The sequence below is a fragment of the Petralouisia sp. genome (assembly GCF_056822245.1).
On record NZ_JBQIOP010000014.1, the window covers coordinates 1 to 57,671 of the forward strand.

General features: G+C 44.1%; 52 protein-coding genes (1 of these 52 running past the window's edge). 16 read left to right on the forward strand and 36 right to left on the reverse strand.

Annotation, left to right across the window (positions count from 1 at the left end; genetic code table 11):
* Positions 1-104: 104 nt before the first annotated feature.
* Genes ACTO17_RS07205 through ACTO17_RS07250 form a run of 10 tightly spaced genes read right to left on the reverse strand, consistent with a single transcriptional unit; the run spans position 105 to position 10,643 of the window.
* On the reverse strand, positions 105-572 hold the full coding sequence (locus ACTO17_RS07205) for a DUF6194 family protein (protein WP_482557434.1): 468 nt from the start codon (positions 570-572) through the stop codon (positions 105-107).
* Between the two features lie 5 nt (positions 573-577).
* Positions 578-1,960 (reverse strand): pyridoxal phosphate-dependent decarboxylase family protein, encoded by a 1,383-nt coding sequence (locus ACTO17_RS07210; protein ID WP_482557435.1) that lies wholly within the window; start codon positions 1,958-1,960, stop codon positions 578-580.
* Positions 1,953-3,230 carry a cytochrome P450 gene (locus ACTO17_RS07215; RefSeq protein ID WP_482557436.1) on the reverse strand — a complete coding sequence of 426 codons (1,278 nt, stop codon included), beginning with the start codon at positions 3,228-3,230 and terminating at the stop codon, positions 1,953-1,955. The genes ACTO17_RS07210 and ACTO17_RS07215 overlap by 8 nt, the downstream gene beginning before the upstream one ends.
* A gap of 13 nt (positions 3,231-3,243) precedes the next feature.
* Entirely contained in the window at positions 3,244-4,497 is a 1,254-nt protein-coding gene (locus ACTO17_RS07220; protein ID WP_482557437.1) for an ATP-grasp domain-containing protein, read from the reverse strand.
* A gap of 1 nt (position 4,498) precedes the next feature.
* Complete coding sequence (locus ACTO17_RS07225) at positions 4,499-5,809, reverse strand: coproporphyrinogen-III oxidase family protein (protein WP_482557438.1); 1,311 nt, start codon at positions 5,807-5,809, stop codon at positions 4,499-4,501.
* A gap of 2 nt (positions 5,810-5,811) precedes the next feature.
* Entirely contained in the window at positions 5,812-6,801 is a 990-nt protein-coding gene (locus ACTO17_RS07230) for a methyltransferase (protein ID WP_482557439.1), read from the reverse strand.
* A 14-nt stretch (positions 6,802-6,815) separates the two neighbouring features.
* Positions 6,816-8,327, reverse strand: coding sequence for an NAD(P)-binding domain-containing protein (locus ACTO17_RS07235; protein WP_482557440.1), 1,512 nt, complete (start codon positions 8,325-8,327; stop codon positions 6,816-6,818).
* Complete coding sequence (locus tag ACTO17_RS07240) at positions 8,320-9,237, reverse strand: amidohydrolase family protein (RefSeq protein WP_482557441.1); 918 nt, start codon at positions 9,235-9,237, stop codon at positions 8,320-8,322. The genes ACTO17_RS07235 and ACTO17_RS07240 overlap by 8 nt, the downstream gene beginning before the upstream one ends.
* The gene (locus ACTO17_RS07245; protein WP_482557442.1) at positions 9,182-9,760 is read right to left on the reverse strand and encodes a DNA-3-methyladenine glycosylase I; all 579 of its coding nucleotides are present in this window, start codon (positions 9,758-9,760) and stop codon (positions 9,182-9,184) included. The genes ACTO17_RS07240 and ACTO17_RS07245 overlap by 56 nt, the downstream gene beginning before the upstream one ends.
* The gene (locus ACTO17_RS07250; protein WP_482557443.1) at positions 9,744-10,643 is read right to left on the reverse strand and encodes an RNA polymerase sigma factor; all 900 of its coding nucleotides are present in this window, start codon (positions 10,641-10,643) and stop codon (positions 9,744-9,746) included. Before ACTO17_RS07250 ends, ACTO17_RS07245 begins: the two co-directional genes overlap by 17 nt.
* A gap of 344 nt (positions 10,644-10,987) precedes the next feature.
* On the opposite strand from ACTO17_RS07250, the gene ACTO17_RS07255 reads away from it, so the two are divergent.
* The gene (locus ACTO17_RS07255) at positions 10,988-11,671 is read left to right on the forward strand and encodes a site-specific integrase (protein WP_482557444.1); all 684 of its coding nucleotides are present in this window, start codon (positions 10,988-10,990) and stop codon (positions 11,669-11,671) included.
* A 260-nt stretch (positions 11,672-11,931) separates the two neighbouring features.
* Positions 11,932-12,309, forward strand: coding sequence for a sensor histidine kinase (locus ACTO17_RS07260; protein ID WP_482557498.1), 378 nt, complete (start codon positions 11,932-11,934; stop codon positions 12,307-12,309).
* A 380-nt stretch (positions 12,310-12,689) separates the two neighbouring features.
* On the opposite strand, the gene ACTO17_RS07265 is transcribed toward ACTO17_RS07260, so the two are convergent.
* The 4 genes from ACTO17_RS07265 to ACTO17_RS07280 all read right to left on the reverse strand — a co-directional run bounded on the left by ACTO17_RS07265 (position 12,690) and on the right by ACTO17_RS07280 (position 18,386).
* Positions 12,690-14,783, reverse strand: a complete 2,094-nt coding sequence (locus tag ACTO17_RS07265) for a transglycosylase domain-containing protein (protein WP_482557445.1) — start codon at positions 14,781-14,783, stop codon at positions 12,690-12,692.
* Positions 14,784-14,843: 60 nt separating this feature from the next.
* Positions 14,844-16,496 (reverse strand): ATP-binding protein, encoded by a 1,653-nt coding sequence (locus ACTO17_RS07270; protein ID WP_482557446.1) that lies wholly within the window; start codon positions 16,494-16,496, stop codon positions 14,844-14,846.
* Positions 16,493-17,539: a metallophosphoesterase family protein gene (locus tag ACTO17_RS07275; RefSeq protein WP_172536749.1), complete on the reverse strand. Its 1,047-nt coding sequence runs from the start codon at positions 17,537-17,539 to the stop codon at positions 16,493-16,495. Before ACTO17_RS07275 ends, ACTO17_RS07270 begins: the two co-directional genes overlap by 4 nt.
* 130 nt (positions 17,540-17,669) lie before the next feature.
* Positions 17,670-18,386: a tRNA threonylcarbamoyladenosine dehydratase gene (locus ACTO17_RS07280; RefSeq protein ID WP_482557447.1), complete on the reverse strand. Its 717-nt coding sequence runs from the start codon at positions 18,384-18,386 to the stop codon at positions 17,670-17,672.
* A gap of 214 nt (positions 18,387-18,600) precedes the next feature.
* Between ACTO17_RS07280 and ACTO17_RS07285 the strand changes: the two genes are divergently transcribed.
* Positions 18,601-19,596 (forward strand): polysaccharide deacetylase family protein, encoded by a 996-nt coding sequence (locus tag ACTO17_RS07285; protein ID WP_482557448.1) that lies wholly within the window; start codon positions 18,601-18,603, stop codon positions 19,594-19,596.
* 133 nt (positions 19,597-19,729) lie between these two features.
* Here the strand turns inward: ACTO17_RS07285 and spoVT are convergent, their stop codons facing one another.
* From spoVT to ACTO17_RS07310, 5 genes are all read right to left on the reverse strand, one after another.
* Positions 19,730-20,278, reverse strand: coding sequence for a stage V sporulation protein T (spoVT, locus tag ACTO17_RS07290; protein ID WP_482557449.1), 549 nt, complete (start codon positions 20,276-20,278; stop codon positions 19,730-19,732).
* Between the two features lie 117 nt (positions 20,279-20,395).
* Positions 20,396-21,862 carry a polyphosphate:AMP phosphotransferase gene (pap, locus tag ACTO17_RS07295; protein WP_482557450.1) on the reverse strand — a complete coding sequence of 489 codons (1,467 nt, stop codon included), beginning with the start codon at positions 21,860-21,862 and terminating at the stop codon, positions 20,396-20,398.
* 32 nt (positions 21,863-21,894) lie between these two features.
* The gene (locus tag ACTO17_RS07300) at positions 21,895-22,170 is read right to left on the reverse strand and encodes an acylphosphatase (RefSeq protein ID WP_482557451.1); all 276 of its coding nucleotides are present in this window, start codon (positions 22,168-22,170) and stop codon (positions 21,895-21,897) included.
* Between the two features lie 98 nt (positions 22,171-22,268).
* Positions 22,269-22,622 (reverse strand): arsenate reductase family protein, encoded by a 354-nt coding sequence (locus ACTO17_RS07305; RefSeq protein WP_482557452.1) that lies wholly within the window; start codon positions 22,620-22,622, stop codon positions 22,269-22,271.
* 75 nt (positions 22,623-22,697) lie between these two features.
* Positions 22,698-22,955, reverse strand: coding sequence for a DUF4321 domain-containing protein (locus ACTO17_RS07310; RefSeq protein ID WP_482557453.1), 258 nt, complete (start codon positions 22,953-22,955; stop codon positions 22,698-22,700).
* Positions 22,956-23,134: 179 nt separating this feature from the next.
* Here ACTO17_RS07310 and ACTO17_RS07315 point away from each other — a divergent pair, with 179 nt between their 5' ends.
* Complete coding sequence (locus tag ACTO17_RS07315; RefSeq protein WP_482557454.1) at positions 23,135-23,332, forward strand: 4Fe-4S binding protein; 198 nt, start codon at positions 23,135-23,137, stop codon at positions 23,330-23,332.
* Positions 23,329-23,913: a 4Fe-4S binding protein gene (locus tag ACTO17_RS07320; protein WP_482557455.1), complete on the forward strand. Its 585-nt coding sequence runs from the start codon at positions 23,329-23,331 to the stop codon at positions 23,911-23,913. The genes ACTO17_RS07315 and ACTO17_RS07320 overlap by 4 nt, the downstream gene beginning before the upstream one ends.
* A gap of 31 nt (positions 23,914-23,944) precedes the next feature.
* On the opposite strand, the gene ACTO17_RS07325 is transcribed toward ACTO17_RS07320, so the two are convergent.
* The 6 genes from ACTO17_RS07325 to ACTO17_RS07350 all read right to left on the reverse strand — a co-directional run bounded on the left by ACTO17_RS07325 (position 23,945) and on the right by ACTO17_RS07350 (position 31,300).
* Entirely contained in the window at positions 23,945-24,367 is a 423-nt protein-coding gene (locus ACTO17_RS07325; RefSeq protein ID WP_482557456.1) for a Crp/Fnr family transcriptional regulator, read from the reverse strand.
* 148 nt (positions 24,368-24,515) lie between these two features.
* Positions 24,516-25,619: a hypothetical protein gene (locus tag ACTO17_RS07330; protein WP_482557457.1), complete on the reverse strand. Its 1,104-nt coding sequence runs from the start codon at positions 25,617-25,619 to the stop codon at positions 24,516-24,518.
* An 11-nt stretch (positions 25,620-25,630) separates the two neighbouring features.
* The gene (locus ACTO17_RS07335; protein WP_482557458.1) at positions 25,631-27,127 is read right to left on the reverse strand and encodes an efflux RND transporter periplasmic adaptor subunit; all 1,497 of its coding nucleotides are present in this window, start codon (positions 27,125-27,127) and stop codon (positions 25,631-25,633) included.
* A gap of 22 nt (positions 27,128-27,149) precedes the next feature.
* Entirely contained in the window at positions 27,150-28,043 is an 894-nt protein-coding gene (locus ACTO17_RS07340) for a carbohydrate ABC transporter permease (RefSeq protein WP_482557459.1), read from the reverse strand.
* Entirely contained in the window at positions 28,024-28,896 is an 873-nt protein-coding gene (locus ACTO17_RS07345; protein ID WP_172536233.1) for a carbohydrate ABC transporter permease, read from the reverse strand. The genes ACTO17_RS07340 and ACTO17_RS07345 overlap by 20 nt, the downstream gene beginning before the upstream one ends.
* A 16-nt stretch (positions 28,897-28,912) precedes the next feature.
* On the reverse strand, positions 28,913-31,300 hold the full coding sequence (locus ACTO17_RS07350; protein WP_482557460.1) for an ABC transporter substrate-binding protein: 2,388 nt from the start codon (positions 31,298-31,300) through the stop codon (positions 28,913-28,915).
* Between the two features lie 190 nt (positions 31,301-31,490).
* Between ACTO17_RS07350 and ACTO17_RS07355 the strand changes: the two genes are divergently transcribed.
* Together ACTO17_RS07355 and ACTO17_RS07360 are read left to right on the forward strand one after the other, a co-directional pair.
* A complete protein-coding gene (locus tag ACTO17_RS07355; RefSeq protein WP_482557461.1) occupies positions 31,491-32,168 on the forward strand; it encodes a response regulator transcription factor in 678 nt (225 codons plus the stop codon).
* An 18-nt stretch (positions 32,169-32,186) separates the two neighbouring features.
* Positions 32,187-33,473, forward strand: a complete 1,287-nt coding sequence (locus ACTO17_RS07360) for a sensor histidine kinase (RefSeq protein ID WP_482557462.1) — start codon at positions 32,187-32,189, stop codon at positions 33,471-33,473.
* A gap of 35 nt (positions 33,474-33,508) precedes the next feature.
* On the opposite strand, the gene ACTO17_RS07365 is transcribed toward ACTO17_RS07360, so the two are convergent.
* The 5 genes from ACTO17_RS07365 to ACTO17_RS07385 form a co-directional block, all read right to left on the reverse strand.
* Positions 33,509-33,769 carry a Txe/YoeB family addiction module toxin gene (locus ACTO17_RS07365; protein ID WP_172536229.1) on the reverse strand — a complete coding sequence of 87 codons (261 nt, stop codon included), beginning with the start codon at positions 33,767-33,769 and terminating at the stop codon, positions 33,509-33,511.
* The gene (locus ACTO17_RS07370; RefSeq protein WP_172536228.1) at positions 33,766-34,026 is read right to left on the reverse strand and encodes a type II toxin-antitoxin system RelB/DinJ family antitoxin; all 261 of its coding nucleotides are present in this window, start codon (positions 34,024-34,026) and stop codon (positions 33,766-33,768) included. The genes ACTO17_RS07365 and ACTO17_RS07370 overlap by 4 nt, the downstream gene beginning before the upstream one ends.
* A 308-nt stretch (positions 34,027-34,334) precedes the next feature.
* On the reverse strand, positions 34,335-37,328 hold the full coding sequence (locus tag ACTO17_RS07375) for a DEAD/DEAH box helicase (protein WP_482557463.1): 2,994 nt from the start codon (positions 37,326-37,328) through the stop codon (positions 34,335-34,337).
* 280 nt (positions 37,329-37,608) lie between these two features.
* Positions 37,609-38,751: a glucose-1-phosphate adenylyltransferase subunit GlgD gene (gene glgD / locus ACTO17_RS07380; RefSeq protein WP_172537208.1), complete on the reverse strand. Its 1,143-nt coding sequence runs from the start codon at positions 38,749-38,751 to the stop codon at positions 37,609-37,611.
* Positions 38,751-39,956: a glucose-1-phosphate adenylyltransferase gene (locus ACTO17_RS07385; RefSeq protein ID WP_172537207.1), complete on the reverse strand. Its 1,206-nt coding sequence runs from the start codon at positions 39,954-39,956 to the stop codon at positions 38,751-38,753. Before ACTO17_RS07385 ends, glgD begins: the two co-directional genes overlap by 1 nt.
* A gap of 401 nt (positions 39,957-40,357) precedes the next feature.
* On the opposite strand from ACTO17_RS07385, the gene ACTO17_RS07390 reads away from it, so the two are divergent.
* The 5 genes from ACTO17_RS07390 to ACTO17_RS07410 all read left to right on the forward strand — a co-directional run bounded on the left by ACTO17_RS07390 (position 40,358) and on the right by ACTO17_RS07410 (position 47,571).
* Positions 40,358-41,266 carry an AraC family transcriptional regulator gene (locus ACTO17_RS07390; protein ID WP_482557464.1) on the forward strand — a complete coding sequence of 303 codons (909 nt, stop codon included), beginning with the start codon at positions 40,358-40,360 and terminating at the stop codon, positions 41,264-41,266.
* Positions 41,267-41,440: 174 nt separating this feature from the next.
* Positions 41,441-42,856, forward strand: coding sequence for a melibiose:sodium transporter MelB (gene melB, locus ACTO17_RS07395; protein ID WP_482557465.1), 1,416 nt, complete (start codon positions 41,441-41,443; stop codon positions 42,854-42,856).
* Between the two features lie 26 nt (positions 42,857-42,882).
* On the forward strand, positions 42,883-45,108 hold the full coding sequence (locus ACTO17_RS07400; RefSeq protein ID WP_482557466.1) for an alpha-galactosidase: 2,226 nt from the start codon (positions 42,883-42,885) through the stop codon (positions 45,106-45,108).
* Positions 45,105-45,749, forward strand: coding sequence for a YczE/YyaS/YitT family protein (locus ACTO17_RS07405; RefSeq protein ID WP_482557467.1), 645 nt, complete (start codon positions 45,105-45,107; stop codon positions 45,747-45,749). The genes ACTO17_RS07400 and ACTO17_RS07405 overlap by 4 nt, the downstream gene beginning before the upstream one ends.
* Before the next feature lie 802 nt (positions 45,750-46,551).
* The gene (locus ACTO17_RS07410) at positions 46,552-47,571 is read left to right on the forward strand and encodes a zinc dependent phospholipase C family protein (protein WP_482557468.1); all 1,020 of its coding nucleotides are present in this window, start codon (positions 46,552-46,554) and stop codon (positions 47,569-47,571) included.
* A 447-nt stretch (positions 47,572-48,018) separates the two neighbouring features.
* Here ACTO17_RS07410 and ACTO17_RS07415 read toward each other — a convergent pair whose 3' ends face one another.
* The 6 genes from ACTO17_RS07415 to ACTO17_RS07440 form a co-directional block, all read right to left on the reverse strand.
* Positions 48,019-48,954: a D-2-hydroxyacid dehydrogenase gene (locus ACTO17_RS07415; protein WP_482557469.1), complete on the reverse strand. Its 936-nt coding sequence runs from the start codon at positions 48,952-48,954 to the stop codon at positions 48,019-48,021.
* Positions 48,951-49,640 (reverse strand): histidine phosphatase family protein, encoded by a 690-nt coding sequence (locus ACTO17_RS07420; RefSeq protein WP_482557470.1) that lies wholly within the window; start codon positions 49,638-49,640, stop codon positions 48,951-48,953. The genes ACTO17_RS07415 and ACTO17_RS07420 overlap by 4 nt, the downstream gene beginning before the upstream one ends.
* Positions 49,637-50,509, reverse strand: a complete 873-nt coding sequence (locus ACTO17_RS07425; RefSeq protein ID WP_482557471.1) for a damage-control phosphatase ARMT1 family protein — start codon at positions 50,507-50,509, stop codon at positions 49,637-49,639. Before ACTO17_RS07425 ends, ACTO17_RS07420 begins: the two co-directional genes overlap by 4 nt.
* A 211-nt stretch (positions 50,510-50,720) precedes the next feature.
* Positions 50,721-53,546, reverse strand: a complete 2,826-nt coding sequence (locus tag ACTO17_RS07430) for an AAA family ATPase (RefSeq protein ID WP_482557472.1) — start codon at positions 53,544-53,546, stop codon at positions 50,721-50,723.
* Positions 53,543-54,718 carry an exonuclease SbcCD subunit D gene (locus tag ACTO17_RS07435; RefSeq protein ID WP_482557473.1) on the reverse strand — a complete coding sequence of 392 codons (1,176 nt, stop codon included), beginning with the start codon at positions 54,716-54,718 and terminating at the stop codon, positions 53,543-53,545. Before ACTO17_RS07435 ends, ACTO17_RS07430 begins: the two co-directional genes overlap by 4 nt.
* A 108-nt stretch (positions 54,719-54,826) precedes the next feature.
* Positions 54,827-55,675 carry a patatin-like phospholipase family protein gene (locus ACTO17_RS07440; protein WP_172539652.1) on the reverse strand — a complete coding sequence of 283 codons (849 nt, stop codon included), beginning with the start codon at positions 55,673-55,675 and terminating at the stop codon, positions 54,827-54,829.
* Positions 55,676-55,987: 312 nt separating this feature from the next.
* Here ACTO17_RS07440 and ACTO17_RS07445 point away from each other — a divergent pair, with 312 nt between their 5' ends.
* The 4 genes in view from ACTO17_RS07445 to ACTO17_RS07460 are tightly spaced (at most 17 nt apart) and all read left to right on the forward strand, a layout consistent with a single transcriptional unit that may run on beyond the window.
* Positions 55,988-56,839 (forward strand): trigger factor, encoded by an 852-nt coding sequence (locus tag ACTO17_RS07445; protein WP_482557474.1) that lies wholly within the window; start codon positions 55,988-55,990, stop codon positions 56,837-56,839.
* A gap of 17 nt (positions 56,840-56,856) precedes the next feature.
* Positions 56,857-57,111 carry a thioredoxin family protein gene (locus ACTO17_RS07450; protein WP_482557499.1) on the forward strand — a complete coding sequence of 85 codons (255 nt, stop codon included), beginning with the start codon at positions 56,857-56,859 and terminating at the stop codon, positions 57,109-57,111.
* A gap of 14 nt (positions 57,112-57,125) precedes the next feature.
* A complete protein-coding gene (locus tag ACTO17_RS07455; protein ID WP_482557475.1) occupies positions 57,126-57,605 on the forward strand; it encodes a hypothetical protein in 480 nt (159 codons plus the stop codon).
* A gap of 4 nt (positions 57,606-57,609) precedes the next feature.
* Positions 57,610-57,671 carry the 5' portion of an ABC transporter ATP-binding protein gene (locus tag ACTO17_RS07460; protein ID WP_482557476.1) on the forward strand. The gene runs 1,681 nt beyond the window's last position, so 62 of the gene's 1,743 nt are visible here — the first part of the coding sequence; its start codon is at positions 57,610-57,612; its stop codon lies off the right edge, out of view.

Genomic DNA, 57,671 nt, shown 5'->3' on the forward strand with positions numbered 1-57,671 from the left:
CAATCTATCAAAAATCGCATGTGAATTATAGTGAATTACTCCAACTCGCAAAGGGCTGGGGTAATTTTGTATCTGACCGCATTAATATTTGGCGCTTACCTCAGTTATTTCATCTTTTTAATTCTTTTTTGATATTTTACTTTTGCCATTTCATATGATTCCTCTATATATTTCATAAACTCATCAAAAATCTTTTCTGTTGGATTCAAAACGCAAATCCAGCCCATCCATGCATATACTGGATGAGGAATGATTGCATTCTCAACTGTAAAATCATATGACATATCTACTATGCCACCAGCCTCTGGTCTTGCTGGTATGTATCCATATATTTTTTTAAATCTTTCTTTACTGATTCCAGTATTTATTCTATATATACCTTCCCTATTTAACTTCGATCCCTTATCATTATCTCCATCCTTTTGCTTAACAGTCATTACATATACCCCTCTTTTCAATTTTCCCTCAGGATTGTAAAATATCCCTCGTTCTCCCCAAGCATCTACTATAACTGTTCCAGGAAATCTTTCATAGCAAATCTCAATTATATCTTTTATCTCCATAATTTTCATGTTTCTCACTTCCTTTCAATAAATTTCTTAATGTATTCTGTGAGAGTAATAATATCACTTATTTTTGTATCATAATTGCTAATTGCAATTCTAATATACGTTTCATTGTTTAATTGAGCCAATGTCATATATGCAATATTTTTACTAATTGCATTTGATATTAACTCTTCACTTCTATAAGCCAAATTATTTGGTAATGAAAATGCTATTATCGGCAAATCACTTCCTCTAATTACAATGCACCCTATTTTTTGCAACTCTTCCTGCAAAATATCTGCAATGGAGCAAAGTTTTGTTAATTGTCTTCTATATCCCTCCTTTCCCATATGACAAAATGCCATGTATATACCTAGTGTTCTCCAAGATCTAGTACATGTAAAACTCATTTGAAAATTATCAACTTCCTCTGCATTTTTCCAATAATCAGCCTCTGTGCTGTACAATTCATAAAGTAACTCTGCATTTTTTACCAATAAACAACTAACCCCATAAGAAACAAACAACCATTTACTTGGATCTATGGCAACACTATCTCCAAGATCTAAAGCTCCATTCTTTTCAACAAATTTCCCTTCACCACCAAATACCCCGCCTGATGCAGCATCAATGTGAAACCACATGTTATACTTTTTAGATATACTGTTTATTTGCCATATTTTATCAATAGCACCAACAGAAGTTGAGCCATATGTACCTACCACCACTGCTGGATAATATCCCTGCTCACAATCGTTTTCTACCATGCTATACAATGATTCAATATCCATGCATTGCTCATCATTCATTGGTACAATACAAATATTCTGTTCTGTTGCCCCCAAAATATTTAATGCTCTAAATATTGAAAGGTGAGCATTCTCACACACATAATACCTTAGATTTACTAAACTCTGACCTCTCTTTTGTGCTTGCTCTCTTCCTAAATGCAATCCTGTTAAATTTGACATCGAACCTCCACTAGTTATTATTCCTGGCGGAACATTCTTCTTTTTATACCTAATACCTGCAAACTGGGCTATCCAGTTTACTACTATATCTTCAACCTTTGCTGCCAATGGTCCTGCTCGTCTAGCCCCAGGACACTGATTACCCAATAGTGCTAACCAATCTCCTATAATGGATATTGGCAACGGTCTAGGAGTAATATAACCAAAGTACTTAGGAGATAAGACATTGCATTCATAAGTCATCAGTAATCCCAATATCTCTTTTTCGATTTCTGCAACACTTAATGGGGTTTCTGGTAGTTCGCTCCTTAAAATGTTATTTAAAAGATTATCATTTTCAAAAAGAGGTCTACTTTCTGCTTTCTCATAGACTCGTTCCAATAATTCAGGAATGCGTTTTATTAATCCTGATTCAAATACATCTTGTTCAAAATTATTCATTGTCATCATCCTTTTTCAATTGTAGCATAAGTAATTTAGGTCTCAAAACCAGAGCATTGTCCTCTTCAATTGAACACCCTTCTGCAATTTTAAACTGATATTTGCTTAGGACCGCTTTCAACAATGCATTTCTCTCCAAGACAGACATTTTTTCTCCCATACATTTCATCATACCTCCTCCATAAGGAAAGTATTTATATGACTTATCTTCTATATACTTTTTAATTTCCACTCTTTCTGGTCTAAAAGCAAGTGCTTTTTGCCAGTATCTTTCATCTCTATGAACCACATATGGACATATCAACACTTCCGAGTCTTTAGGAAGATAGTATTCTCCTACCTGTATCTCCGTTTTCATAGCCCTATCTATAAAGACCAATGGAGGATGCAAACGTACTGTCTCATCATAACATTGCTTTATCGTTCCTTCATCAGTATCTACTTTAAAATCCTCCTGCAACACCTGATTTCTGATTTTTTTCTGCCATTCGGGGTTTTCCGCTAAATCTACAAATAACCATGATAGTGCACCTGATATTGTTTCAAATCCAGCCATAAATAAGCCTTTTATATTTTTTACAATAATGTCTTCATTGACTGAATTTTCCAGCATATGACTCAGTATTCCATTCTTATACTCAATTCCTCCATCATTCCACTCACGTATAAGTTTGTAAAAAATATCTTCGATTCTCTGACATGCCTCTCCCATTCTTTCTATATCCGATTCATTTACATTTTCTCCCATTGTTTTTGTAAAACATTCCAAAGCAGTATTCCAGTTTGTATAAATTTCTTTCATTTTTTCTTTGCTTATAGCATAACCAAAAATCATTTCTGAAAGCACGCTTATACAATAAAACGTTATCATCTGACGTCCATCTACAATCTTCCCGTCTACATAATTGTTATTCCATTCCTCTATTGCCATCTCAGCCAATTCTTCTACTCTTTTCCCTGTTACTAAAGGCTTATAAAAAAATGGTGCCAGCATCATTCTCTTTTCTCTCCATTCATCTCCTTCACTTAAAATTAAGCTTCCCCCTGCAATCGGATCAAATAGATTAGAAAAGCTGGTTCTTCCAACATTCTTTTCCTCAATAATTTGCTTAATATATTCTGGTTCAAACGGAAAAACATATAAAGTACTTCCCATTTCTACCTCTACAATATCCTTGAACTCTTCATGAATCTTTAAAACAAACCCCATTGGATCTTTTTCAAAGCACTTTAATTCTTCTTCTGTACATACTTTTCTGGGTATTTTCATACATTCATCCCCCCTATTTTTTCTCAATATCTATTTTAATCATTTCCTGCAGTTTATAATGTTGCTCCTTATTTGCCATTATGGATTCTCCACTTATATAATAGTAGCAGAGATGTGGTTGAGCAGAAAAAGGTGGAGAAACCACTAAATCGCCTATATTCACTAACTGTTTAAAGTGTCTCAGTCCTTCAATTTGCTCTAGACCTTCAAGACCTTCTATCCGATTGATTTTTCCAGATTCCTCAAATACAATTCCTCCATATATTATTGAAACATTGTTTTTCTTTTCTACTTTTCCACATATACCTTTTAAGAAAATATCCGCCATTTGTGTTATAACATTTACTCCAGTAATCTCTTCAATTGCTTGTATTGTATATGCCCCACCTGGTCGCAACCCCATATCTAACAAACACGGTACAGTATCTTTCATTCGAAATTCTACATGTACTACCCCAACTCTAATATCTAATGCCTCACATGCTTTTATCGCATTTTGGATAATGTGTGTCTCTACCTCTTCTGCTAAATCAGATGGATAATATGACATTGTTTCTGGAAAAAATGGACCTTTTGTATCAGCCTTTTGAAAAATTCCAAGCGTATACTTTTCCTTTCCGCATATCATAACATCTACATTCACTTCTGCTCCACTGCAATATTCTTGAGCAATAACCTTGACATCATCTTTTCCATAACAAAATCTATTTCGATCTATAGATTGAGTTATATCTTCACACTCTATATATCCAAACAACTTTTTTACATTTTTATTATATTCCTCTTCCGTTTTTATTAGCATTACTGCTTGGCTATTCATAGAGTCTACAATCTTTAATATAAAATTTTCTCCTATTATATTGGAAATATAAGAGTATGGTGTAAACGTATAAACCGGAACAGAATTTGGAACGGGCACACCATACAATTGCATTACTTGTTTAAGATAATATTTATTCCTACTTGCCAATGCGGTAGGAATTGAATAAAAATTCAAATTTGCTTTTGTGGAAACCATTGCAGACAGAAGAATTCCCCCTTCATATAAAGGTAAAAACATTTTAATATCATAAGTCTTTACGACTTCAAAAATAATATTTACACATTCATCTGTTTCTGACAATTCCACCTCATGAATATACACATTCCTCTCGTTATCTGTCTTAATCCCGCATCCATTAGGTACAAACAAATGTATTTCATATTCATTTAACGCTTGTAAAATTTCTTTTCCTGGATACGCATGAATAATTCCAATAGCCTTCATTTTAAAATCTCCCTGTGCGTAGATTATCAATAGTTGATATCTCTTCATCCAATCCTACTGCCGTTTTATTTTGTCTATATGACATTAAATCAATAATCATTTCATCAACAAAAACTTTACCTCGATTTGTTATATCATAGTTTTCAGCTTTTTCAATTAACCAACCACGCTTTTCCCAAACTAAAATATTATTTTTAATTGTATCTTCACTATCCTCAATAATATTTTTCCTAATCTCAAAATATTTAGGTGAAAAAACTCTTTTTCTTTCTGTCTCGTTTACTCTACTACTTATCTTATCAATTGGAAGAATCCCAAGAGAAACCTGCTTTATGTATTCATCCGTTGTTGCAATATTCATATAGCTTTTTCCACCCAAATACCCTCTGGCAGATGCCCCTATTCCTACCATATAAGCGGGTATATCAGATGTGACATTGCCCCATAATAAGCGTTCATACTGAGATAAACCCACTTTCGAGTAGACTTGATCACAAACATTTTTAAAACCAACTTTCTCAAGTTCTCTTATAATTGTTTTGATAAACTGTGGCTTTAATTTATTAGCTTTCTGTATCCAAATTCCCTTATACTGTTTAGGTAAAGCATATGGGTGTAAGCGATAGTAGTCTATACTATCTACTGGAATCTGATTCAATTTCTGAATGTCTACTAAAAGATGCTCTGCATCCTGATTAGGCAATCCATACATCATATCCGCATTTAATTCATTAAATTTCCATTTTGCTACCTTTTTTATCATTGAAATAGCCTCTTCTGTGTCATACTTCATATTAAACAATTTTCTCAATTTATTATCAAAAGTTTGAAGTCCAAAGCTAATTCTTTTCACACCTATCTGCCTATAAACATTTAACCTCTCATTACTTGCTAAGGTTCTTAGTTCTCCTTCCACTGATATTTCTGCATCATCTGCAAATCCAAATATCTCTTTTAATTTATTATGCAAATAATAAAAATCACTTCCACTTATTATAGAGGGAGAACCTCCTCCATAATATACCGCTCTAAAATTAACTCTTCTCACATATGGTGCAATCATTTCTGCCTCTTTAACTAATGCATCAATATAGTTCGCTATATTTTGTGATAATGAAATAACTTTGGTATTGAACGGACAAAACAGGCAATGACTAATACAATATGGGATATGTATATATAATATTGATTCATTCTCTGCACTTATTTCCAACGACTGTAAATAGATAGGGGATTCTTTATTTTTGATTTTCTCTTTATCCAATAACGGGTAAAAGTATATAGTTACAGGTAAATCATCCTTTACACTCATTATCATTCCTTCTTTCCGATTATAGCATGTTTCTCACCAGCTGATTTGATTAAGTGCACATTTGAAAAACCGCATTCTTCCAATAGTGCTTTGTATTCATCATATGTTCTATGTTTACCTCCAGTTTCAACCATCATGCAAATATCCATCATTGCTGTACTGAATGGCTCTAATTTGTTTTCATTAAAAAGTTTTTCTAAAATGATAATATTAGCACCCTTAGGCGATACATCATAAATCTTTCTAATCAACTCTCTACAGACGTCATCAGTCCAATCAGACAAGATATATCCCAAAGCATAAGCATCAACCACTGGCAATTCATCTTTGAAAAAATTTCCTTCTACAAATGCCAACTTAGTAGTCAATTGATACATTTCTATTTTTTCATTCACATAAAATTCAATATCATGTAGATCGAATACCACTGCCTCTTCTACTTTTTCTTCTAATATACTAACAATTGAAAACACCCCTGTTCCGCCACCAATATCAGCAAGTTTCTTATACTTTGGAAATTCCTTGTTTTGAATTATTGTACGAGCCTCCGAATATCCCAATCCCCACATTGCATCTAAGAATTTTCTAATGCTTTCTCTATCTCTATATAAGGTGCTAAAAATCTGGTTTCTTGATGTCATTCCACAGATAATTCCTTCTAAGTCTTTAAGTTGATCTCTCGTTTGAGTATCCATATGATTTATAAATGCTCCAACATATTGTTCAGAAATAGAATCATAAAATTTCTTGTCCTGCTCATCTACACTATACTGCCCCTCCTCATTATATTTCAATAATCCTCCTGAAACACTTGCATTTAAAAAACGATAAAGTCTTTCGGTTTCAAAACTGTGAAATTTTTTTTGAATTTCTTTCCATTGATATCCTGTTTCTGCACGTGATAGGTATTCAAAAATTCCTGTATGTAATCCTACTTCAAGCAACCTAAACATTACTTCCCCATATAATGCTTGATTAATTTTATCATTCACATAGTCACCCCCTCCTATATTATTAAACTATCCCGCAATTTTTTTATAATCTTCATATTGACATCTGATTTATCAAACTGATTAAACAAATTTTCCTCTAAGACTATTTCCTTATATTCATCTGTTGTTTTGATTCTAATGACCGGATGAAGATGAAGACTCTTTTCTGGTATTCCAGGTTCTCTTTCTATCTCAAGCGGTTTGTCCATATATTGTTTAATGTCTCCATACTCCAATGTAATTAGCAGGTGAATGTTCTGTATATCTTCCATGTCCTTAAAAGCTATTAATGACAGATAACCGCATTCATATATTTTTTTGTTTACAACTATATGTCTACCTAAAAATCCCGGTTGCAAATAAATTCCAGAATTGTTATTTAATATCTCAAATATACAAGAAATAAAATCCTGCCTGTCAATTTCTTTGTTCAAACTCATCCCTGTCAATTTTGCAAACATTTTTTCTGCCAACATAATAGAATTATATCTAAATCCATGTATGAATCCACTTGATGAATATTGCTTATAATCTAGACCATGAGTTATTGCCCCAGCGAAATAAAGGTTTTCAATATTTTGTGCCATAAATTCTCCATCAATACCAGGCCATCTCTCATTTATTTTACTTATACTCGGAAATATATCTGGTATATTTGGTTCAAAACCAGTTGCACAAATCACCTCATCTACTCTAATTTCTTCCACTTCACCTTTTGCATGAGTATAAGCTACCGTAACAACAAGCTTATCTCCATCTTTTTTAATTCCAACAATATTACAATCTAACATCGCTGATAAACTTTTCAACTGATAGTTTTCAATTGGAACTGAATTAACGATTCTTGGACTTCCCACATAATGTGTCTGGTAGGCAAAATGGATGGAACTAGGACTTGCACAAATAATCATATTCGCTTCATTCATAATATCTCCAGCACACTCTAAAGCACTATTTCCTTTTCCAATAATAAATACTGATTTATCACGATAATATGACCGATGCTTCATCCTATTGTAAGGAGTCACTAATTCGTATCCCTTAATATCTGGCTTTTTCAATCGAAATCCAGTTGAAATTACCACATATTTAGTATAATATACTTGTTTATCAGTTGACACCTCAAAATGGTTCTCTGCTTTACTGACTGTCAATACCTTCTCATTAAAGCTTATAGGCATATTAAACTTATCCACAATATCTTCCAACATTCTTGGAATTATTGAACTTTCCGGATAAAAATCTGTCGTATAATTTCTCATTTGAATATCATAATCTTCCATCAATATACTGTTCCAATCAAACCGGTTACTAAAATCACTTTTATTTGATTTTCCTGTATATAATTTATTGTTACTGATTAACCGTTTATGTATTGGATACGTATTAAAAAACGATCCCGGATTTGAATTCTGCTCAATAATAAGATATTCTATTTTCTTATTAAATTGTTTTGATAATTCTTCGATTCGCACTGCTAATTGTACTGACGCTGGACCACACCCAACAATAATCACATCATACATATTCATTCTCCTTCACTCTATTTATAATTTTTTTTGCATTAAAATACAAAATATTACCAACTACTTCATCAGAAGCATTCATCTGTCTGAAACTATCAATATATTTTTTCAAAGAGTGTACTCCTCCTGGCATATCACTTGCAAAAAGAATTTTATCTGCTACCTCCTCCAATTTTGGATACATATCATTTAATGTATCTATAGAAATAAATCCCGTGTCAACATATAAACGTTGGTACTCTTTCATCATGGCAAAAGAATCGTTTGAATATTTTTTCTTTCCCCCATGGCATAAAACTATCGACAATTCTGGAAACTTTTCTGCAAGTATTCTGTATTCCGCTGGATTTTGCCACATTGATACACTATCTACTTGAGCTGACTCTCCTGTATGGAACATTAAAATATGTTTATTTTTCTCCATCTCTTCATACATTTCCATCAGTTCATCACTAAACGGATTAAAGTTATGATCACTAGGATACAATTTATATCCAACAATTCCTTTTTTCACATCTTTCCGATATTTTTCTAGTACTGTTTCTGACACATTATTAGGATTTAGGCAGCCCAAACATACAAACATATCTCTGTATTGTTGTGGTGCCTGAGCTTTAAAATTACATACAAATTTTGATGTTATATGAAAATTTGTAGCTGGACCATCTTCTCCAAGCAATACTGCCATTTCAATATTTGCTTTTTGAAGATATTTTGCCAATATCTCCGGATTAGAAAAAACTTCTTTGACATTAAAATCTCTATTATCGTTTTTGATCATAAGAAGATTTTGAATATCCTCTCTTAACTGTGAAAAGTTTCCTACATGAACATGAAAATCTATTACTTTTCCTTTATACATTGTATCCATCCTTTCTTTGTCTACTATGCCACCTACACCAAATGGCATGATCATCCACCATGCCAACAGCTTGCATAAATGCGTAACATATAGTTATTCCTACATACTTAAATCCCTTCTTTCTCAATTCTTTACTCATTATTCTAGCATTTTCATTTTCTACTGGCATGTCAATAACACCATTACATGAGTGTATAATTGGTTTATAATCCACAAATCTCCATATATATTTATCAAAACTGCCATATTCTTTTTGAACTTCAAGAAAGGATCTTGCATTTATTGGCAATGCTTTAAGTTTTAACCTGTTTCTAATAACTCCTGGATTATTTAATAATTCATCTAGTTTATTGTCATCATAATTCATAATTATAGAGGCATTAAAGTTATCAAATGCTCTTCTCATGGATTCCCTTCTTTTTAGAATTGTATCCCAACTTAATCCTGCCTGCATTCCTTCTAAGATAAGCATCTCAAATAATTTTTGATCATCGTGCTGCGGAATTCCCCATTCTGAATCATGGTATACCTTACTGATTTCTGATTGTACCCAATCACATCGTTCCTTCATTCTTTTCACTCCCAAGATTAAAAATCTTTTTCACCTCTACTCGCTCTAAAATTCCTTTTACAATTTGCTTAGATATTGTATTGTCAATATATGGCAAACTTTGTATAATATTCTGGTAACTAAAATTTTCTATTTTTTTTAATTGATTATCCTTTATCTCTAAACATTCATATATTTTTTTCTCATGATCGGCATAAAATTTCATAGTGGTTGGATCTACCCAGCCTGCTTCTATAAAACCTTTTGTTTTCTTTATACAGCGACATGGATTTTTAGGATTTACCAATCCACATTTATCATTCATAAATTGGTATAAATCATTTCTTGCTCTAGAAAGACGCTTCCGATATGTTGCTGGTGCTATTGAAAGTATTTCTGAACTTATTTCACCTGGTACTTCAAATAATTCTCCAAGAATATATACTATGCGCTGTTCCCTTGAAAGGCATAATAGCATACCTGCCAAACACCCTAATCTCGCTTCTTCATATAAAATTTGTTTTTCAGGTTGAGAATATCCATGTAACTCACCAATGCGAATATTATCTAGCTCGTGTTCAAATAATTCCTTTTCTTTATAGCGCTCTTCAAGCCACTTTTTTTTCATATTTAAAACATGATTTACTGTTATTTTTCCTACCCATGTTTTAAAACTGCTTTTTCCTTTGAAAGTTTCTAACTTAGTTATTATTTTTATAAGTATCTCTTGTGTAATATCTTCTGCGTCATAAGGTGACAAAACCATTCTAAAGGCTATGTTATAGATAAAATTCTGATATTTTTTTATCAGTTCTTCCAATGCATATTCATTTCCTTCTAGTACCAGTTCTATCAATTTCAAATCCATCTTATTATTACTAAAATCACTATATGAATACTCCATAAATAATTTTCCTATCATTAATAAACTACTTCAAAATATTTTACTTTTATGCTGCTATGCTCAATATAGAAATTATACTTTCTTGCATATTCGCTCTGCATCATCTCCTTCTCTATCTCTTGACTCTTCTCCAAAGAATTCTATAATACTAAATCCCCTCAAACATCATTTTCTCCTTCGATACTAAATTATTTATTTTAATTTTATATTACATATATAGACAATTTTATAAGCAGTTTGTGACAAGATTTTACATTTTTTTATTTCATTTCTATAATTTTATAACCATTTTACAACTTTTTTACTAACAAAAAAGCATATTAACCGATACGAATTATGTTTATATGTATGACCGATTTGTAAGGAACGAATTTGGAAAAAGGAGAATTGAAACAATAAAGTATTCAGATGTGTTATATTTTTATTATTATTTGATAAATGATAAAGGATTACAGATTAACACACTTGAAACAATCCATACCGTTCTTCATCCTACATTTCAACTTGCAGTAAAGGATGACATTATCAGGAATAATCCGAGTGATGGTGTTATGGCTCAGCTCAAAAAGAAGATGGAGAAAAATCATGGTGTAAGACACGCACTTACATTGGAGCACCAGAGAGCCTTTATGGACTACACAGCTAAAAGTCTGGTATATTGCCATTGGGCACCATTTTTTACAGTGTTGCTGAGAACAATGTACAGAATTGGCGAAATAATCGGGTTGAGGTGGGAGGATATAGACTTTGAGAAAAGGATAATTAATATTAACCATAGCGTTACATACTATCCAAGACGAAATGATACTACAAAATGTGAGTTTGGAGTATCCCTCCCGAAAACAGCAGCAAGTATCCGCACCATTCCAATGATGGAAGCAGTATATGAAGCATTCCAAGAGGAACATAGCGAGCAGAAGGAAGAAGGATTTAATACAACGGTTATTGATGGAATGACAGGTTTTATTTTCAGCAACCGATTTGGAAACCTTCATAATTCGCAAGCTGTAAATAGGGCAAGAAAGTGATACAGGCGATTATGGGACATGCTAATATTGAAACAACGATGGACATATATGCCGAAGTCACTGATATGAAAAAGTAGGAAACAATAGAAAATTTATCACGCAATCTTGATGTATTTTAGGAAAGTTTGTTTCCGCACTGCTGCCGAAGCGGCAGTTTCATCTCAAATTTATCTCAATTCAATAGAATTTAATAATAAAAACTGCAGCAGAATTTCCGCCTCAACACGGGATTATCACTGCTGAAGCAGGAAGAACATTCCCTGAACCAGTATGTAGAGGAAGCGAAGGCCCGCTACGATGAAATAAAGTCATTCCGCCATGATATCAGAAACCACATCGCAGTGGTAAAAAATCTTCTACAGGGCAAAAAACTTGAGGAGGCAGTCAGATATATTGAGGATATGGACGGTATGGCGGAAAAAATGTCATTTCCCTGCAGCACCAATAACCCGGTAGTGGATATCTTGATAGAAAACAAACTTGGGATTGCAAAAAGCATGGGAATAGAGGTGGACTGTTCCCTCCTTCTGCCATACCCCTGCAGCTTTAAGGACATTGATATCTGCATTGTCCTGTCAAATGCTCTGGATAATGCCATCCAGGCATGTAAAAGTTTGGATGGCGGCATAGAAAAATAGATCCATGTGTCCGGACGTATCCAGGGGGATTTCCTTATGCTGGAAACCCAAAACAGCTTCCATGGGAAAGGCACGTTCAAAGTACTGCTGATTATTTCAGGGTACTCATAAAGTGAACACATGGTCAGGCAGCGTTTTATATCTTTATAATGGTATTAGAATCGTCAATCATCAGATATATCCTATTGACTGAATGATAAAGAGTCAATAGAGTATGGAACAGAAAGTAAACATAATGCGCCATATTTATATTCAGGGAAATCCGGGACCATATTGAAGATTATGCCGCAGACAGAGACATTTATACTGTAAATGGCCTCATTTTTCCATTGCCATATCCGTACTCCCGGTTAAGCCGGGACTGCACTGATATGACTCCTTTAATCTTCCTGTGGAACCTCGTCCTGGAACAGCTCGACACCTTCCGGATAGTTTTCCATCTCATCCTGCAGCCCCTCCAGATACTCTTCATCATCCAGAGGCGCTTTATTCTCATCTATATAAGGCAGAAATTCCACCGGCTCCAGGCCCTGATGAATCTGCTCCATAAAGGTTCTCCAGATGCTTCCCGGATAGCTTGCCCCGGACAGGCCCGGCAGCTCTCTTGGCATATCATAGCCCACCCACACACTGGTGGTAAAATAACTGGTATAACCCACGAACCACCCGTCTTTATTATCATTGGTAGTTCCGGTTTTTCCGGCGGAAGGCATGGTGCTGATGGCAAGGCCCCGTCCGGTTCCCTCCTGCATCACAGACACTAACATGTCTGTCATCATACGGGCGGCATTTTTCTTATAAACATCCACCTCTTCGTTTGCGGTTTCCAGAATTACATTATCTTCTGCGTCAGTAATCCTGGTAATGCAGGTAGGCTCCCGGTATTTCCCGTCGTGAACGATTGCCGCATAGCCGGAGGCCATTTCCACGGCGGACACCCCGTTGGTAAATCCCCCCAATGCACTGGTGGGCCGCTCATCTTTTGCGTCCAGCCTGGAAAATTTCATTTTTTTCAGATATTCCAGGCCTGCCTGGGGCGTCATTTCCTCAAGCAGGTTCCAGGCAACCGTATTTTTGGAAGCTTCCACTGCCCGGCGCAGCGTGATGTCCCCTTCGTAATAGCCGCTGGAATTGGAAGGCCCCTCCTCTGTTTTCACATCCTGCACAATGGTATCCGGCGTATATTTTCCCTCTAAGGCCGGCGCATAGACAATCAGGGGCTTGATGGCGCTGCCTGGCTGACGGTAACTCTGGTACGCCCGGTTTAAGGTATAGCCGGGCAGATTCTGGTTCCGTCCTCCCACGATAGCCTTTACATAGCCGGTATGATTGTCAATGCACACCGCAGAGCTCTGCAGCGTATAAATTCCTTCCTCATTCTGCTCTGTAAACTCTGCCAGATTGCTGTCCACAGCATCCTGCAGCATTTGCTGCATATCCAGATTAATGGAGGTATAAATCCGATACCCTTCCGTATAGAGGCTTTTCTGGCATTCTCCGTACAAGGCGTCATACTCTTCCTGATACTTCGCCTTTTCCTCTTCTGAAGCGAATTCCGTCTGAAACCGAAAGCCCTGCTGCTGCATCAAAGCCCGGATGGCGCAGTAGTAAGTATAAGTCTCCACATAATCATTTTTGGTTTTCTCAGGGCGGTTCAAAGTAATCGGCTCTGATTTCGCCTGTTCACAGGTAGTCTGGCTGATTTTCCCGTCCTCTAACATCTGATGCAGAATTCTGTCCCGCCGTTTGATGGTGTTGTCCATATTGGTAACTGGATCATACAGACTTGGGTTATTGGGAATGGCGCACAAAAATGCAATCTGGGACAGAGACAGGTCTTTGGCGTCCTGGTTGAAATACCCTTTGCCCGCCGCCTGAATTCCATAATATCCATTGCCGAAGTACACATTGTTCAGATAAAACTCCATGATTTTATCTTTGCTGTAAACTTTTTCCAGACCGGTGGCAATAAACATTTCTTCTATTTTGCGTTCCCAGGTACGCTCCTGGGTCAGAAAGATCAGCTTGGCAAGCTGCTGGGTAATGGTGCTTCCCCCCTGGGTCACCTCTCCGTTTTCCACCATGGCCTTGGCGGCGCGCATGATTGCCTTGATGTCAATTCCGTTATGGCGGTAAAATTTCTTGTCCTCAATACTGATCATAGCCGCCACAGCATAAGCCGGAATATCTTCATATTCCAGATAATATACATCCTTCTCCCCTTTAAGGGTGGAAATCAGCCTGCCGTCCGCATCATACACAAGACTGGTCTGGACGGAGCGGAACGTAGCTTCACTGGATTTTTGAACCAGCATTCTGGCTTCCTGCTGCAGCGCGCTTACCTTCTGGGCGTAACCGCCGTAATAGTACCATCCTACCGCGGCGCCCACCACTAACAGCAGCAAAAACTGAAGTTTTGCAAAAAACCAGAATACCCGGTATTTTTTCTTCTTTTTCTTCTTTTTTTTACTCATAAACTGTCCTGATTTATGTCTTTTCTTTCTTTTTTCTTATCAGAGCTTTGAAGGTCTTTCTTATCTGCTCAGCATAATTTTACCGAAGGGAATTCCCTGGCTTTCCAGAATATCAATTTCCCGTTTCTGGCAGGTGAACAGGAAGATCTGCTGTTTCTGCCTGCCCAGCCATTGAAGGGTTCCCTGGAGACGCTTTTCGTCAAAGGCTGCAAATACTTCATCCAACAGAATCGGCATGGATTCCTCCCTGGTAAAAAATCCCCCGGCTCCCATCCGAAGGGCCAGATACATCTGTTCCATGGTGCCCTGGCTGAGCTGCCAGGGATGCAGCCTGCGTTTTCCGGCTGTTGCCACCAGATTCATCTGGGAGTCCAATCCGATTTTCTTGTATTTCCCATTGGTCATTTCAGATAAAATCCGGGAGATTTCCTGTTCCATCTGTTCCCTGCTGTCCTGATAGGCTTCCAGAGACAGCTGCTCTAACGTGCGTTCCGCCAGCTGATAGGCTTCTATCTGACGCTGGTATTCCTGCTCTTCCTCCGTGGGCGTCCGGCATTCCTCCAGTTCTTCCTGCAGGTTCACCAGTTCTGCCAGTTTTTCCAATACCTGAATCTGCAGCAATTCCTCCACCACCTGCTTTCTGGTCTGCTTCTGCTGCTGTTCCTTCTGCTTCAGCTGTTCGCTTTCAATGGAATTGTACTGCTTTTGCTCCCGGCTTTCCTCCTCCTGCTGTCTGCGCAGTAATTTCAAACGCCTGGCTTTCCGCTGCCAGAAAACTGCCCCGGCTGCTCCGAACAGCATCAGAAGCCCAAACAAGAGTTCCAATGCAATCCAGCCTGCTGCGGGCGCTTTGGAAAGATGCTCCAGGCCGTTCCAAATGCCTGCCAGTATACCTGCTAAAAACAGAACCACGGAAATTCCGAATCTCACATAGTACTCTCTCTGCTGTCTCTGCTGACGGATATCCCTTAAATACACCGCCATCTGATTGCTGTCATGCTCCAACAGAAAAAAACTCTCATCTTCTCTCTGCAAAAGCGCGCGGTATCCCTCTTTTTTCTGCTTTTTCAGCTGCTCCACATCTTTTTTCAGAAGCCGCTCCGCCATCAGAAGCTTCTCTTCCTCTTCTTTCCGCTCTGCCTGCTTTTTCCGGCATTCCTGATCGGCTCTCTCCTGGCCTTCCTTCAGCTGTTTCCGGGCGCCGGCCAAATCTATGCCCCCTTCTCTTCCAAGGGAAGCATTCACAAAATAATTCTGCAGTGTATCTGAAAATTCCTGTCTGGTTTCCACACAAGCCTGAGGGATACAGAAAGTATTTTCATAGGTTTCCCTGTTCAGGCCCCCCAGCAGTACATCCAAATCTCCCTGTTCCACGGATAATTCCTCCAGATCCGCTTCATTTACCAGTTTCGCAGAAGGCTCTTTATAGTAAAAGTTCCGTTCCAGATAAAAGGGCTTATCCGCCACCGTAAATTTCAGCCCTCCGGCATAGGAATCACTGCTGTTCCATGGCTCATATTGCTGATAATTGTCATTTCTGTCCGGAATTCCCCGCTGTTTCTCCAATCCGAACAGCATTCCGCTGATAAACTGCTGCAGGGTGGATTTGCCCGTTTCATTTTCTCCGTAAATCACATTGATTCCCGGCAGGGGCCTGATATTGATATTATGGAGTTTTCCAAAGTTTTTTATTTGAATTTCCGTTATTTTCATTCTGTTAACAATGCCTCCACACCATAGTATAATGCCTTTTTTGTAATCTCACTCTGAGGCATCTCCTCTAATGTTTCAATATATCTCCCCAAAATCTGTCCCTGATACTGCAGCTTCAGTTTTTCCAGATCATAATCCGGCTGACAGCGGCTTGTAACCTGAACCACCCGATCCATCCGGGCCAGCTCTTCCAAATCCACAGGTTCCTCCAGATTGCTGTCCCCGGTTAAGTTAATTTTAAAAAACTGATGAGGTGGCGCTTTTCTGATCTGGCTCTTCATTACTTCTATCAGGGCTTTTGTGGTAATCTCTTTATTCACTTTCAGATTCAGCGCCGCATATTCGCAGTACCGGAGCGGATAAAATTCCACCCTGCATCCATGTTTTCCAAGCTCTCCCATAAAAAATCCGTGTTCCCCGGTATCCCTGGGGCTGACCGGCTGCAGCGCACCTGCCATAACCACCTTGTTTTTCACCAATTGCATGGGCTTATGAATATGGCCCAGCGCCACATAATCAAAATCAGAATCTTTCAAATCTTCCGTTTCAAAGGGAATGTGCTCTTCATCTCCCCCATGGCCCAGAAGGATATGATAGAATTCCCCTGCCGCCGGCTGCGCCCTGTCATACAGACGCTCCCGAATTTTCCGGCGTCCGTAGCTCATTCCGTATACTCTGACCCCCAGGCCTTCCAGTTCTGTATAACTTAGCCTGTCCTCTTTCAGAAAATGCACATTCTCCGCCCAGGTAAAGGCATTATAACAGGAATGCATGCCGATAAAATCACGGTTTCCCGCTATCAGCACTACCTGGGTCTGGGGAATTCTCAAAAACTGGTAGTTGACTTCCTTCAATTCCCCCATCAGCGGCTGCCTGTGAAATAAATCTCCGGCAATCAGAAGAAGCTGAACCTGCTCGTCCCTTGCCCTGTTTATCACATCTGTAAACGCCTGCCAGCTATGGCTCTCCCTCTCTTCTCCCCAGGGCTTGTCCCTGTCTGGCTTTGCCCCTAAATGCACGTCTGCTATATGAATAAATTTCATTGGAATTTTCTCCTTTTTGTGAGATCCTATAATTCTCACTTCATTTATCGGTACGATACCGACTCTTAATTACTTTTCGGAACATGCTGTTTCCCGGCATTACTCCGGAGTGTGTTCCGCGAATGATTATTCAAACACGTTCTAATCCGCACAGATCTCTGATTACTTCCCCGGCAATGATAAGTCCGGCCACAGAAGGGACAAAAGCAACGCTTCCCGGTATGGCTTTGCCTGCTTCCCGGGGCAGTTCTGTCAGCGGACGCCTGGGCTCCTCTTTGGAATATACAGTTTTCAGTTTCTTCACGCCTCTTTTTTTCAGCTCCCGGCGCATCACCCGGGCCAGCGGGCAGACTGACGTCTGATAAATGTCTGCCACCTCAAACTGTGTGGGATCTAATTTATTTCCCGCTCCCATACTGGAAATAATGGGAACGCCTGCTTCCTGCGCCTGCATTACCAGTTCAATCTTGGCAGTTACCGTGTCCACAGCATCCACCACATAATCGTAAGCCGTAAAATCAAAGTCCCTGGCCGTCTCCGGCAGGAAAAAGCAGTCGCGAACCGTTACCCTGGCCTGAGGATTGATTTCTGAAATCCGCTCTTTCATCACCCTGGTCTTAGACTGCCCCACCGTCCTGGTGGTTGCAATGGTCTGCCGGTTAATATTGGAAATGCTCACCACATCTTTATCAATCAGCTCCAGTTCTCCCACGCCGCTTCTGGCCAGAGCCTCCGCTGCATGGCCGCCGACGCCGCCAATGCCGAATACCGCCACTCTCGCCCGGGCCAGACGGTTTAATCCCTCCTCGCCCAAAAGCAGACCTGTTCGGATAAATTTTTCGTCCATATACTTCCTCTGTTCAGAATGGGGACTCCGCCCGCCTGTCTCATTCTGAAATTTCCATATCTTTTATTTCGAAAACATTTCCTTTTTATTTTACACGTTTAGAGGGAAATATACAAGATGATTTGCAATTCTCTTAATTATGTATCTTGTCGCATCCCTTCTTTTCCGCTATACTGATATTTGAAAAATTACTTATCTTAAGGAGACGATTATTATGAAAAAGAAGCCATTTATCCCCGTTCTGGCCTGCGCCGTTATTTTTCTTGGCATCTGCGGCGTTCTTGGCTTTCAATACTGGAATCTGGACAGCCGCTATCAAAGTCTGACCGCAGAAGCCGCTCAATTAAAGGAACGTAATTCCGGCCTGAATGAACAATTAGAGGACAGCTCTGCTGAGTTGGAAGAAAAAGAAGATTACATAGAAGGACAGAAAGATTACATTACCGAACTTGCCGGGCAGATACAGGAGCTTGGAAAAGAGGAGACAGAGGAGGAACAGACAGAGGACTGGTACTCTTCCCATAAATACAAAGACGATCCATATCCCAGCCTTTATGCAGACAAAGATACTGCGCCAGTCCAGACCGGACAGAAATATGTCTACCTGACCTTTGACGACGGGCCTTCCGCTCTGACCCCGAAGGTACTGGATTTGCTGGATGAATACGAGGCCCACGCAACCTTTTTTGTGGTTGGAAAAGATAAGGAAGAATATGCCGAATATCTGCCGGAAATTGTAACACGCGGCCACACTCTGGCCCTTCATTCCTACAGCCACGACTATAACCAGATTTACCGTTCTGTGGACGCTTTTTTAGAAGATTATGAAAAAATATACGACTGGGTATACGAAGAAACCGACGGTTATTCCCCCTGCCTGTTCCGGTTCCCCGGAGGCAGCAACAACGGCTCCTCCTATGTGGTGCACAACATTATAAAGGAAATGAACCGCCGGGGATTCACCCATTACGACTGGAACGTCAGTTCCGGCGACGGAAGCGATTTGACCACTTCCGAGAATATTATTGACAATATCTGCTCCAATGTGAAATATATTGAAAATCCAGTGGTTCTGATGCATGACGGCCCCGGGAAATATGCCACATTAAATGCTCTTCCCACAGTTCTGCAGAAGCTTTCTGACGCAGGCTATGAATTCCGTTCCCTGGATCAGTATTCAGAACCGGTGCAGTACCGCCAGGCAGAATAATTTCAAATGAAAAACTGCCGCAAAGCAAAACCAGAATTGTTTTGCGGCAGTTTTTTAACACGTATTTGAAAAATCCGGCTGTTTCGTCTGTTTTCCGGGAGATCCTGCTGTTCTATCTGCTTTCCAAAAGCTCTTACTGCTCCATCTGTTTTCCGAGAAATCCGGCGGCTACCCTGGCCAGTTTGCTTTCCGTCTCTCCCATTCCGGAGCCTTCTTCCCTGTTATACATCACCACGGAACCGATGGCGTCCCCCTCTGAAATAATGGTGGATACCACCTGCGACTGGAAATCTCCGGTGTCATCCAATGTAATTTTCACAAACCCTTTTTCATCTTTCTGGGCATAAAAAGTCTCGCGGTCTGTAATCACATGCTCCAACTGTTTGCTGATTGGCTTTCCGTCAAAATCCTTTTTCCCTGCGCCGGCTGCTGCAATTACATGATCCTTATCGGTAATGCACACCAGACACCCGCTGGTCTGGGCAAGGCTCTCCGCATACAGTCCTGCAAACTGCCCCAGCTCCCCAATGGGAGAATATTTTTTCAGGATAATTTCTCCCTCCCGATCTGTAAAAATCTCCAATGGATCGCCTTCCCTGATCCTTAATGTACGCCGGATTTCCTTCGGCACGACTACTCTTCCCAAATCATCTATTCTCCGAACAATTCCCGTTGCTTTCATAATAAAATCCTCCATTTACATATCGTTTTTTCGCAATACTATTATCTGTAAATGCAGGCATTTTATACCTGAATTTTTATTTTCATTCCCTGACAAAATTATTTCACGGAAACTGCCTTACAGAACCTTCTCAATCTCTTCAATTACAACCTTCAATGCCTTAATCCTGGCATATTTCTTGTCATTGGACTCCAGTACATGCCAGGGCGCATATGCGGTGCTGGTCTTTTTCATCAGCTCATTGACGGCGGTCTCATACAGCTCCCACTTATCCCGGTTCCGCCAGTCCTCTTCCGTAATTTTCCAATGTTTCTCCGGTGTATTCTGACGGTCGGTAAAACGGGCTAACTGGACGTCCTTGTCAATCTGCACCCAGAACTTGATAATTACCGCACCCCAGTCTGACAATTCCTTCTCAAATTCATTGATTTCATTATAAGCCCTCTGCCAGTCATTTTCACTGCAGAAGCCCTCCAGACGTTCTACCATCACCCTTCCGTACCAGGTGCGGTCAAAAATCGCCACATGTCCGGTTTTGGGCAGCCGGTTCCAGAACCGCCACAGATAATGCCTTGCCTTCTCATGGGGCTCCGGGCTTGCAATGGGATGCACTTCATATCCCCTTGGGTCAAGAGCCCCGGTAATTCGTTTGATGTTGCCGCCTTTTCCTGCCGCGTCCCATCCTTCATAGGCAATCACCACAGGAATTTTCTTTAAATACAGTTCGTTATGCAGCATTCCCAGACGATCCTGCAGCTCCTTTAACTGCCGCTTGTATTCCTCGTCGGTCAGTGATTTATCCAGAGAAATTTCAGACAGCTTCGGCACTTTCTCCATTGGAAATACATTCTGCAGAAGAGGCACGGCCATTGCGCTGTTTTTCAATGCGGTTTCAATTCCGCTGACCAGAGTTTCAATCACCTGAAGCTGCGCCCATTTTTTATTTTTGGCGTCTACAATATACCAGGGCGAAGTGGATACGTTTGTATCGCTTAAATACTGATCATAGACCTTCAGGCATTTATCATAATGCTTATTCTGCCAGGTATCATTCTCACTGACCCGCCAGCTTGTGGTTTCATTTTTCTCCAGCCCTTTCAGCCGTTTCTTCTGCTCATTCTGGCTGATGTGAAAAAAGAATTTCATTACAAGATAGCCGTTGTCTGTCAATTGCCGCTCAAAACGCTTTACACTGTCGATCCGATCTTTGTATTGTTTCTCCTTCAGTTCCCCGTGAAGGCAGCCTTTGGTGATTTCATCCATCCAGCCGGAATCCAGGAAACAGAATTTGCCCGCTTCCGGAATCTTCACGAAATAACGGTACAGAAACGGCTTGCGTTTTTCCTCTTCCGTTGGGATATCCATGGTGGCAACTTTGAAAAACCTGGGATCGATTTCCTTGATCATCTTTCCCAGAATACTGCCTTTTCCGGCAGTTCCCCACCCCTCAAACAGTACAAATACCGGCAGTTTATGCTCCTTAATCTGCATCTGCTGCACAGAAAGCTTGGTTCTGGCCGCCTGCAGGCGTTCCTCCAGTTCTTCTTCCTTTGGCCGTTCCGGTTTGTTCCAATTTTTTAACATAACTGCTCCTCCTTTTCTATGATTACCAGCCCTTAATACCGCACAGAAAACCTCCGTTCTTCCGGTTTTGGCTCCATCCTGTCCCTGGTTACCCAGTCAATCCGGATATAGCTGTCCTGCTGCAGGGACTGAATGATTTGATCCAGAATTTCCTCCCGTCCCTGCATTTCCGCTTCCACGGAGCCGTCATAATTATTCCGAATCCATCCGGTCACCCCGTAATGGCCTGCCAGATGACTTGCCCGGTACCGAAATCCCACGCCCTGCACTCTTCCTGTAAATACCAAATGTTCCCGAATCACTTCCATCTTATTCTTCCTGTATCCATAAATATTTTCGAATCACTTCCGGTTATAACAGTTTCTTTTATTCTTCCGGTTATAACAGTTTCCTTTATTCTTTCGGTTTATAACAGCTTCTCCCATTCTTCCGGCTTAAATCCTGTGGCAACGCCTTTTTTTGTCACTAATACAGGACGTTTCACCAGCATTCCGTCTGTGGAAAGCAGCTCGTATTTCTCCTCCAGAGACATTTCCGGCAGTTTATCCTTTAACTGCATCTCCCGGTACAGCATGCCGCTGGTATTGAAAAAACGTTTAATATCCAATCCGCTTCTTTCATGCCATTCCTTTAACTCTTCTTTGGTTGGATTCTGCTCCTTGATGCTGCGATCCTCAAATGCAGCCTGATGTTCCTCTAACCACTGCTTTGCTTTCTTGCAGGTGGAGCATTTGGGATATTCCACAAATAAACATTCCATAATTTCCGCTTCCTTTCTTTGCCCGGACGCGCCGGGTTTTTATATTAATTTTCCTGTACCTCCAATTTTAACCCCTTATCTCACCAGTAGTTTATAACACAAAAACGCAAGGACAATTCCTAAAATACTTGCAATATTTATCTTGATGGTAAGCCCCAGGGTGAGAACCAGCGCCCCCAAATCCAGCACAAGCGGACTTGTGAGCCCGAATACCTGTCCGTAATTCAGCCAGCTCAGCACAGGAACGGTTCCGCAGTAGCTTCCGATGACTGTCCCCAGAATCAGCCCTGTCAGCATGATAAAAATAACTGCCCAACTGCTTTTTATTTTCAACTGTCCATCCTCCTCATGTCCCTTTCTCATCTGATTTTATTTTAAAACAATCTTATGGCAAAGTCAAACTCCGAATACACGCAGAGGGCGGAGAAATTCAAATTTCCGCTGTGTGACTTCATCACCGAATGAATCATTTTTTCCCTGTATACTAAGAAAAAAACAAAAGGAGTTTCACCATGGCAAAAAGAAAAGCGGCTGTCAGCGTCCGGGAATGCGTAGCCTGCGGATGCTGCATGAAGGTTTGTCCGCGCAATGCGATTACTGTTCCCAACGGACTTCACGCAACTATCAACCGGGAATTATGTGTGGGGTGCGGAAAGTGTGTAAAAGAATGTCCTGCAAGTATTATCTCATTGGAGGTGGCAGATTCATGAATGAAAAAAAGAAATGGTACGATTATCTTTGGGCGGTATCTCTTACCTGCCTGATACTGGGATTTTTCAATATCCTTTTCGCATGGCTTGGCCTCCTCTGCTTTTTCATTCCGCTTCTGATAGCGATTGTAAAAGGCAATAAGGCTTACTGCAATAAATACTGCGGCAGAGGACAGCTTTTTTCCCTGATCGGCGGCAGATTCGGACTGTCCCGGAAAAAAGATATGCCAAAATGGATGAAATCGAATTATTTCCGATATGGATTTTTAGCTTTTTTCTTTACCATGTTTTTCCTTATGCTGTGGAACACCTGGCTAGTGTTTTCCGGCGCAAAAAATCTGGGCGCCGTAGCTACACTGCTGTGGACTTTCCGGCTTCCGTGGCATTGGGCCTATCATGGCACCCTGTTTTCGGACGGCGTGGCGCAGTTCGCTTTCGGCTTTTACAGTGTAATGCTTACCTCCACCGTACTGGGATTTTTTACCATGATATTATTCAAGCCCCGCTCCTGGTGCGTGTACTGCCCTATGGGAACAATGACGCAGCTTATCTGCAAGGCAAAAGCGCCGAAGGAAGGGTGATGTTCTGCCGAATCCAGAAGGCCCCGTTCTGTTAAAGCGTTAATTGTCTGAGACGTTTCTTGTCCAGGATGGTAACGCCGCCTCTGGATACCTCCACAATTCCTTCACTTGCAAAGTATTTCAGCACCCTGGATACCACCTCGCGGGCAGACCCCATATACCGGGCGATCTGCCCGTGTGTCAATGCAATGGTATCCGAGCCTGTTCTGGCCGATTCATCGGAAAGGAAGATGGCCAGTCTCCGATCCATGCTCATAAATAAAATCTGGTGCAGCCTGTAAAGGGTGATGTCCTTTCCTTCATCTGACATCATATAAAGCCGCAGACTTCCGGAACGGACAAGGATCACACCGGAGCATTCTTCCCCATTGTGGTATTCTTTCCTTTGGGATAAGTAAGTATATAAGAATTCCGGCAAATATAATCCCTGTCCCCGTCTGATATGTTTTCCCAAAACGGAAAGATTTCTCTATAAATATCTGCAAACACTTCATCCTGCATATCCTGCTTCCCCCTTCTTAACCAAGCGTCAGAGCATTGACAAGAGTATGTGCACATTATATCCCCTATCCTGCCAATTTGCAAGACTGCAGGCCGCCAAATCAATCAGAAGCTCCCGGATGCTTTCCCTGCCATCCCGTCAGCCACAGCGCTGTCAGCAGCTCCGTTAACAGGCTATAGCCTGCCGCTTTCCAAAACTTCTCCATCCATTCGGAATCCGGCATACCTTTGGGGATCTGAATCAGAAGCTTCACGCCCTCTGTCTTATCCTTCCACAATCTGGTCCAGAATGAAAAATCAGACCATAACGTGGGGATATAATCATCCGGTATCCGCACCCATTTTCCCAGAAAAAACGCCAAAAACACCGCTAACGCCAGAGAAATCGCTGCACAGGCTGCTTTCTGCTGAAGAGTTTTTCGTATGCGGAACTGGCGGTACAGAGACACCCAAAGAACAACGCACAGGGTAACCGGAATCAGCAGCAGCAGAAATCCGCTGATGCCCCGCAGCAATTCCATATCCAGAACCTGCACATTCAGCCCGTACTGGCTTGCCCATATCATCTGCAGCTCCCGAATGGAGTTTTCCCTGGGCTTTTGTACCGTAAGTCTCTGTAATACAAAATCCGCAGAGGAATTTTCTTCTCCCTCTGCCGGTTTTTTCTGGCTCTTTTGAAAAAAGCCGCCTGCCTGAAAAGCCACAACCTTCTCCCGTGTGCGAATGATATTTCGAATGATATAACTGCTGCCCTGGCAGGAAATTTCTTTTCCAATTACCTGGACGCTTCCAAAGAGCTCCCATGCTGTTTCTTCATCGATCAGGCAGCCCTGTGTATCCTCCAGCACCGGAGTTCTGCATTCTGCAAACAGAATTTCCGGATTGCCGCAGAAAATCACTGCATCTGCGCCGGCAGTTCTGGACAGTTCTTCATTGGAAACCACAATATTATCTTTCTGCCCCCAGATACAGTAATTAAGCGGCGTGCCCTGCTCCTTTTTGTCCTGTCTCCACCATTGGGCTGTTTTCTGGTTCTGCTCTGCTATTTTCACGGCTTCTTCTACGGAAACCGGCGTTTCCAGATAAAACAGTACGCTGTCTTTGGCCCATAGCATACTGCACCAGGCAGCGCAGGCCAGATAAAACAACAGGAAGCCCAGAAGGCCGGTACCCGCCAGAATCAGATATTTTCTATAGTTTTTCATGTTCTCTTCTTTCACAATCCGCTGTTACCTTCCATCTTTCTGACGCGGCTTCCATCCCCGATGCTTCTGCTGGAGCTGCTGATAATCTCCTGCTCTGAGGTCAGAAGTCCTTCTTCTAATGCTGCGTTTGTACTGTTCTTATCCTGCACTTTTACTTCATAGCGTTTGGCAACCAGTTCCTTTCCCATTACGCCCTGCTCCTCCTCCATCACCAACACAAAATATCCGTTCTGTTCTTCATGAAGGGCCTGAATCGGAATCACAGCGGAATAATTTTCCGACTTCTGGACAATTTCAATCTCTGCCCGCGTGCCGGTTTCCAGTCTCCCGTCCGGCATATCAATTACAAGCTCCAGCAGCGTGGGATCTTCCTCATTTTCTGTCACGCTGGTTACCGTATAATCCGTGATTTTCTCCTGGCTTCCAGGCACGCTGATATTCACCTGGCTTCCTTTGCTGACATATTTTTCATTGGATTTATCCACTAAAGCTGTCAGACGGCTTCCCTGAGAAGTATCTGACAGGCGCATAGCCGTTCCCTCTGTGGTAAAATCTCCGGTGAGAATGGAAATATTTGTCACCACTCCCTGTACCGGCGCCGTAACCCTGCCTTCTGCATGCTTCAAATCCTGAAGTTTGCCCAAAACCAGCTCCAGCTGCTGACTGGTGATTTCATTCTGCCTGGAGGTGGTGTCTGAGGCTGCCGGCGCGTTGGCATCCTCCAGAGCCCTTGCCGCTGTCTTTACATTTTCTGTCCGGGAGGATACTGCCGAATCATAGGCTCCTTTTGCCTCTGCGGCCGCCTGTTCTAACCGGGCCTTTTCTGCTTCCCAGGCCGCAAGTTTATCTGCTGCGTTCTGGTCATTTCCTGTTTCCTGCTCACTCTGCCCGGAAGGACCCTTTTCTTCCTCCTCTTCATCTTTCCTGACGCCTGATGCTTCATCTGCATCATTTTCCTGTTTTGCCCGGCTTTGGCCGTCATTTACTTCAGGAGGCCCTTCTGCCAGAAAGTTCTGCAACGCCTGCTCTGCCTGATCCCAGGCCGCTTTCGCCTGAGCTACAGACGCGTCTCCGTCTGCTACCGCCTGATTGTAATCCTCCGAGGCCCTGGTTTTTGCCCGTTCCCGGTTCTGCTGTTCCACATTCCTGGCGCTTTGGGCGTCCTGGTTCTGCAGCCTGGACTTCTCCAATTCCTGCTCCGCTGCCAGAATCTGCTCCTGCAGCTCCTCCAGATCCACAGTAAACAGCACTTCCCCGGCTTCCACCGACTGGCCTTCCCGGACGAAGATTTCCTTCACCCGCTGTCCGCTTTCTGTATATACTGCAATTTCTTTTCCGGCTTCCACTCTGCCGCTTCCGGTTACCTTATGGTCAATGGTTCCCGTCTTAATCTTTACCGTTTCCACCCTTGCCATGGATGCCCCGGTTACGGCTCTTGACAAAATGGTAAACAGCAGCATAACTGCCAGAAAACCGCTGAATATTCCAATCACTTTTTTCCTGTCCATCCATCTGTTCCTTTCCAGTTGCTTACTCTTTTACTGCTCCTGCCATAATTCCCTGCTCCAGATAATCCTGCCCGCCTAAAAATACCATCAGCGCCGGAAAAAATGTAACCACTGACGCCGCAAAGGCCATGCCCGACTGATTCACGGAGGTAATATCCGGCAGAAATACCGATAAAGGCAGCAGGCTTTTTTCTTTCAGAAATGTCAAAGGCTGTTCAATCAGGCTCCAGTATTCCAAAAATCCTAAAACCATAGCCGCAATGATTCCGGAGGAGCCTATGGGCAGCGCAAGATAGAGAAAAAGCTGCCACTCCCTGGCCCCGTCCAGTCTTGCCGATTCCAGCAGACTGTCCGGTATCTCCGAAAAAAAGCGGTACATAATGAACACCGGAAAGGTGGAAAAAATTCCCGGCAGGATAATTCCCCACAAATGATCAATCAAAGCCAGCCGATCAAGGATCAGATAATCTGAGAACATCAAAACCTGAAACGGCAGCAGCATCAATATCATATAAATCAGAAAAAATCCCCTTTTCCATGGAAATTCATATTTTGCAAATCCCCAGGCCGCCCCGGTTCCCACTGCAAGCTGTCCCGCTAAAACACCAAATGTGATTTTTATGGAATTCCAGAACATCACGAAAAATTCCGGGGAATCCAGAAATACTTCCACATAATGGGAAAGAGTGGGAAATCCGGGCAGCAGCGGAAAATCCGCGTATCCTTCTTTTCCTGAAACCACTGCTCCCAGACAGTCTCCCAGTTCGTCTTTTCCCATGAAAGAGCCGGAAACCAGAAAAAACACAGGATACAGGGCAGCGGCTGCCAGCAGGGCTAATACGCCCCAGAGAACTGCTTTTCCCAAATGGGCCTTTTTCAGATTCAAAATTTTCAAATCAAATACTTTTTCTTCCATCTTCGTTTCCACCATCCCAGGCTTTCTGCAGCAGTAAAATCAACCCCAGCAGCAGTATGCTTTCCGTCACTGCCGCAGCCGCCATCTTATCAAAGGAAAATGAGCGGAACCAGTTGTTGAATAAATGCTGCATCATATAAATGCTTTCATGGGGATAATCCCCTGCAACCAGATACGCCTCCCGAAATACTTTAAAAGAATTCAGAAAAGACAAGACGGTAATTGTATACAGGGAAGGTTTTAAATTGGGCAGCGTAATTTTCCAAAAGCACTGCCATTCCCCTGCCCCGTCCACTTTTGCCGCTTCATAAATATTTTCTGAAATTCCTGCAAGTCCCGCCATCCACAGTACAATGTCATATCCAAGATTTTTCCAGATATAACTGATCACCAAAATCCAAAAGGCGCTGGAAGTGTTCATCCAGTCCTGCTCTGACGCCTTAAACTGGGAGAGCCAGTGGTTCAAAAGCCCCTGGGAGTGAAACAAAAGCCGCCACACCAGCGCCACGGAAACTGCCGGCAGCGCCATGGGCATCAGAAAAGCGCTCTTGATAAAACCGCCGTATTTGCTCCGGTACAGAATCACCGCGCAGGCCAGCGCCAGAAGAATCAGCAGCGGGATGCAGAGCGCTGTAAACCGCAATGTGTTTTTCACTGCCAGAAGAAATGCGGGATTTTCCATAATCGTACGGTAATTGGCCAGTCCAACAAAGCGGTTATCCACCGCCCCTAAAAAAGAGCGGCGGACAACATCTGCATAGGGCAGAAGGTAAAATACCATCACCCCCAGAAAGCTGGGCAGTATCCACAGGAATCCCTGCCATTTTGCAAACTTTTTCACCGTCCCATGCATACTTGCTTCCTTTCCGTTATTCTGCCAGATAAATATTTACTTTCTGCATAATGGCGTCCGTTCCTTCCTCCGGAGACAGTTCGCCTTTCAGGACTTTTGTGCCCTGTTCCACCACAGCCGCCTTGATTACGTCATCCTGCAGGGCCGGAGTGGTCAGTGATTCTGCCAGATTCGTAAGCTTCTGGATTTCTTCTTCCGGCGTGGGGATTAATGCGTAATCCAGGATTTCATCTATATCTGATCCGCCGCCTGCAACTCCTACCAGACTCTCTTTGTCTGCATATTCATGCCCGTCGATCACGCTTTTGAAGGCCTCCTTTTCCACCGGAAATCCGCCGAACTGGGACACTTTCTGCGCTTCCGAAGAGAGCAGGTATCCGGCGAATTCTTCCGCTGTTTCCGGCTGAGACGCTTTGCTGCTGATTCCCAGTATCATGGCGGGCACAAATACCTGCTTTGCCTGTCCCGGCATCAAACCGTAGTCTCCGCCTCCCAGTTTCTCATTTACCGAATTCATCATACCGTAATCCATCCGTCCGAATAAGCCCGTGCTGACTTTAATTCTTCCAAACGCCAGGTCAAAATCCCCCCAGCTTAACGATACTTTGTGAAGCTCATTAACCGCTCCGCCCTGGCTGATGCTCTGGTAAACCTCTTCATCCACGGCGCTGCTGTCATATTCCCCGTAAGCGTTTTTGAGCTTTGACAGAAACTCTGTAATCTTTCCTGCATCCAATGTTTTATCTTCTTTCTGCCATGCTGCGCCGCAGCTGTACCAGAATCTTTCCACAATTGCCTCCGGATCTGTATTGGCCAAAATACCCTGTTTGGCTGTAAATGTGTCAAAATCCTCTCCCGGCGTATAATTTGCGCTGCCTCCCTGGGCCGCAGGAATCATAAACCTTGCGGGAATTGCGCAGAGCTGCCCCTGAGCGTCCTGGTAAGCCGTCAGGATATTTTCAAAATAATTGCTTTTATCCGCCAATATCGGCGACATATCTTTTAAAATTCCTTTTTCGATATAAGTATTAACCGGCATACCGTCCAGAAGAATCAGATCCGGCCCCTTTCCTGCCATAATTTCTGTTGTCAGGGTTTTTAACGCATCCGAAACAGTTGTGCCGTTTTCCTCTGACAAAGCAACCTGGTAATTCACATAAACATCCGGATGGTCTTTCTGAAAACTGCTGACAGCCTGGCGCAGCTCCCGGTTGTTATACAGGGAATATACCTTCAGTTCTTTATCCGGTTTGGCAGGAGTGTCTTTTGACCAGGTATACCGCAGCAAAACCATTCCGTCTCCCACCTCTGAATTCGCATCGTTTGCGGCTATCAGAAGATTCTGTTCATCTATCATGGTCAAAGCTCCCGGATAAAAGGCAGGAGAGCCCAGCGTATTCATGGAGCCGTCAATCAGCTGTTCCATAACGCTGCCGCCGAATTTATAGTGAAACAGCCCTTTTCCTGTGAGATAATAAATGCTTTCCCCGGCATCCATGCTGTCAACCGCATGAAAGAATCCGCTTTCCGCCACGCTTTGCTGCAGCGCTTCTTCTGCCTGCTGCTGTTCTCCCGTTTCTGTGTCGTATACCAGAACTTCCGTGCTTGTCACTACAAGCATCTTTTTTCCTGCTGTAAACACCTGATGGGTATCTTCCATACCGTTGAAATCATAAGTCTGCTTCACGCTTCCGTCTGATATGCTGATCTGGAAAATCTTATCCGTCATATCCGTTACCATAATCTGGTCGGCTCCTAAAAAACAAATATCTAAAATCAAATTTTTCACGTCTGATCTGTTCATAACGTTGTCCCCGGCGCCTTCCTCCCCCTCTTTTTCATCTGCAGAAACATTTGTGGAAAAAGACTGGGCGGACCCCTGACCGCTTTGTTCTGCCGCCGGCAGTTCAAAGGGAATCTGGCCTATGCTTCCTTCGCTGCTTACCAGATACAGAATCGGTTTGATTCCGCCCTCTGCAATTCGATTATAAACCCATACGGACTGCCCGTCTAAAGAGAGAGCCGCATAGTCAATATAGCCGTTTTCTTCATCCTGCAGTTCCCCAGGCGCATCAAAAGCCTTCTCCCAATTTACCCCGGAATCCTTGGAATCCCACACTGTTTCCTTACCGTCATCCGCATTTTTTCCTATAATTCGAATGGTGCCGTCCTCCAGTTTTCTCATATCATAAATACTGCTGAATACAATGGGCAGCGTCACGTCCTCCTCCAGAAAACGTCCGAGAGCCTGCTCTCCTCCTTCTTCCACCTTTTCACCAGTCTGGCTGTTTCCTTCATTCCCGACAGCCCCATTGTCTGTTTTGCCGCAGCCGGCAAGGCTCCCCAGAATCAATACAGCCGATAACAGGATTCCTGCCCCGCGTTTTAATATTCCATATTTCATTCTCTTACCTCCTTGTTGTCATTCCAATTTGGAATCTGAAACCAGAATAACACAGCAACCTCTAATCTTCCTCTAAACAAAGCAAAAAATTTTAGAGATTATTTAGAGATTTTGTGGTAATATTTATCATGAGATGGAGTCCTGATGATCTTTCCCTCTATACTGCAGAAAACTGAAAGGAGCCCCCAAAGTGCGTATACTGATTATAGAAGACGATAAATCCCTGGCAGAAACCCTCCGTTTCCAACTGGAACGTAGCCATTTCGAAACGGATGTGTGCCACGACGGCGAAGAAGGGCTGCATTTTATTGAACAGCAATCCCACGACCTGATTTTGCTGGACCGGATGCTGCCTGTGTTAGACGGTATTTCCGTTTTGAAAATTACCCGGGAGAAAAATATTTCCACTCCTATCATTTTCGTCACGGCCCTTGGCGCATTAAATGACAAAATTACAGGTCTGGACTGCGGAGCAGATGATTATCTGGTAAAACCTTTTGATTTTGAAGAGCTGCTTGCCAGAATCCGGTGCATTTTAAGGCGCCCGCCCAAATGGGAAGGCAGCAGGCCCCTGAACCTGGGGGATATTTCCTATGACACAGACCAGAAAAAACTTTGCTGCAAGAACCTCTCCTGTTCTCTCTCTGCCAGGGAAGGAGATTTACTGGAATTTTTCTTAAGAAACCCGGAACAGACCATTCCCCGGGCTTCCCTGCTGGCAAAGGTCTGGGGGCCGGATGCAGAAGTGGAGAACGGCAATCTGGACAACTATATTTATTTTCTGCGCCGCCGGCTCAAAAGCGTTCAGAGCGCTGTTCAGCTGAAAACCGTCCGGGGAATCGGTTATCAGTTGGTACTGCATCCTTAATTTATCTGGAGGTGCTTTATGTTCCAAAAACTTCACATTCGACTTACCCTCTTCTGCACGTTCATCTGCGGCATGATTCTTATTTTCATGTCCCTGATTTGCCTGTCTGTTTCAGAAAAAGAATCCAGAAAACGGCATTTTTCCGATTTCCGGATCAATATCAGTATGTTGGTAAATCACCTGGAAAGTCAGAATGTCGTTTCTTATACCTGGCTCAGCCAGTTCTGTACGGACACTCATTTTGAACTGGATATTCTGGACAATGGCTCCCGACTGGTATTTGACGCCCTGAATCCAACCTCTCTGGACGAGGATTATTTTACCCGGGTGCGGCAGAAAGCCAAGACAGATTATGGACTTCTGGAGGAATCCGTCACAGCAGATTCTATCCTTTCCACCCATGAAGAATTTGAACTGACGATCAACGGCGAAACGTATTACAGCGCAATGGCCCTGATTCCCAAGCATAACGGCGCCCTGAACATTGCGGCCCTCTATTCCCTGTCAGGTCTGCACAGAAGAATTCTGTTTCAGCGGCTTCTGTTTGCCGGAGCAGATATTTTCGGTATCCTGCTTTTGGGAATATTTTTCTGGTTCTTTACCTGGCGGATGATCCATCCTCTGGTTATCAGCCGGCAGAAACAGGCAGACTTTGTGGCGTCCGCTTCCCACGAACTCCGCTCTCCGCTGACTGTTATGCTTTCCTGCCTGTCTGCAATGAAGCAGGCTTCTCCCGCAGAAGCAGAACATTTCTCCAGAACCATAGAATTGGAAGGAAAGCGCATGAGCCGTCTGATTGATGATATGCTGACTCTTTCCGGCACAGACAGCTCTCATTTTGCCATTCACAAACAACCGGCGGAACTGGATACGCTGCTTTTGTCCGCCTATGAGAAATTTGAGCCTCTGGCACGGAAAAAAAGCATTTCCCTGCACATCTCCTTACCAGAGGAAATGGTACCGCCCTGTCTCTGCGACAAGGAACGCATGGAACAGGTTTTCGCAATTCTTCTGGACAATGCCATCAGCTATACGCCAACGAAAGGAACCGTCTCACTCTCCTTAGACGCTTCTTCTGAGCGGCTGACATTTCGAATTGCAGACAATGGAGCGGGAATTCCGGATGAAGAAAAAGAAGCCGTTTTCGACCGCTTTTACCGATGTGATAAATCTCATAAAGACAAGACCCATTTTGGGCTTGGGCTCTGCATTGCAAGGGAAATTATTCAAATGCACCGGGGAAAACTGTGGATTGAGGATACTCCGGGAGGCGGGGCTACTTTTGTGGTGGCATTGAATTTGTAAAAAAGTCTGGGAAGAAAAAGTCATTGTATCAAATTTTAATCCTCATAATGTCCTTTACAGGAAACAATCTCCATCACATCCCCGCTAACCCGATATACTAACCTGTTTACCCCGTCAATCCTCCGACTCCAGAATCCGTTCAGGTCACCTCTCAACGGCTCTGGTTTCCCAATGCCGTCAAAACTTCCTCTTTCAATATCTTTCAGAAGCATATTAATACGCTTTAATGTTTTTTTGTCCTGCGTCTGCCAGTACATATAATCTTCCCATGCTTCATCAAACCAAATCTTTTTCATTCACTGACCTCAATCATGTCATGCTCTACGCCTTTTCCTTCATTGAGCGCTTCCATTCCCCTGCGCAGATGCGCCATGTTGCTTTCAGAGTAAAACGGGTCAACAGATACTTCAAAAGGAATCCTTTTTTCCCTTGTCATTTTCTTTGCAAATATAGTAATTGCCGTTGTCATATTCATTCCAAGTTCCTGACAAATCTGCTCCATATTTTTTTTGAGTTCTTCATCCATTCGGATATTCACCAATGTCTGCGCCATAACAACTCTCCTTTTCCATTTTATTTATATCTTACATCAAAGTAAAGACAATATCAATACAATATCTTTATAATACGTCAAGAATAACAGATACATTCTTGAGTTTACTATGATTCCACTCTCACAAAAAAACAACAAATGAAAAAGCTGCCGGAAAATGACAGATTCTCTACAATACAGGGCTGTCATTTCTTCCGTATCGCAGCCATATATCGTGTACAAATCCCATTTTCCGGCAACTCTGTTTCATGCCAAAACTGCCCGAAAAAGACTTCTGGAACATTCTGTTTTTCTCAGCTCTTATATCTCTATCCCAACAGCTTCAGCATCTCTTCTTTTGTAAATTTCACCCCTTCGAACCCTTCGTGCCCCAACAGCTGCTCCGCCAGTTCACTCTTCTTCTCCTGCAGTCTCAGGATTTTTTCTTCAATGGTACTTTTGGCAATCAGCTTGTACACGGTCACAGGATTTTTCTGCCCAATCCTGTGAGCCCGGTCAGTGGCCTGGTTCTGCACTGCTACGTTCCACCATGGATCATAGTGGATAACAATATCCGCAGCAGTCAGGTTCAGTCCGGTGCCCCCTGCTTTCAGGGAAATGCAAAACACCGAAGCTTCTCCCCGCTGAAAGGAATCCACCAGTTCCGCCCGCCGCTCTTTGGGCGTTGCCCCTGTCAGCGTCAGAAAAGGAATGCCTTCTTTCTGCATCCTCTCCTGCAGGATGGCCAGCATGGAGGTAAACTGGGAAAACAAAAGAATTCTGTGTCCACCGTCTATGGCATTTTTTATCAGATCCATGCACATCAGCAATTTTGCCGACTCTCCCTGATAATTCTGATACACCATAGACGGGTCGCAGCAAAGCTGCCGCAGTCTCGTCAGCTCCGCTAACATCTGTATTTTCCCGGATGCAAATTCTTCTTCCGTCTGCCCGTCCAACATCAGTTTTATACGCTGAACGTGAGCAGTATAAAGTTTCTCCTGCTCCTCTTCCATCCTTGCAAATACTGCTTCTTCCAGTTTCGCAGGCAAATCTTTCAGCACATCTTTTTTTAAACGGCGCAGGACAAAGGGACGGATCATTTTCCGTAGGTGCCCTCTTTTTTCATCGTCCTGTTCTGTCACCGCGGGAATCTCTATTTCATCCCGAAAACGGCTGTAAGTGTATAAAAATCCCGGCATCAGATAATCAAAAATACTCCACAGCTCACTAAGCCTGTTTTCAATGGGCGTTCCGGTCAGGGCCGCCTTAAACCCTGCCCGGATATTTTTTACCGCTTTGGCCGCCCTGGTATTGTGGTTCTTAATATACTGTGCCTCGTCAATAATTTCATGGGCAAAGCTGTATTCCTCGTAAAATTCCTCGTCTCTGCGCAGCAAATCGTAAGAGGTAATCAGAATATCCAGCTTTCCTGCAGAATCTATGATTTCTTTCCGTTCGGGGGCTGTCCCTGTCACAGTCACTGCATGCATTCCGGGCGCGAATTTTCCGATTTCGCTTTTCCAGTTATACACCAGAGAGGCCGGACAGACAATCAGCGCAAATTTTTCCGATTCCTGACTGTTCTTTCTGCACTCCTGCTCTGACAGTAAAAATGCAATCACCTGCAGGGTTTTTCCAAGCCCCATATCATCTGCCAGAATCCCGCCGAATCCATTGACATGTAAGGTTTTCAGCCACAGAAATCCCTGTTTCTGGTACTCGCGCAGTACCTTTTCCAAAGATTTCGGCACTTCAAAATCATTATCCTCCACCGTTTTCATGTTCCGAACCAGCGCCCGGAACGTTCTGTCCTTGGCTGCATGAAAACGGTTCTGGTCTTTTAATTCTCCATCCAGGTATAAGGCCCGGTACTTGGGAAGGGTGATGCTGCCCTGGCTCCACTGACTGGCAGGAACCATAATCCCTTCCTGAATTCTGGAGAGTACAGCTAACCCGTCCTCTTCCATACTCAGGAAATCCCCGCTTTTCAGCCGGAAAAACTTTCGTTTCCGCTGATAGGAGGAAAGGATCTCGATCAATTCCGAAAGAGGCATATCCTCACTTTCCAAGGTCAGTTCCAACAATTCTCCTTTTAATGACACCCCCACCGAAACAGAGGGCGAAGGGTTCACATGAATGGACTTCAAAGCATCGCTGACAAAAACGGTTCCAATCCTGGCCAGTTCTTCCATCCCTTCGGTCAGCAATGCATATAATTTCTCATCATCCCCCAAAAGAACCATTTGCTTTCTCTGGAAATCCATATTCTGAAACCAAATGCGGACCCGTTCCCGCTGCTTTAATTCCGCCAGCTCATCCCGGTTCTCAATTATACGGGGTTTGTCGAAAATATTGTATTTTTGTTCTTCATAACGCACATAGATTTCACAGGTTACCGTCTGCTTATCCGGCGCGTCCAGGTAGAACTCATACTCCGGCTCCGGCGGCAGATATTTTTTCTCCTGAAATTCATACCGCCTAATCCGGTAATGACGTTCCAGCACCGGCAGCAGATCCCGGCAGAATCCAGGCAGTTCCCCCTGAGCCACAAAGCATTCACGGCATTTATATTCGCTCATGTACTCCCAAAAAGGACGGATTTCCCGAACCTGTTCCATAGACATCCGGTAAATCACAGACTCTTTCCACAGATATCCATACTGATTGCCGAACGTGCAGAACATTTCTTCCTGTTCCAATACTGCTCCGTCCTCCTGTCCCCGGACAGTCAGAACCGGCTGATACCATTCATCAGAAACACGGTAGCTCTGCCAGGAGCTATAATTTGTCTCTACCTGAAATTCCTCTGTTCCCACAGCCTGAAAAAACTCATCCATATTCCCGCTGTGGATTTGGACATACCGGTTCTCATGCCCATAGTAGTTTATGGCATGCCTGTTTCTATTGCGGTCTGCCGCTGTCATGACAAGAAACTCTGCCAGCGTCCTGCCTCTTTTGGTAAATACCTCCGGAATATGGTAAAATTCCAACGCCTTTCCGTAAGAAACCAGGTCGCCGCGCCGCATGGCATTGGCAAAGGTCATGATATTTTTCAGCACATATTTCCGCTTGCCTCCGATTTTAAATTCCACCCGGGGCTGTCCGTAGCTGACAGACATCAGAGGAACAATATCTATGGTTCCCATTAATTCCGCCTGATGGAAAGCCAGATGTTCTTTCTCTTTGTACTGGCGGAGCAGGCGGGACAATCCGTAGCTGCTGCTGCGTCCCGGCGCAATGCCTTTACTGGCAGAAGAGCCGGTGGACAGAATTTTTCCGTTTCGCTTTTGTGTCTCTTCTTCTGGTCTTTTTCTATCCATTTTTGTCTCCTGCTTTTATGAAGTAATGGGTGAGAGGGACTTCAGGGGGGCGGTTTTTGGGGGAGGAACCATTAGGAGGGCTCTATAGGGGTACTTTGATGCGGGAAAAACCATCAGGACTCCTCCCAGCTTTTTACGTAGTGGATGTTGAACAAACCATCAGGGCTCCTCCTAGCTTTCTATTCTTTGAAAGCTCTTATGGGTTGGGCTGGGTCCCTCCTCATGGTAAAAGCTGGGTCCCTCCTCATGGTAAAAGCTGGGTCCCTCCTCATGGTAAATTTTATACTACCTCTTTCTTTCTTACAAAGAAGGGTTTGGTGTCGGCGCCTTTGATTTCTTTGCCTTCTGAAATCTTTACTTTTTTATCGGTAACCACATATTCTGCGTTTACGCCGGCTTCAATTTCGGTGTCCTGCATCAGAATCGAATTTTTCACTTTTGCGCCCTTGCCGATTTTTACGCCTCTAAACAGGATGCAGTTTTCGATTTCGCCTTCAATGACGCAGCCGTCAGCTACCATTACGTTCTTTGCGGAAGAACCGTTGATATAGCGGGTCGGATTATCGTCACGAATCTTGGTGTAAATGGGATTTTTGCCAAACAGCTGCTCCAGATTCTCATCCTCTAACAGCTTCATGCTCTCGTCAAAGTACTCTTTCAGGCTGCCGATGCGGGCTGCATATTCCTGATATTCATAAGCATTTACTTTCAGCTCATTCAGCTGAGGCATTAAGATATCACGCTCCAGATACAATCCGCCTGCCTTAAATGCTTCACTTACCAAATCAATCAGATGCTCTCTTTCAAATACATACACATTCATGGAGAAATTCTGGCAACCCGGCTCCTGAGGATTGATATGTATCCTCTTTACACGATCCCCGTCCAGATCCAGTGTGTAATAATTTCCTTTATTCAGCTCTTCGGCATTTATAATGCTCTGGGGAAGCGCTTCTTTGGTGTAAGCAATGGTAGCGTCTGCGCCGCTTTCAATATGCGCGTCCAACAATGCCTTAAAGTCAAAATTAAACGCAATGTTAGCATCTGACAATACCACATATTTCTCTTTCTGTGATTTCAAAAATCCCAGGATACTGCCAAGCATGCCGACACGGCCTGTATAAATTTCCATGTTCTTCTGTGCATAGGGCGGGAAAATATTTAATCCGCCGTTCTTACGGGACAGGTCCCATTCACGGCCGGAGCCCAAATGATCCAATAATGAAAAATAATTCTCACGAACCAAAACGGTAATATTGTCAATTCCGCAGTTCACCATACTGGAAAGCACAAAGTCGATCATACGGTAACGGCCTGCAAAGGGAATGGAAGCCATCAGCCGCTCGCTGGTCAGTTCAGGTACAAGTTCATCATAAGCATTGGGGAAAATAATGCCCAGTGCATTGGTGTTACTGGTATTCATCATCGTTTATCACCATCCTTTACATTATCACTCACCATGGCATCCGGCCCGATTACCGCTTCATCGCCCACATAAACGCCAGGCCCTATCGTTGCCACGCCTGCTGCATCGCCTTCCGGCATCTGTCCAACTACAGCATTCTGTCCAATAATTACATTTTCAGCTATGATGCAGTGCTTTACTTTCGCACCGGCTTTGATGATAGAATTGCCCATAATTACAGCGTCTTCTACCTCTGCCCCTTCTTCTACCTTTACGCCCGCAAACAGAATCGAATGCTTGATGGAGCCTGAAATGTTGCAGCCGTCTGTAATCATGGAATTTTCCACCGATGCCCCTGCGTTGATTTTATGACCGGTCATACCGCTGTTTCGGCTGTAGATCTTCCATTTTTCATCAAACAGGTTGATTCCACTGTTTTCCGGATCAAGCACTTCCATATTTGCTTCCCACAGGGAAGAAATGGTTCCTACGTCTTTCCAGTAGCCGCTGAACCGGTAAGCGTACATTTTTCTCTCGTCTTTTAAAAGGTTCGGAATGATATTGTTTCCAAAGTCATTCTCAGATTCCGGATCTGCCTCGTCCTCTTCCAGATATTTTTTCAAAATATCCCAGTTAAAAATATAAATACCCATGGATGCCAGATTTGATTTGGGCTCCTTGGGCTTCTCCTGGAATTCTGTAATCTTATCATTTTCATCCGCAACCATCAGTCCGAATCTGGACGCCTCTTCCCATGGCACCTCCATAACCGCTACAGAGAATTCTGCGCCTTTTTCCTTATGGAACCGGAGGAAATCGCTGTAATCCTGTTTACAAATCTGGTCGCCGGAAAGGATAATCACATACTCCGGATCATACCGTGAAATAAATGAAAGGTTCTGGTAAATTGCATTTGCCGTACCTTTATACCAGTCAGAACCGGATGCCTGCTGATAAGGAGGAAGCACATGAACCCCGCCGTACAGACGGTCCAAATCCCACGGCTGCCCGTTTCCGATATACTCATTTAAAACCAGTGGCTGGTACTGTGTCAGAATACCTACCGTATCAATTCCAGAATTAACGCAATTTGACAGCGGGAAGTCAATTATGCGGTATTTCCCGCCAAAGGGAACGGCCGGTTTTGCCAGCTTTTGGGTCAGCGCATAAAGACGGGACCCCTGTCCGCCGGCAAGAAGCATAGCTATCATTTCTTTACCCATTTTCTCTCTCCTTTGCTTTTAATAATTAATTTTGGTTCCGGGGCTGAATTACACCGCTGAAAAAGCTGTCGCCCTCACTGATTACGGCCGCTGCTTTTACTTTTCAGCAAAGTTAAAATCTCCCAGACCCATTGTTATTATTGTACAGGATTATGACTTTTTTGTAAACAAATTATTGCAATTTTACCATAAAAACCTTTCTTTTTATGAGATTTGAGCAATTTTGACATTTTTTCCTTGGATTCTTATGCCTAATCCGCAGCTTTCACGAAAAATCTTTCAAATATTCGTTCAGATCTGTTCCCGTAATCTCTCTTTTCACTACACCTGCAGTCTCAAAAAAGGTTCTTGCAGCCCTCCCATTCCCCGTGTAAAATAAAATCAGCAAAGGAGGTTTCCCCATGGAAAACGCATATGTGTTAGAAATTTCAGATTCCAAATTCAAAGACCTGTTCCTCTGTTTCTGCGGCTATGCCCAATGCGAACCTCTGCACAGCTTCGGCCCTGCCGCCCGCCCCAACTATCTGATCCATTATATTATGGACGGAAAAGGCATCTACCAAACCGGAAAACACAAGTTTCACTTAGAAGCAGGCGAAGGCTTTTTAATTGAACCGGATGTGCTCACTTATTACCAGGCAGACCGGGAACAGCCCTGGAGTTATCTCTGGGTGGGATTTTCCGGCAGACATGCGGGGGAATATTTAGAGGATTTGGGATTAAACAGCAGACAGCCCACCTTCCGCTCCAGTCAGGGAAAAGAACTGAAGCACCTGATTCTGAAAATGATGAAATGCCAGGATGATTCCGTTACCAGTCAGTACCGGCTTCAGAGCCTTTTATACGGCTTTTTTGAAATTCTCTCCCGGGACGTATCTTCACAGGAAGAAATGGAATCCATGGAAAATTTTTATGTGGACCGGGCCATCAGCTACATCCGCAACAACTATACCGCCGATATCAAGGTCACAGACGTGGCCAACCATTTATGCGTCAACCGCAGCTATCTCTACAAACTTTTTAAAAATTCCCTTCAGATGTCGCCTCAGGAATTTCTGACCAAGTTCCGGATTTCCCGGGCAAAAGAGCTTTTAAGCATCACAAAGCTGTCCATTGAAAATGTTGCATTGTCCTGCGGCTATCAGGACGCCCTTGTTTTTTCCAAGGCATTTAAGAAAAATACCGGCATTGTGCCTACGGTTTACCGGAAAGAACATCAGAAAATGATACAGAAAAATCTAAAAGAAAATCAGGAATTACTGGAAAAATTAAATACAGATCAGACCTTTCAGAAGCTTCATCAAAAATAGCGGTAAGATGTTTAAATAATTACATCAGGAAACATTTTGACTGTATACGGCAACAAAATAGGCTACCTGTTTTTTTCTCCTGCAAGTATAATATAGCTAAGTTGAGAGAGAAACATGCGCGCGCAAATCTTCTCACTTAATATTTACAACAATAAGAGAATATTGGAGGATATTATGATGAGTAAGGAAACAACAAAAGCTGCAAATCCAACTTACAAGCATGTATCAGCAAGGGAAAAATACTGTTTTGGAATCGGGGCAATCGGAAAAGACGCCATTGTTAATCTGGTGGGAGCATTTCTGATGCTGTATTTTACAGATACCCTGTATCTGGCCCCGGCATTTGTAGGCGTTTTATTCTTTGTGGCGCGTATCTGGGACGCTGTGAACGACCCGGTCATGGGAATGATTGTAGACAACACCAAATCCCGTTACGGAAAGTTCCGTATCTGGCTGATTGTGGGCACGCTGCTCAACTCGGTGGTATTTATACTGCTGTTCCACAGTTTTAATTTGAAGGGAACCACCCTCTATATTTATGTATCTGTCATGTACATATTATACGGCATGACCTACACCATTATGGATGTGCCTTACTGGTCCTGGCTGCCCAACCTGACCAATGACCCGAGAGAACGTGAAAAAGTATCTGTTATCCCCAGATTCTTTGCCAGTCTTGCAGGATTTTCCGTGGCAACCTTCGGCCTTTATGTCATCCACAGCCTGAACCGGATGGCAGGAGAAGACAACCTTTACGCAGAGCACGGATACACCGTATTTGCCGTTATTATTGCAGTGATCTTCATTGTTACCATCGGAATCACGGTCTGCAACGTAAAAGAAGAATCCACCCTTGGAAGCAAAACAACCAAAACCAACTTAAAACAGGCATTTACGATTATCTTCCAGAATGACCAGTTAATTGCATTTATCGGCCTGCTTCTTACTTTCAACTTATCCACGCAGATTGCCAAAAGCTTTGCCGTGTATTACTTTAAAAATGTGTGCGGCAACGAATACCTGTATTCCATTTTCGGATTTGCAATCATTGCTGAAATGCTGGGCCTTGTGGCATTCCCGAAAATCGCTGAAAAAATCAGCCGTGAAAAAGTATATTTTGCCGCTTGTTTCCTGCCGATTCTGGGCTTTGCCCTGCTTGGAGCATTCGGCTTTATCGCACCGAAAAGTTCTGTATTCGTAATTATAAGCTGCGCATTTATCTTCTTCGGTTCCGGCCTTTCTTTAGGCGTAACCACCTGCTGCATGGCCGATGTCATCGACTACGGCGAAGTCAAATTCGGCGTCAGAAATGAAAGCGTTACCTGTTCCGCACAGACGTTTCTTATGAAAGCTGCCACGGCCGCTGCCGGCGGACTTTCCGGCGTAGGGCTTCAGATTGTAGGATACAATGCCAAACTGGAAACCCAGTCTGCAGGCACAGTTTTCGGCATCCGGATTATGATGATTGTGATTCCGATTATCCTTGCGGCAGTCAGCTACATGATTTACAAACGTTTCTATATCTTAAAGGGACAGAAAATGGAAGAAGTAACTGCGAAATTAAATGAGATACACAGCCAAAATGCCTGAAACTTAAGGCAAAAAGGAGGTCACTCATGATTACTTATCATGAAAAAAGCAAAACATTTCATCTGTACAATGATACTGTCAGCTATATTATGACGATTCTGTCAAACGGCCACATGGGCCAGCTTTATTTCGGAAAAAAAATCCGCGATAAAGAGGATTTTTCCTACCTGCTGGAAACCTGTGAACGGCCCATGACTTCTTATCTCTATGAAACTGACAGAAGATTTTCCTTAGAACATATCCGCCAGGAATACCCGGTATTCGGCTCAACGGATTACCGGCAGCCCGCTGTGGATATCCGCCAGGAAAATGGAAGCAGGATTCTGGATTTTCAGTATCAGAGCCATACCATCACAGAAGGGAAGCCCGCATTAGAAGGGCTTCCGGCAACCTATACAGAATCCGGCGATGAAGCGCAAACCCTTACCCTGATTCTGAAAGACCCGGTTACCGGCGTCTGCGCAGAGCTTTTGTACACCATATTCCGCCAGGGAGGAATCCTTACCCGCAGCGTCCGTCTCTGCAACCAGGGGAACGTCCCGGTGCAATTAGAGCGGGCCATGAGCCTTTCTCTGGATCTGCCGGATCGGGACTATCAATGGCTGCAGCTTTCCGGATGCTGGGCAAGAGAATGCCATATCCGCAAAAGAAACCTGGAACCAGGCATTGTGTCCATTGGAAGCATGCGGGGCAACTCCTCCCACGAGCACAACCCTTTCCTGGTATTAAAACGGGAAAACACAAACGAATACCAGGGGGAAGCCATTGGATTTTCTCTGATTTACAGCGGTAATTTCCGCATTCAGGCAGAAGTGGACGCTCACGAAACGCTCCGTGTCCTGGCCGGAATCGATCCGGAAACCTTTTCATGGAAATTAGACTGCGGCGAAAGCTTCCAGACGCCGGAAGCTGTTATGGTTTACACCGATCAGGGATTGAACCACATGAGCCAGACTTTCCACAAGCTGTATCAGAAACGCCTGGCAAGAGGCTGCTGGAGAGACAGAGTACGGCCCATCTTAAACAACAACTGGGAAGCTACTTATTTTGATTTCACCGAAGAACGTCTGGTGGAAATTGCCGCCAAAGCCAAAGAATGCGGCGTGGAGCTTTTTGTTTTAGACGATGGATGGTTCGGCGCCCGCAGCAGCGACAGAGCAGGACTTGGAGACTGGAGCGCCAATCCGGCCCGCCTGCCCCGGGGAATCAAAGGGCTTTCTGAGAGAATTGAAGCACTGGGATTAAAATTCGGCCTTTGGTTTGAGCCGGAAATGGTCAACAAAGATTCTGATTTTTACAGAGCCCACCCGGACTGGATTATTTCAACGCCAAAACGGTCCGCCTCCCACGGACGTTACCAGTATGTACTGGATTTTTCCAGAACAGAAGTTGTGGACGCTATTTATCAGCAGATGTCCAAAATTCTGCGGGAGTCGAAAATCTCCTATATCAAATGGGATATGAACCGCAGCATTACCGAATGCTATTCCAAAGTTTTGCCGCCCGACCGCCAGGGAGAAGTGTACCACCGGTATATTCTGGGCGTGTACGACCTGTATGAACGGCTGATCCGGGAATTTCCGGAAGTGTTGTTTGAATCCTGCTCCAGCGGCGGCGGAAGATTCGATCCCGGTATGCTGTATTATGCCCCTCAGGGCTGGGCCAGTGATAACAGCGACGCCGTGGAGCGGCTGAAAATACAGTACGGAACCTCCATGTGCTATCCCATCAGCAGCATAGGCGCTCACGTATCTGTCACGCCCAACCACCAGGTGTTCCGCAACACGCCCCTGCATACAAGAGCAAATGTGGCTTATTTCGGCACCTTCGGTTATGAACTGGATCTCAATAAATTAACAGAAGAAGAACTGGTAAAAGTAAAAGAGCAGATTGCCTTTATGAAACAGTACCGGGAAACGCTGCAGTTCGGAACCTTCTACCGCCTGAAAAGTCCTTTTGAGGGAAATGAAACGGTATGGATGGCCGTCAGCCAGGATCAGAAAACTGCGGTGGTGGGATGGTACCGGACGCTGAACTGCGTCAATGCTTCCTATACCCGGGTGCGTCTGGATGGATTGAACCCCGAGTATTGTTACTGGAATAAAAACACCGGACTGTGCCACTACGGCGACGAGCTGATGCATGCAGGGCTGATTACCAGTGACGATACCGCAGGCCAGGTTCCGTCAGACGCCCTGCCTCCCAGCGATTTTGAATCCAGAATCTATGTACTGGAGGTGGAAGAATCTTGACCCGCGAAAAAAAATACTCGCCTGCCCGGATTCTGATGATGCTTGTGGGAATCCTGTTAATCGGCATGTGCGTGGCCTCCTATCGAATGAGCGGATTCGGGGTAGACCCCTTTTCCTGTATGAACCTGGGCGTCAGCGGATTTGTGGGCATGTCTTTTGGCACCTGGCAGCTGATTGTAAATGCCGCTCTGCTTGTGGTTGTGTGGTTTACCGTACGAAGCTGCATTGGGCTCGGTACGATTGTCAATATGGTTTTTGTGGGATACACAGCAGATTTTCTCTGTTGGCTGTTCTTAGATCAGTTTGGGCTTCATGTGACAATGCCTCTGCGCATTTTCCTGTTGGCCCTGGGCACGTTGTTTGCCTCCCTTGGATGTGCATGCTATATGTCGGCGGAAATGGGAATCGCCCCCTATGACAGCGTAGCGTTTATTGTCACAAAATATACAAAGGACAAAGTTTCTTTCCGAATGGCAAGAGTGCTTTCTGATTTGATTGTGATTGTAATAGGAATTACTTTCTGCCTTTTGGCAAAGAATAGTCTCTGGGAGATTGTGGGCCTGGGGACAATTGTCAATGCCTGCTGTAATGGTCCGCTGATACAGTTTTTCCGGGAGAAATTTGAAAAATTATTGAAATAGACGGCAAAATTCCTCACACAAACTGATGATATTTGGGTACGGACGGTATTGCAGGCAGGCGTTCCCTCACACAAACTAATGATATTTAGGTACGGACGGTAATGTAGGCAGGCGTTCCCTCACACAAACTGGGCAGCGTTTCGGCGAACTAACTGCTAACGGAAACTAAGAAAGTCAGGAAAACCTTCCTTTCTAAGTCTCCGTAAGCAGTGGATTTCGCCTCCACTAAGGACGCCCATGAACTGTTTGCTTAGAGGGAACGCCTGCCTGCATTTCCTGTGTACCGAAATATAATAGGTTATTTGCGGGAGTATACCAGCTGACTGAGAGGTACATTGTTTTTCTTCCTGAAATGGGCGCACGTTATAATGTTTATTAAACAAACTTTAAATCATCTTTCAAACGCACACTGGAATTACAGCAAATAACTGTATTTCGATACACAGGAACAGCAGGATTGCCCTTTCGCTAAGCAAACAGTTCATGGGCGTTTTTCGTGGCGGCGAAATCCACTGCTTACGGAGACTTAGGAAGGAAGGCTCTCCTGACTTCCTTAGCCGAAGTTGGCAGTTAGTTCGCCAAAACGCTGCCCAGTTTGCGTGTGAAAGGGCAATCCTGCTGTTCCGTCCGTATCCAAATACATTGTGAAAGGGCAATGTTCCGTCCGTATCCAAATACATTGTGAAAGGGCAATGTTCCGTCCGTATCCAAATTGAATATATTCCTCCCAATATTAGTATGCTATAATAAATCCACCTGACAATTTTATTTTTGCAGAGATAACATAAAACAGGAGGTCATTATGCCCGGGTTTACCACACACTATTTATTTGGAGTTAACGCATACAAAAGATTACAGCCCACACACTTGAAAAAAATCATTCAACAGGAACACAAAGCTTACAGTTTAGGGCTGCAGGGCCCTGATCTGTTTTTCTATTTTCTGCCTTCTTACACAATTCACAAGAACAATATCGGTTCTGTGGCGCACACGGAAAAAACCAATGAATTCCTCCGTCATCTGCTAAACAGCTTGACGCTGTTTCCAACCCGCAAGGAACAGGAAATTGCAGAGGCTTACATTGCAGGTTTTTTCGGACATTACATTCTGGATACCCACTGCCATCCCTATGTTTACTGGAAAACAGAATTCAGTGAAAAAACCAATGAATATCACGGCCGGCATATAGCCCTGGAAACGGAAATTGACGCCAGGCTGCTGAAGTTTTACCGGCAAGTTCTCCCTTCCGCTTTCCGGCAAAATACCACCATAGAGTTAAACCATCTGCAGAAGCGCACCATTACCCGAATTCTGCACTACGTGTATGCCAGAACTTATCCGGAGCTGGGCATTCTGCCCCTTACCATACGGACTTCTATTTTCTCCATTCAGACCGGAACAAAATTCCTGCATGATCCCTCCGGAGCAAAGAAGAAATTCCTTAGTTTTCTGGAAAAACGGTTTTTAGGCCACACACTGTTATCCACACTAATTCCCGGCATAAGCCTGACTGTCCACAGTGATCCCCTGAATCTGGGCCATAAAGTGTGGAAAAATCCCTGGGAGCACACCCTGGTTTCCACAGATTCTTTTTTTGATTTGATGCGGACTGCCCAAAAAAGATATCTGCACATTCTGGAAGAACTGAACTGTCTGCTTTCTGAGCAAAAAGAAAGCTCCGCCAAAGACAGGGCTTCCTTAGACCGAAGCTGTTTTTCAAATTCCAAAACAGAGACCACACAAAGCAACTGGGAGCATCTGTTAGAACAACTTGGAAACCTGTCCTATCACAGCGGACTGGATGCGGGGATTCCCAGTTAACTGTTTTACAAATTTTATTTCTCATTGAAGTGAAACCAGATGCAGTTCGAATTGTAAAGTCTTTTAAGAAAGAGATAGGAGATTATCCATGGATATGTTATAATGCTTGTGTTGTCCAACCTACACCCGGCAACGGGAGGAGGTGTTTACATGGAGTTATTCTTCACATTTCTTGTGACTGTCGCAGCAGGTGTGGTTTGCCACCTCATCAGCAAATGGCTAGACAGGCACGACAAGGGCAACAAATAGCCTAGTGGATGCTTTGCCACTATAAAAATAAAAGAAGAATCCCCCGACTGTACGCCATTACGGTCGGGGGATTCGTTCTTTGCCTACATGGTATTCTCCACATTTCTTTGCCTACTGGCATTATAGCATATGCAAATTTTAATTGCAAGATGCATTTCCTTTACTGAATAGCAGAATTATTACCCGGTAAATGCCGCGCTAAATTCCGAAAAATTCTTTGATCTGTCCCAGGATTGTACGCATCAGTCTGATTCTTGCTTCCAGGCTTGCCCAGGCAATGTGGGGCGTAATCAGCAAACGGTCGCTGTCTTTCATATTTTTCAGAGGATTGTCAGGGCTCATAGGCTCCGCGCAGAGAACGTCGAGAGCGGCTCCCCGGATTTCCCCTGCGTTCAATGCATCTGCCAGATCCTGCTCTGATACAATGGGACCCCTGCCCAGATTCAAGAAAATTGCAGATTTCTTCATCCTTTCAAATGCCTTTTTATCCATCAGGTTCTCTGTCTCAGGAGTCAGCGGCGCATGAACGGATACAATATCGGAGGTTTCCAGCAATTCTTCAAAACTTACCCTTCGGTAATCCGGCTGATTGTTCTTCCCGGTGGTGGAATAATAAATCACATTGCATCCGAACATTTTAGCCGTTTCCGCCACCCGTCTGCCAATGGCGCCCATTCCGATAATTCCCCAGGTTTTTCCGTCAATCTCTGAAAATTTCTTGTCAAAATGAGTAAACAGGCAGTCAGCTACATATTTTTCAGATTTCACATATTCATCGTAATAGGGCAGATGCTCCACCAGATAAAACAGCATGGCAAACGTATGCTGAAGCACAGATTCCGTGGAATACCCGGCCACATTGCGCCATGCAATTCCCCGTTCATCCAGATAATCCTTGTCCAGATTATTGGTTCCTGTGGCTGTCACGCAGACCAGCTTCAGATTCTTTGCTTCTCCGATGCTTTTCTCATTAATAGGAACTTTGTTCAAAATAATAACGTCCGCATCCCGGGTACGCTCTCTGGCCTGCTCCGGTGTGGAAAAATCATATTTTACCATTTCTCCCAATGCTTCAAACCCGGATAAATCAATGTCGTCCCCAATGGTCTTTGCATCTAAAAATACTAATTTCATACAATTTCCTCCTCTATCATTAACCTGATCGTTTTTTTATCATATTCCGCCCTTTCGCCGCCGGAAGCAGTTCTCTTTGGAGCTTCTCCGGAGTTTTTTTCCCTTATATGGGCGGCTTCTTCCTGATATTCCGGGAATTCTCCTTCTTTTGCAGTGCAGATATAACCGCATCCGTTTCCCACCTGATATTCAAAATACCCTTTACGGGGATATCCAAATGCTTCCAGAATTGCCATAATCGTTCCCCCATGGGCCACCAGGGCCACATGCTCCCAACGATTTTTACGTGCCTCCCTGATGCATCTTCGAAAAGCCTCTCTGCAGCGGAATTTAAAATCTTCCGGCTGCTCTCCGCCCGGAAATCCAATGGTTCCCCCGCTGTCAATGTATTTCTGATAATCCGCGTTTCCGCTTAATTCCTGATAATTTTTATATTCAAATTCTCCGAAATCCATTTCCCGGAACTCTTCTATGAACTTTGTCCTGTTTTTCCCAAAAAGAAGCTCCGCCGTCTGCCGGCATCTTAAGTAAGGGCTTGCAAACACTGCGTCCATCACCGGAAAATCCCGGCTTTTTTGCCTCAGCCGTTCCTTTTCCGCTTCTAATATTCCCTCGTCCGTGCACCCCAGATAACGGTGCTCCCGGTTGCCCTGAGTGGCTCCATGGCGGATAAAATACAGCTTCATAAGGATACCCTTTTTTCATTAATCAGCATTCCCTGAAACCGCTCCACACCAAACTGTTTGGAAAAATGCTGACATTTGCACAAAAAGAGATAATATATATTTTTCCCGCACCCATGCAGAGATTCAAAATTTCCCTGCCCTTTGGCAAGTATTAAATCGGCGGCGTCCAGAATTTTTTTCCCTTCCTCCGTCAGTTTGTCATATATCACGCCCTGAATAGAACTGTTATTGGTAATCACAGGCACTTCCTCTGTAATTCCAACCATCTCAGCATCTTCCAGGGTTGCGTCATTGATGGCTTCCCCGCCCCGGACCATAGCTGTGATATGTAACTCTGGATACGCTTTTTTTAACTGGCGGAGCACGATTTTGTCCAGCACAATTTCCCCGCAGTTATCCATAATATATACCAGGTCAGAAGCCTTCCCAAGCTCCCGGCACAGATGATTGTACTCCGTTTCATCCAAATAGTCGTTCTCCCTGCGAAACAATTTCAGAAATTCTTCCTTCGTCACATGTTCAACGGCAGAAAAATCAATATAATTGCCAATCCGCGCAAAACGGATGGCCTCTTTTAAGGTATCCCGGCTTTTTTTGATTTCCTGTTCCAATTCCTGTTCCATCTGAAGCAGAAGATGGTTAAATTCCTGCTTCATCTGAGCAATTTTCTCATCTTTGCCATAATATTTTTCCCGCAGTTCTGTCAGCAGAGCGCTCATCCAGGGGGCATTGTGCTCCGGCCTGCTGTTTCCAAGCAATGCCATTACTTCCCGCATAAAAGCCGTTTTTTTCTCTTCATCTTTAAAATTCTCAATCAGACGTTCCTGCTGATTCACCAGGCAGCACATGCATTTTGAATATAACAGCATTGGTTGTCCTCCTTATCCTTATAAATGGCCTGCTGCAATTATTATACGATAAAGCAGTTTTTTAATCAATCCATTTATGGCTTATAAACCTGTTCCCCCGCCCAGGCTCCTGCTTTCCTCCCTCCCCAGGGGGAAAAATCATACCCACAAAGCCTTCCTTTCCATTGACGTTATAAATTCCGTAATATCCGCTGGCTTTTGCTTAGTACCATTAACTTTCTGTCTCCCACTTTACCCGGCTTCCGTTTTCCGTTTTTTTCACTATCAGCTTCCGTTCCATCTGTTCTTTCAGTTCTGTTACATGGGAGATAATTCCCACCAGTCTGGTATTGCCGGCCAGTTCATTGAGAATGGCAATGGCCCGGTCTCTTGCTTCTTCATCCAGAGAACCGAAGCCTTCGTCTATAAACATGGTATCCAGATGCACCCGGCCCGCCGTATTCTGTATCACATCCGCCATGCCCAGGGCCATGGAAAGGGCTGCCAGAAAAGATTCGCCGCCGGAGAGGGTTTTTACATCCCGCACTTTATCGGTTACCAGGTCATACACATCCAAATCCAGTCCCGCTTCCCCCTGTCTGCCCAGCTGCTCCACTTCCCGGCAGCGGAGCATAAACTGATTTCCGTTCATTTTTACCAGTCTCCGGTTTGCCTCTCCGATAATGGTCCGGAAGTAACGCCGCTGAACGTAAGTCTGAAAATCCAGCCGGATATGCTGCGGCAGGTTTCCGTTGGCTGTTTTATCCAGGTTGCTGACCAGTTCATACTGCTGTTTCAATGCTGTCCGCTCCTGGTAAAGCTTCGCAAGCTGCCGTCTGGCCCGCTGATTTGCCGCCTTTCCTGCTGCAAGTTTCAGCTTTTCTTTCTCCAACCCTTTAGCTTCCCCTTCCAACTGCCGGCTGTACTCTGACAATCCTTCCAGTTCCGCCGGCTCTTTGCCTTCTAATTGCCTGAGCAGCAACTTCTGATTTTTCTGCTGCTCTGCCAGGATTCCCTGACTCTCCGCTATATCCTGCCGCAACTTCTGCAAAGCTGTCTCGGCTGCTGCCTTTTTATTTTCCAGAGATAATTTCTCCTGTCCGGCCCTCTCAAGGTGATGTTTTAATTCACAGGCTTGAGGAAAAGGCAGTTCCTTTTGAATCAGCTCAAGGGCCTGTCTGGAGGTCTCCCAGGCAAGCGCCGCTTCGTACTGCTTTTTCACCAGTTCTTCCTTCTGCTGTTGGCACAATGCCTGTTCTTCTGACAGTTTTTCCTGTTTCTTTTCCTGCTGCTTCAGCCGCTTTTCCTGTTTTTGGGCCTCTTCCAAAGCGGCAGACGCCTGCTGCAGTCCTGCCAGGCATTCTTTCTGCGCGGGTTTTATCATTTCTGGCTGAAAAGAATCTCCAAAGACGCGGGTTCCGTCCTGCTGCAAAAGCGAATGTTCTCTTTCCCAGTCTTTTTGCGCCTTCTGATAATTTTCCCGGCGCTGATTTAAGGTCAAATCCGCCTGCTCCCGATCCTTTTTCGCTTCCTCCACCTGCTGCTCCGTTACGGCATGAGGGGAAAGCTCTGCTTTTTGGGGATGTTCTGTTGCGCCGCACACCGGGCAGGGCTGTCCCGGGATGAGCTCCTGCGCAATAATCCCCACCTGCTCCCGAATAAAACTGCGGTTTTTCTCCTCATAGTCCCGGCTTTTTTCCTGAAAAAGCTGCAGTGCCTGTTCTGCCTCCTGCCGCGCCTGCTTCTGTTTCTTTCCGTATCTTAAAACGCGTCCATAGGTATCTGACATTTCCTCCAGTAACGCTTGTTTTGCTGTCAGCTCTTTTACCGTCTCTGCAAGGGCTGGTATTTTAGATGCATCTTCTTCCAGTTTTCCTCTTTGTTCCAGGGCCTTTTGCATCATATTCTGAATCTCATTCAGTTTCTCTTCCGTCTGCTCTAAGGCCTGGCGGGAGGCCTGCTGTTCTTTTTCAGCCCGCAGAACCGCTTCCTGGGTCTCTTTTAAAACATCATATTTGGGCAGCAGATTCTTCCATCCTGCAATCTGCTCGGACAATTTCGGAAGCTGCGCTTCTAACTGCAGACAAAATTCCTTAAATCTCCGGGACTTTTCTTTCTCCTGCTGATTCTGCTGAGTCAGTAATCTGGCGCGGGCAGCGATTTCTGCTTCCGCCGTCGTTTTCTGCTGAAAAAGCTGATTGAGTTCTTTTGCCCGGCGGATACGAAATGCGGTTTCCTCAGACTGCTTCCGGTTTTCAGCTTCCTGCTGCCGGATTTCCTGTTCCCGCTCCCCCATTTCCTGCAGCAGATGTTCCAGGGTTTCAAGAATCTGCTTCGGACTGGTTTCCAGTTTTTCACAGATTTCCTCCCATTCCTTTCCATAACGGCTTTCCGGCAAATAAGTGACCCCCTGGATTTCATGGCTGCACAGCTTGCGGTTATCCTCCAGTTTTCCGTACAGGGATTTGCTCTGATCCCGCAGCTTCATCTGAAGGCTGGCATACACATTGGTGTCAAAAATCCTGGAAAATATTTCCTTCCGTTCTTTGGAGGATGCATGAAGCAGCCTGATAAATTCTCCCTGGGCAATCATGGCAATCTGGGTAAACTGCAAAGCGCCTACGCCCAGGATTTCTATAATTTTCTCATTGATTTCCCGAATTTTCCCCGGAAATTCCCGGCCGTCCGGCATCCATAAGGTGACGGAAGCATTTTCTTTGGTCAGGGTATATGTTCCCTCTTTGTTTTTTCGCCTGCTGGTGCGTTTATAATTGGGATTTCTCTGAATCCTGTATTCCTTTCCGCCGTAAAGAAAGGTCAGTTCCACAAAGGTGGGCACATCCGGGTCTGCATACTGGCTGCGCATCATATCCCCGTCCCGCCTGCCGCCGCTTGTCTGGTCATACAGCGCATAGGTAATGGCGTCAAAAATAGTGGTTTTTCCGGCTCCGGTATCCCCGGTAATCAGAAATACGCCCTGGCTTGCGTCCGCAAAATCTATGGTTTCTTTTCCGGCGTAGGAACCGAAGGCCGACATTACAAGTTTGACTGGTTTCATGCTGTTTCCCTTTCCTGCCGCGAAAATTGATCCAATATTTCTGCAACAATCTTTTCTTCTTCCTGATTCATGGGCTGGCTTTGCATTTCCTGATAAAAAGCCCGGAAGGCTTCCATAGGCTGAAGCAGGATTTCTCCTTCTTCCTCCGGCTCCAAAAGATTTCTGGTTCTGGTATTATCCACCCGCAGCTCTAAAATAAAATCATAGACTTCCTCCAACTGTTCTTTAGGGCGGTAGGGCTCCTTTTCATCGGTGAGGGTCACGCTGATAAAGTCATGGCAGTTTTCTTTTGTTGCCCGGCCGATAATTTCCTGCAAAAGCCCCCGTTCCCGGCGCACTTCCTGCAGGGGAGCCAAAGGCAGCAATTCGATTTGGATTTCCTGCTGTTTTGCTCCCAGAGTCACCATTGTAACTGCTTTTTTGTGAAATTCCTCGCTGACAGAATATTTCAGCGGCGTCCCGCAATAACGGATGTGGGGCGCTTTTACCATCTGAGGGCCGTGGATATGGCCAAGGGCCGCATAGTCAAACTGCTCTATCACAGACACATCAATATTATCCAGGCCGCCGACGTGAATCACGGCCTGTTCAGAATCACAGGATTCCGGCTTCTGTCCCTGATTTGTATAAAACTGGTGGGACAACAGCACATTCCTTTTGCCGAAATCAATTTGTTCCCGGGAAAGAACTGCCCGCACAGCGCTTTCATAATCCGTCACAACGCCTTCTTCAAATAAATGCCGCACATACCCCGGTTTCAAAAAAGGCAGCAAATAGAAATTCACTTCTCCGTGTTCATCCTGCAGGACCACTTTTTTCAGGAAATCTTCCGAACCGGCCGGAGCCTCTGCTGCCACGTAAATCTGATGTTTTTCCAGAAAGGAACTGGCATAGCTCAGCCTTTGGGGATTATCATGATTTCCGGCAATAATCAAAACAGGAATCTGCGGGGTAAGTTCCGCAAGTTCCTGCAAAAAACGGTCAAATATGGTATATGCTTCCCCGGAGGGCGCAGAACGATCATAAATATCCCCGCAAATCAAGATCACATCCGGCCGGCGTTCTTTTGCCAAAACTGCAATTTGCGAAAGCACCGCCTGCTGATTTTCTTTCAGACTGTAATAGCGGAGCTGTTTTCCGATATGCAGATCTGATAAATGAAAAATTTTCATAGGCTCTCCATTCTGCCGCCTGCTGCGGCATTTGCAAATATGCTCTATAACATTTACATACAAAGCTTTCATTATCCTGGTCATCCGCTGGTCTGCCCCTGGATTCTTCTATGCGATTTTTAAATACCGCTTCAGATCCTCCATCTGCTTTTTGGCCTGCTGATATCCCTCTTCATACAAAGTGGTCAGTTTCTTAGGATCTGATTCGGTTCTTCCCACTCCATGGGTGGTTTCCGGCGCAATCACAAAGATTTCTCCGGCCTGTTCCCGCTCCATCAACTCCTGGATACAGGCATTGTACCGTTCGGGCCTGGTCTTAATATCCTCTGCAACCTTCGGATATTTTTTATATAATTTCTGGGAAATGTCTCCTGCACGCTCTGTTTTCTTCACATAGCCCCGTTCCCTGGTGAGAATCACAATATTCTTATCGCAGCCTTCCTGGATGGCGTGTTTGTAGGGCACAGAGTCAGACAGCCCGCCGTCCAGATAGTAGCGTTTCCCTACTTTCACCGGCTGAAACAGAATAGGCAAAGCACAGCTTGCCACCACTACGTCAAATTTATCATCCCGTCTGGGAACTTCCAGATATTCCGGCTCCCCGGTATGGATATTGGTCACGCATGCCTCCACTTTGCCGGGAAAAGCCTCAAATGCGTCATAGTCAAAAGCCTCCAGCTTGTTGGGAACCTCTCCGAATACAAAGGGAATATTGTAAAAGCTTCTGTCTTTTAACAGATGACGTATTCCCATATACCGCTTATCCTTCATATATTTCTGCGCAATTTCCAGGTTTCTGCCTTTTTGTTTTGCCAGATAGGAAACTCCGTAGGCAATGCCTGCAGATACCCCGATAAAATAATCCGGCATAATATTTTCCTCTAAAAATGCATCTGTGACGCCGCAGCTGAATAAAGTCCGGCTTGCGCCGCCCTCCATGGTAATTCCAAGCTTCATTCTATGTTCATTCCTTTCATTTACTTCATTTTGCCGTTAGTATTTTACCGCATTTTCATTCTCTTTACAATGACAATCTTTTTAAATATTACTCCGGCGGTTAAATATCGCAACAGATGGAAATTTAAGCAAGTAAAAACGTCGATATTTAACCGCCGGAGTAATAGTATCTAATCCCCTTATTTCCCGACAGAATATACCGCTTTCCGTACAGGATATGCACCCCTTCTTTTCTTTCCCTTCCAGTCTGCGTATAATAATCACATACCCTTTCACTTTTACACATTAACGCGAAACGACAAGGAGATGCCTATGAATTCATACGTAATCCAAGCATATCCCTATCAGAATGTTGACATCTCTCCCTGGCAGAAAAAATTTATCTGCAGCGAAGAAGAGATTGACCGGCAGATGCTGCGTCTGGCAAACCGTCATATTACCTGGACGGAAGGAGAGCCGGTATCTGTCGGTGATGTGGTGCAATGCCGCCTTGTTTCCAGGCTGCCCAGATTTCAGAATGACAATCTGAGCCTGACCGCAGGCGCCGGGCTTTTCGACGCAGAACTGGAGTCTTTGCTGATAGGGAAGAAAGCCGGAGATACCATCCGGTTAGAAAAAGAAAACACCGCGATTACCGGAACATTGATTTCTGTGAAAAACAGGCATGTGCCTGCTGTCACGGACGAATACATCCGGGAGTTATCCATTCCGGATGTGTCTACCGTACCGGAGTACCGGGACTACCTGAGAGAACAACAGCTTCAGGCCGCTTTTTCCAATGACTGCTGCGAACCTCTGATGCATATTCAGAACACCGTACTGGAAATGAGCGAAATTCTTCTGCGCAGGGCCGACTGGAAACGCTATACTAATCTGAAATTACAATATCTCAGGGGACTTGCAGCCTTTGAAGGATTTGAGATTGAGACTATGACCGCCAAAGATTTCGAAGGCCGGATTCCGGTGAAATCCTACGGCGGACTGGTGGCTATGCTTCAGGCAGAATCCTGGGATACCTGCTGTTTCTCCCTGTTAGGACAACAGCTGACCCAACAGCATGAGGCAGAAACGTCAATCGCCCCGGAATATGAAGCATCCCTTCAAAATCTGGCGGACACCTGGCGCAAACCCAATCTGCAACTCCTGAAACCTTTGATGAACTGACGAAAGAAGGCTTTGTAATCGCCGATTTCTTCTCATCCACCTGCGTTCCCTGTAAAATGCTGAGCCAGGTGTTAGAGGACATTGAAGCCGAGCTTCCTTTTGTTAAGATTGTAAAGGTGAATACCACAGACTATCCGGAATTCAATGACCGCTTCCGCATACGGGCCGTTCCCACCATTCTGTTCTATCAGAATGGAGAACAGAAAGAAAAGCACATTGGAATGATGGCTCCTGAAGAACTCAAAGAAAAAATCAAAAATTATCTCTATTGAAAGGAAAATTTGTTATGAAAAATTATAAACATATACTTACCATTACAGCAATTACAGTAACATTTTTACTGACGCTCTGGGGCTGCGGCAATTCCGGGTCCAAGGCTCCCAATGCTGAAACCGCCTCTTACGATGATATTGTGGCTTACCTGAAAGACGGCGGCGTCATCACAGATGATAAGAATCCCGCTGACATCAACAATGCAGAAGGCTATGTGACAGACAATACCGGAGGGGAATTCCCTTCTGCAGAAATCGCTGATAAAGCCTGGGATTACGATGGGCTTTATCTTTTCTGGTGGGATTTGGAAAACCCGGGAGATTTAAAGGAAAATTATGATTCCATAGCCAACAACAACGGCGTCATTGTTATTGCAGGCGGTGCAGCCGTTCTGGAAACGGCCGGGTACAACGGCCCCTTTGCAATTGCCTTTTCTGAGGATTATGCCCAGAAAGACAAAGCGCTGGAATTGTTTCAGGCAATGCCGGAGTGAGATTATGGAAGAAACAGGAACCTACCCAGGTATAAAGGAAACCATGCAGAAATTTTTCTCCATGCT

Coding starts and splice junctions, on each gene's coding strand:
- ACTO17_RS07430 (WP_482557472.1), bottom strand. CDS start 53,546: ATGAAACCAGTCAAACTTGTAATGTCGGCCTTCGGTTCCTACGCCGGA.
- ACTO17_RS07385 (WP_172537207.1), bottom strand. CDS start 39,956: ATGGGTAAAGAAATGATAGCTATGCTTCTTGCCGGCGGACAGGGGTCC.
- ACTO17_RS07315 (WP_482557454.1), top strand. CDS start 23,135: ATGGCAAAAAGAAAAGCGGCTGTCAGCGTCCGGGAATGCGTAGCCTGC.
- ACTO17_RS07415 (WP_482557469.1), bottom strand. CDS start 48,954: ATGAAATTAGTATTTTTAGATGCAAAGACCATTGGGGACGACATTGAT.
- ACTO17_RS07245 (WP_482557442.1), bottom strand. CDS start 9,760: ATGAAGGAACGATGTGATTGGGTACAATCAGAAATCAGTAAGGTATAC.
- ACTO17_RS07345 (WP_172536233.1), bottom strand. CDS start 28,896: ATGCATGGGACGGTGAAAAAGTTTGCAAAATGGCAGGGATTCCTGTGG.
- ACTO17_RS07255 (WP_482557444.1), top strand. CDS start 10,988: ATGTATGACCGATTTGTAAGGAACGAATTTGGAAAAAGGAGAATTGAA.
- ACTO17_RS07340 (WP_482557459.1), bottom strand. CDS start 28,043: ATGGAAGAAAAAGTATTTGATTTGAAAATTTTGAATCTGAAAAAGGCC.
- ACTO17_RS07390 (WP_482557464.1), top strand. CDS start 40,358: ATGGAAAACGCATATGTGTTAGAAATTTCAGATTCCAAATTCAAAGAC.
- ACTO17_RS07425 (WP_482557471.1), bottom strand. CDS start 50,509: ATGCTGTTATATTCAAAATGCATGTGCTGCCTGGTGAATCAGCAGGAA.
- ACTO17_RS07280 (WP_482557447.1), bottom strand. CDS start 18,386: ATGGACGAAAAATTTATCCGAACAGGTCTGCTTTTGGGCGAGGAGGGA.
- ACTO17_RS07350 (WP_482557460.1), bottom strand. CDS start 31,300: ATGAAATATGGAATATTAAAACGCGGGGCAGGAATCCTGTTATCGGCT.
- ACTO17_RS07235 (WP_482557440.1), bottom strand. CDS start 8,327: ATGTATGATGTGATTATTGTTGGGTGTGGTCCAGCGTCAGTACAATTA.
- ACTO17_RS07370 (WP_172536228.1), bottom strand. CDS start 34,026: ATGGCGCAGACATTGGTGAATATCCGAATGGATGAAGAACTCAAAAAA.
- ACTO17_RS07275 (WP_172536749.1), bottom strand. CDS start 17,539: ATGAAATTTATTCATATAGCAGACGTGCATTTAGGGGCAAAGCCAGAC.
- ACTO17_RS07410 (WP_482557468.1), top strand. CDS start 46,552: ATGCCCGGGTTTACCACACACTATTTATTTGGAGTTAACGCATACAAA.
- ACTO17_RS07240 (WP_482557441.1), bottom strand. CDS start 9,237: ATGCCATTTGGTGTAGGTGGCATAGTAGACAAAGAAAGGATGGATACA.
- ACTO17_RS07335 (WP_482557458.1), bottom strand. CDS start 27,127: ATGGACAGGAAAAAAGTGATTGGAATATTCAGCGGTTTTCTGGCAGTT.
- ACTO17_RS07265 (WP_482557445.1), bottom strand. CDS start 14,783: ATGAGTAAAAAAAAGAAGAAAAAGAAGAAAAAATACCGGGTATTCTGG.
- ACTO17_RS07440 (WP_172539652.1), bottom strand. CDS start 55,675: ATGAAGCTTGGAATTACCATGGAGGGCGGCGCAAGCCGGACTTTATTC.
- ACTO17_RS07250 (WP_482557443.1), bottom strand. CDS start 10,643: ATGGAGTATTCATATAGTGATTTTAGTAATAATAAGATGGATTTGAAA.
- ACTO17_RS07305 (WP_482557452.1), bottom strand. CDS start 22,622: ATGGAATGTTTATTTGTGGAATATCCCAAATGCTCCACCTGCAAGAAA.
- spoVT (WP_482557449.1), bottom strand. CDS start 20,278: ATGAAAGCAACGGGAATTGTTCGGAGAATAGATGATTTGGGAAGAGTA.
- ACTO17_RS07400 (WP_482557466.1), top strand. CDS start 42,883: ATGATTACTTATCATGAAAAAAGCAAAACATTTCATCTGTACAATGAT.
- ACTO17_RS07225 (WP_482557438.1), bottom strand. CDS start 5,809: ATGAGTGTAAAGGATGATTTACCTGTAACTATATACTTTTACCCGTTA.
- ACTO17_RS07375 (WP_482557463.1), bottom strand. CDS start 37,328: ATGGATAGAAAAAGACCAGAAGAAGAGACACAAAAGCGAAACGGAAAA.
- ACTO17_RS07215 (WP_482557436.1), bottom strand. CDS start 3,230: ATGAAAATACCCAGAAAAGTATGTACAGAAGAAGAATTAAAGTGCTTT.
- ACTO17_RS07320 (WP_482557455.1), top strand. CDS start 23,329: ATGAATGAAAAAAAGAAATGGTACGATTATCTTTGGGCGGTATCTCTT.
- ACTO17_RS07330 (WP_482557457.1), bottom strand. CDS start 25,619: ATGAAAAACTATAGAAAATATCTGATTCTGGCGGGTACCGGCCTTCTG.
- pap (WP_482557450.1), bottom strand. CDS start 21,862: ATGTTAAAAAATTGGAACAAACCGGAACGGCCAAAGGAAGAAGAACTG.
- ACTO17_RS07365 (WP_172536229.1), bottom strand. CDS start 33,769: ATGAAAAAGATTTGGTTTGATGAAGCATGGGAAGATTATATGTACTGG.
- ACTO17_RS07445 (WP_482557474.1), top strand. CDS start 55,988: ATGAATTCATACGTAATCCAAGCATATCCCTATCAGAATGTTGACATC.
- ACTO17_RS07420 (WP_482557470.1), bottom strand. CDS start 49,640: ATGAAGCTGTATTTTATCCGCCATGGAGCCACTCAGGGCAACCGGGAG.
- ACTO17_RS07270 (WP_482557446.1), bottom strand. CDS start 16,496: ATGAAAATAACGGAAATTCAAATAAAAAACTTTGGAAAACTCCATAAT.
- ACTO17_RS07300 (WP_482557451.1), bottom strand. CDS start 22,170: ATGGAAGTGATTCGGGAACATTTGGTATTTACAGGAAGAGTGCAGGGC.
- ACTO17_RS07435 (WP_482557473.1), bottom strand. CDS start 54,718: ATGAAAATTTTTCATTTATCAGATCTGCATATCGGAAAACAGCTCCGC.
- ACTO17_RS07210 (WP_482557435.1), bottom strand. CDS start 1,960: ATGAATAATTTTGAACAAGATGTATTTGAATCAGGATTAATAAAACGC.
- ACTO17_RS07220 (WP_482557437.1), bottom strand. CDS start 4,497: ATGAAGGCTATTGGAATTATTCATGCGTATCCAGGAAAAGAAATTTTA.
- melB (WP_482557465.1), top strand. CDS start 41,441: ATGATGAGTAAGGAAACAACAAAAGCTGCAAATCCAACTTACAAGCAT.
- ACTO17_RS07285 (WP_482557448.1), top strand. CDS start 18,601: ATGAAAAAGAAGCCATTTATCCCCGTTCTGGCCTGCGCCGTTATTTTT.
- glgD (WP_172537208.1), bottom strand. CDS start 38,751: ATGAATACCAGTAACACCAATGCACTGGGCATTATTTTCCCCAATGCT.
- ACTO17_RS07455 (WP_482557475.1), top strand. CDS start 57,126: ATGAAAAATTATAAACATATACTTACCATTACAGCAATTACAGTAACA.
- ACTO17_RS07205 (WP_482557434.1), bottom strand. CDS start 572: ATGAAAATTATGGAGATAAAAGATATAATTGAGATTTGCTATGAAAGA.
- ACTO17_RS07360 (WP_482557462.1), top strand. CDS start 32,187: ATGTTCCAAAAACTTCACATTCGACTTACCCTCTTCTGCACGTTCATC.